This window comes from Saprospira sp. CCB-QB6 (assembly GCF_028464065.1).
Taxonomy (GTDB): Bacteria; Bacteroidota; Bacteroidia; order Chitinophagales; family Saprospiraceae; genus Saprospira.
This window is the reverse complement of the sequence record NZ_CP116808.1, coordinates 1-57,671: the sequence shown is the minus strand read 5'-3', so window position 1 is coordinate 57,671 and position 57,671 is coordinate 1. Positions and strand designations below refer to the sequence as shown.

Below are 57,671 nucleotides of genomic sequence, written 5' to 3'. Positions count from 1 at the left end.
TTTGATGCCCAATGCCTCCTCAATATCTTGAGCATTGGCAAAGCGAACTTGCTTTTTATCGCCCTGCGCAATTTGCTTGGCCGCAATCCGCATCAAACGAGCAATTTGGCGTTCGAGTTTACGAACTCCCGACTCTTGGGTGTAATCCGAAACTAAGGTTTGTAGCGCTTTGGCCCCAATTCTAAACTGATTGCCCGAAAGCCCATGCTCTTTGCGCTGCTTGGGAATCAAGTGGCGCTTGGCAATTTCCAGTTTTTCTTCTATCGAATAACCCGATAGCTCAATGATTTCCATCCGGTCCAAAAGCGCCGGCTGAATAGAACTCAAGGAGTTGGAGGTCGCAATAAAGAGCACCTTAGAAAGGTCATAATCTAACTCCAAATAGTTGTCGTAAAAGCTGCTGTTTTGCTCGGGATCTAGAATTTCTAGTAGGGCAGAAGAGGGATCGCCTCGCTGTCCACGACCCATTTTATCAATCTCATCCAAAATGAAAACAGGATTAGAGGTCCCCGCTTTTTTCAAAGATTGAATGATGCGACCAGGCATGGCCCCAATATAGGTTTTGCGATGCCCCCGCAATTCTGACTCATCATGCAGGCCGCCTAGCGACATACGGATGTATTCCCGATTCAGGGCCGAAGCCACAGAACGCCCCAAAGAGGTTTTTCCCACACCAGGAGGGCCCAAGAGGCAAATAATTGGCGCTTTCATGTCTTGACGCAATTCTAAAACCGCCAAATATTCCAAAATCCGATCCTTGACCTTGTCCAAACCATAATGATCATGGTCCAAAATCTTTTCGGCCTTGTTCAAATCAAAATTATCCTCACTGAACTCATTCCAAGGCAAATCGACTAAGGTCTCTAGGTAGTTGAGCGTCAAAGAATAGTCGGGTGCCATAGGGTTGGTGCGCTCCAAACGACGCAATTCCCGATCAAATTTTTCCTGAACCGCTTCCGACCAGTCCTTATGCTCGGCCTTGGCCCGCAAACGATCTACTTCTTGACTCTGCGGATTTTCGCCCAGCTCATCCTGAATCAACTTCATCTGTTGGTTGAGGATGTAATCGCGCTGCTGCTTCTCCATCTCTTCCCGCACTTTTTCCTCCAACTCGGCCCGAATCTCCGTGATGTGCAACTGAATACTCAATTGCTCTAAAAGGATCTTGGCCCGCTTGAGCATTTTGCTCTCATCGAGCAACTCTTGCTTGGCACTAACGCTCACCTGCATATTGGTGGCCACAAAGTTGACCAAAAATCCAGAGTTCTGAATCTTATGAAGCAATTGTACCGCATCCGAAGGAATCTGCGGACTAATATCTATTAAAGCCTCACTCTTATCCCGAATAGCCTGTAAGGTCGCCTCAAACTCTATTTGCTCTTTCTTCTTCGGCCACTCATCAACCAACAAAATTGGCTCGGCCCGCAAAAAAGGCTCTGTTTGTAAGGCTTTGGTTTGCCGACCCGTACGACGACGCCCCTGCAAAATAGCCGTGAAACTATCATCGGGCATTTTGATCAAACGCAGAATTTTAGCCACCACACCCAAAGCATGCAGATCTTTCAGTTTTGGCTCATCTACCTCCATATCTTTTTGGGCAAATACCAAAATATGCTTGCCGTTGGCATAGGCATCCTGCACCGCCGCAATAGAGCGCTCCCGCCCCACCGTAACGGGGATAACTACCCCAGGAAATAAAACGGTGTTTTTCAATGCCAATACGGGAAGGTCATAACTATATTCCTCTTCCTGCATCAAACGCTCTTCGCGCTCATCTATACTGAAAAAGGGCAAAATTTCCATTTCTTCCTCTGGATTCAAATCGTTTTCTTTTTTTGACATGCTGATTATTTGTAGTGAATGCGAGCCAGTTTTGGCTCTCGCTGCCAGTCGCTGACAGCTTGTCAGTCGGTTGGGCCTAAACTTAAGTAGTTTTGCCCGCTTAATCCTTTTCTAAGCAAAAAAAATCAGGCATTAGGCCTCTTTTTTAAACCGTCTCCCTGTAGGCCAAAAGCTATTCCCTTCTAAATATTCTGCCTTTTTGACTTGTTTTTGGGGCAGCCCCTGCGGCCTTTGGCCTTGGGTCGGGCTGTCTCGCAGCTCGCTGTTACTTGCTTCGCTGCGTCGGCTCCTGTTGGTCGGGTCGCTCGGCCCTGCGCGGGCTTTGCCCGCTGGGTCTGGCCTTCGGCCACCGCTTTCCATCCCTCAGCCGAGGCGCTTCGCGCCTTTGCGGCGGCTTCGCCGCCTGTAGAACGACCAATTGGACCAAATCTATAGACCTATATTTAAAGGTAGTAACTTTGTGTTGTAAACGCAAATTTTCTTTTCCTAGAAGCACTTTTTTCTGCTCAGCAAAGAAGGGTTTTAGCTTGCTTGTTGGCCTAGCGCTATGGAAAAATAGCTAGATCTAGCAGGCGGCGAAGCCGCCGCAGGCCCAGCGCTGCGGAGGGGTGGCCGCAGGCCAGACCAAAGCCGCCAAAGGCGGCTGAAGGGCCGAGCAGACCTGCGAGCCCCGCAGCATAGCGGCGGCCGACCTAGGCGAAGCCTAGCCGGCCGCGGGCCCCAAAACATAAAAAATATAAAGGAAGTTAGAGGGAGAAATTAAAGCTAATCACGCCGCCCCAATCTGGGGTTCTATTTTCTCGGATGGCCATAACGGCGTCTAATCGAATAATGCGGAAGAGCTTCCAGCCGATGCGATCGATCCCAAAATTGACTTCGAGATGGTTGCCTTTTTCGGGGGTGTAGAGGTGGTGTACGCCAAGGACTGTTTCGAAGCCTAGTTTTTTGAGGCCGGGCAGTTTGTTCCAGAGAAAGCCATTAAATTGATGTTCGAAATGGGTCTGCACAAAATAGTCCATGGTACTGTGTTCATAGTAAGGCAAGAGCTGAAAGCTGCGCCATTGCTTGCCACTTTGGGCAAAAAAGGTTTGGTTACCGCGAAAGTGCTGATAATCGATAAAGCGCATATTTTCGGTTTGCAGGAAGGCGCCGGCCTCTGTTCGCCAGTTGAACTTTCCGATTCCGGCTAGGGGCAAATCTAGTTTTTGGATATAAGCGCCTAGGTAATCAAAGGCCGTCATTTCTTCATTTAGGGCGAGGGCCTTTTTATAAATCAGCCAAATTTCGGGAATATTGCTGGGGCGATAGATGCGTTCTTTGGGGTAAGAGAGGTACTTCTGGCCAAAGCGGAGGCGGAAGCGAAGGTCAAAGAGCAAAAGATTATTGCTTTGGAAGGCCAGGGTATCTTCTGCTGGAGGCTGATTAAAATCTAAGGGCTGGTTCGAGTAAAATTCTCTTTTGTTTCTGAATAGAAAGCTATAATCGGCCTGATTGCTCAGGGCTTGTCGGTGGGCGTATTCGGCTTCAAAGAGGAGGCGAAGGCCGTTAAACAGGCGTTGAGAGTAGCGGGCTTGGATAAATGTTTTATCGTAGGCTTTAATATAATTTTGGCGGTAGACCAAAGAGGTGTAGCTGTTGATGAGGGGGCTCATGGGAGGGTCTTCAACAAACTGTTTGACCAGATTCCCTCCGCTAATCGTCAGGTTGGCATCATTGATTTTATTGAAGCGAAAAAAGAGGCTGCCAGAGGGGCGGAGGCGTTGATCGGCAAAGCCGTATTGCAGCTTCATATCGGCATTGAGGTAGCGGGTATTTTCTTTATTGAAGCGTTTGTTGTAGCCTAGGTTGATGTTCCCGTAAAAGCCTTGTAAGGTATTGTACATAAAGCTGTAGAGGGGGGACGAGATGGACCAGCTATAGCCTTTGTTGCGTTTGCGGTAGCTATAGCCCGACATCAGCAGGGTCCAGCTGGGGCGGTTGGCGATGCGGTCCATAGAGTCAATATAGGCGGGGTCGTTGAGGATCTCTTGTAAGCTATCCTTAATTTGATATTCGACCACCTCCTTTTGGGATAAGGGGAGGGGGCGAATACTATCCCAGTACATATCAGTTTTCTTATTGGCCTCTGCTTCTACCGAAAAGATTTCGTTATTGAAGAGCTTTTTGGGAAATTCTGGATTCAGGTCATATTGTTGGAAAACGCCAATGATTCCCCCAGAAACCTCGATTCCGAAGAGATTGATATTGAGTTCTATTTCCTGAGAGAATAGGCGCCATACACTATCCTGTACTTCTACATGTAATTGCTTAAAGGCTACGGTATCTAGGATAGAAATATTGGTGGCTTTGCCCGTCGTTTTAAGGTCGGTGCTATGGATACACCATTCGCCATCCACAATATAGATATCGCCAAAGAAGAGTTGGCCTAAGGGATTTTTGGGAATTACTTGGACCTGATAAATCATTTTGCCCTCATCAAAAAAGGTATTGAGCAGTTTGTATTTATAGGCGTTGAGTGCGCCTTGGCCAATAGGAGAGAGCAGGCGGGCATCAATTAGCTCGGTATAGTTCTGATAGAAATTCATATCCATCATGGCTGCGCCAGAGTTAAAGCTAAAGCCGTTATCGTCGCCGCTCACCTTAGAAGAGATCATTTCCTCTTTCACTTGATTGCCTTGGACATAAATCTTAGAAACGGATTCGGACAGATAAACCATGCCACTGCCAGAGGAGTCTAACTGCTTTCTAAACTCTTCTGTAGATTGCCCCATAATGGTTTCGGGCAGCTCACTAATTTCTTGAGCGCCTTTTACATAGGCTTCACAGCTAAATTTTTCGACTTGTTTGAGGTAAAACTTTCGCTTTTTCATGGCTTGTCGGATAATACCATAAGCGGGATCTTCAGAGCCATCGACGACGACTTCTGGGGCTTGGAGGTCCAGCGGTTCTAGCTCTACATCGAGTTCTAGTTGCTCATCTGCAGTCCAGTTTAAGTTGATGACCTTTTTTTTGTAGCCCACATATTGAAAAACCAATTGGTATTCTCCAGGGGCTAGACGAAGCATATAGCGTCCGTCTATATTAGATGTTGTACCTACGGATTCTTTTTGTAGGTAAACGGAGACAAAGGGAAGGGGTTCTCCTTTTTCATCGGTTATTAAGCCAGAGAGTTGGGCCAAAAGTTGACCCGAAAAGAGGCATAGAAAGAAGAGTAGAAAAAAGACTCTGTTCATAATCATGATTTAGGGAAGGTTAGCAATTTTTGCAGCTTTCAAAATAGGCCTTAAAATATAAAGCTTTTCCAACTTCCACCGACTTCCTTCAGTCTAAAAAGCGGTGACAGAAATGATTTTGGATAGCAAGACTATCTAAAATATTCTTAATTTTGCCGCACACAACATATTTAATCACCTTAACACCAAGAAAAACAATGCGTAACCTAAGTTTACTAGCTCTTTTTCTAATGGCTGCACAGTTTGGCTTTGCCCAAAAAGGCCTAGAATTTGGCGTCACTTTCACGCCTGCTACTAGCTGGATCATCAACGATGAAGATTTTGCTCAGGGCGATGACATGGACCTACAAGCAACTTTTGGCTATAATGCCGGAGCTCATTTAGGAATTAACTTTACGGAAAGTATGGGGCTTCAAGTTGGGCTAAACCTTTCTCAGCAAGGTCAGAATTACATCAACAAAGCATCTTCAAGCAATAAGGAAGATATGGATGTATATTCTCGTAAATTGACTTATGTCCGTGTTCCCGTTTTGCTAAAATTTAATGGAAGCACAGAAGGCTCTTTCACTTCTTATTTCCGTTTTGGTCCTCACCTAGATTTTCTTAGCAAGGCCGTTTACAACTATGACGAAAATAGTGGCTCTATTGTTCGTATGGATCGTGAAGACATTGATTTGACTCAGGTAGAAAACCCCTTTACTGGCGAAAACTACAAAATCTACAATGATGTAGTTTTTGGGGCTACTGTAGAAATGGGTGGAGCCATCAATATTGATGAAAACATGAAAATTTTGGTACTTTTCCACCTCTCTGGCTCATTGAGCAATCCCGAAGGCGAAGAGTCTTATGATGCTAGCCCTTATGTTTCATTGACCAACCCTTCTGCTTTTCCCGATGATGCAGGTTCTGCTTCTCGCGGTACAGCTTATAACGTAATGGGTGGCCTTACTGTAGGCTTGACTTATACAATTGGCGGTGGCGAATAATCAGCCCTGCTAAGCAAAATAACAAAGATTAGTTCTTTGAAGACCAAGCACTTTTTTGTGTCTTGGTCTTTTTTTTTGGGGCCCGCGGCCGGCTAGCCTTCGGCTAGGTCGGCCGCCGCTATGCTGCGCGGCTCGCAGGTCTGCTCGGCCCTGCAGCCGCCTGCGGGCTTTGGTCTGGCCTGCGGCCACCGCTGCGCAGCGCTGGGCCAAATGTAGGACGCAAAAAAATCTAAAATCCTAAAGCGATTCTACTAACTTTTTGGCATCATTATGTATTCTTAGGAGGAAAAGAACTTACTGCATCTAGAGGCGGCGCAGCCGCCGGCTTAGGGATGGATAGGGGGGCGGCAAAGCCGCAGACCCAGCGGGCAAAGCCCGCGCAGGGCCGAGCGAATAGCGAGCCCCGACACAGCCCGACCCGCCCCTTGGCCGGGGCAGCCCCAAAAACAAAAAATAAAACTTATGCGTCAATTGATTTTTGCTGCCTTTTTATGGGCATTGGGACAGCCACTCATGGCCCAAAACAACCTATTAAAAAACCCTTCTTTTGAGGAGGGCTGCAACTGTGATGATAGTACCGAATTGGTTTCTGCGCCTAGGGCTTGGCAGCTAACAGCGGGGCAGCCCAATTTTTTTAATCCGGGCTGTCCCTTACTGCCTGAACGAAAAACTTATATTCAGGCCCTAAAAATGCCTACTCCTGCCGAGGGGAAGGTTTATGCGGGCTTGGGTTTGGCCAAAGAAGGAGAATATCTAACGGGAGAATTGGAAGAGCCCTTAGCGGCCAATAAAGAATATTTGGTCAAAATGAGGTTGCGCCGCCCAATTCGTTTTTGTTATACGCCTATAGATGAATTGGGTTTGCGCTTTGACACGGTGGCGCCCAAGGTTGTGGAGGGTTATACTAGTTTGGAGGGCCCTTCGCTGAAGTTGCGGGCTGATAATGGTAAAATTCGGGAGCAATACCAATGGCAAGAAGTCTCGGCTATTTATAAGGCAGAGGGAGGTGAGCGCTACTTGACCTTAGGTAATTTTAGTGATAACAATGAGATGAGCCTGCGTGATTTTGGAAAAAAAGATTGTGCTTATATTTATATAGATTGGGCTTCGGTGACGCTTTTTAAGGGCCAAGTAGAATTGGTAAATTACCAAAAGGGCCAAGATTTTAAGGCCGAAGAGCGCATTTGGCTAAAGGAAATTGCCTTTGAGACGGGGACGGAGCGCCTCAAGGCCGAAAGTCTCCCTATTTTGGATGAATTGGCTGAGAATCTGGGTCGATTTCCCCAACAAAAGTTTGAAATTTCGGGCCATAGTGATAATACAGGAGAGGAAGCGACCAATCGCATATTCTCTAAGGCTAGAGCAGAAAGTGTAGTCAATTATTTAGTGGCCAAGGGCATTTCGGCTAGTCAGTTAACGCTCAAGGGCCGAGGCAGCAGTCAAAATATCAATGCCAATGATACCGCAAAAAGAAGGGCCAATAACTGGCGAATAGAGATTAAGGCTTTGGCCCAATAAAAAAGGGATCGCCTTTAGAGACAATCCCTCAAACACTTGTTGATTCACCAACCTATAAGTAGGTGGACAAAACAAAAATATAATTTTATTCAAATATAGAGGACCTTTTGCAAAACATTTTTTGGGGCAGTTAGTTATTTGCTCCAAACAGAGGGGAGGGCTGGCTGTTGCCAGCCTTTTCCATTGGCAAAGAGGGTATAGGCCAGAAGTACTTCATGATTACTGCCCAATTGTGGGCCTAAAGTGCTGGCTGTTTGGCTAAAAATATAGCTCACTCGATAGCGTTTTTTTAGCTGTGTGCCCAAAGAAAACATTAGGCTACCCTCGCTGCCATAGCCAAGGCCCAGCAAAAAGCGCTGATCATAAATATATTGGGCATTGAGGATAACGCCAAAGGGAGCATTGAGGGCGTAGCGAAACCAAATTTGTGGAATAATACGATGTTTTGGGGCTTCGCCAGCTTTTCTAAAACTACCAGAATAAAAATCAATTTTGGTAGCGGCATGCAAATAAACATGGGCTACTCGTCTTAAATCGGATAGCGACTGTCCATCGGAAAAGCGTAGCTTGAGGCCTAAAATTTGAGGGACCGAAAAGCCCAATTGAAACTGTTCAGTATGGTAAACTGCGCCCAAAGCCGCCTCTGGCAGCAATTGGCTTTCATTATTTTGGATAATGAGGGGGTCGTTGGGGTCCGAGGCTAATAAATCTTCTCCTCGGAGCTGATAGTACAGGGTGGATAAACTTAAACCTAAGTTTAGACGCTGTCCGAATTCGCCTTTTTTTGCTCGTCCAAAGCGCAATTGATAGGCGTAAGAAAATTGTAGGGCGGTATAGGAACTTGGGCCAGTTCTATCTTGTTGCAAGGCCAATCCCCAGGCCATGTTTTTATCTTCCAGCCAGTGTTGGTAGGCTAAACTGGCTGTTCTCGGTGATTCGGGCATGTTTAACCATTGCTGTTTGTAGCCTAATTGAATTTGCTGAACACCTTCTTGGCCCAGAGCAGCAGGATTGAGAAAAAAGGCCTGCTGCTGATACTCCTGACTAAGTGGAAGCTGCTGCCCAAATAAAGGCGAAGCAAAGAGCAACAGAAAAAATAGATAAGGGGAGATTTGCAGCATAAATTTTAAAGCTTTAGTTTAGACTGATCAAAATAACTAATTATGAGCAAGAATAAAAAAGGAAAAACCCCCAAGATGCATAAAGACCTTGAGGGTTTTGAAATCCACATCAATGAGTTTGGTGAAATCAAGAGTTCTTTTTCTATTGACCGCCTAAATGACTTTCTCAACGAAAATGTCGATGACAAAAAGTTGAGAGATAAGGAGGAAGAAGGAGAAGAAGAACAGGAAGATTAGGATCGCAGGCGAGCCATAGCTGCTTCTACAGTGGCGGGGTCTACAGTTTTTAAGAGAACTTCCATGTTTAAGGCATTTTCATACTCTTTGAGGGCAATTTCTTTTTTGCCTAGGCGCTCGGCAGCAATAGCCTTATAATAATAGGCATCGGCAAATTGAGGGTCAAATTTTGTGGCATTGTCAAAATGGCGCAGGGCTTTAGTGAAAAAGTCTTGCGCTTTTTCCGTTTGTTTAGCTGCACTATCTCCTAGTTCTAAGTACATGAGCGCCAGGTTGTAATTGAGGTTAGGGCTCATGGGCTGCCGCAAAATCCCCTGTTTGTATGTGGCTTCAGCCTCCTCAAATTGAGAACGGAAATGGTAATATTGGGCCTTGAGTAAAAGGGCATCTTCATAAGTAGAATCAATCCGCAAAGCATTATCAATATAGCTTACCGTATAGGGAGCGTTTATTTTATCTCCCAAAATGGCCAATTGCATATAGGCATCTAAATAATCGGCATCTTGCTCTACTGTAGCTTGAAAACTCTCCATAGCCTGAGCTGTATCTCCCATATCGCGTAGCATATTTCCACGCAAATAAAGTGCATCGGGCTGGCTAGGTTGTATCTTTTCTAACTTATCCAAAATAAGCATACCTTCTTGGTATTGCTTGACGATATTCTGCATCTCCGCCAATTTTAAATAAAGGGGGACCGCTTGTGGAAAACGATCAATGGCCTTTTCCAAGACTTTAATAGCCGATAAAGAATGCTGATTATCAAAATAGGCATCTGCTAAAACGGCATAATATTCTACCTTAGTAGAATCTAAAGCTAATGCTTTCTCAGCATCTAATTCGGCCTCTTTATAAAGCTCAGCCTCCCAAAATGCTCGGGAGCGATCTGCATACAAACTAGCATCTTGGGGACTTTTAGCAATTAGTTGACTCAGTTGGTCAATCGCTGGAATATCATATTTTTGTTGTGGACGCTCATTTACATTTTCGTTATTACAGGCACCAAGTGCTAAGCAAAGGCCAAAAAATAGAAGAATTGAATAGACACGCATAATATCTTTATTTAATTTTTTTTTGTTGTTTTTTGGGGCCTCCGCTTTTATAAAAGGCGGCGGTTACTCCCTTCGGTCGTCGAACTGGCGCCTCTTTGAGGCTGGTTGTCGCAGCTCGCTGTTACTTGCTTCGCTGTGGCGGCTTCGCCGACTTGGTCTGGCCTTCGGCCACTGTTGCAGATCGCCAGCCCAATTTTAATAATTTGGGCCAAAATTAGCACTTTTAAATTGTACGGACAATGAACTTCTTTAAAAACTGCCTATATGAAGCTTACACCCTTTTTTTTCTGTTTTCTTATAGCATCCTCTGGCCTTTGGGCGCAGACTATAAGTAGCTCACCTGCTTATAGCATGGGGCGAGACCGAGATTGTTTTGTTTTGGGCCAAATGGATAGCCTTTATTATGTCTATCGTGAAGGTGTAGGTAAAGACCATGGCATTCACAGTTTTCGAATGAACCTAGAAGAGGAATGGGAGGCAAGCATCAGCTATAAAAGAAATAATGTATTTTTTATGGAAACCCTTCAGCAACAGGATCGCTTCCAGATTATCTATGCCATCCATTTTGATGGCAATACAGAGATCCGAATGAAGGAAATTGATGGGCAAGGCCAAGAATTAGCAGATGAAGCCCTACTCTTTTTTAAAAATACTATTTCCTATAATAGCTTGCGTTGGGAGCTCTCTCAAGATAGGTCAGAACTCTTAGTTTTTTATAAGGTGAATAATCGAGAAATTGAATGGGGCTGTTATAACCTAGCAGATCGGCAGCTGCGCTGGGAGTATACGCTCAAAGATTTTGAGATTAAAAACTTTAAGCGCTTAGAACATATTGTCATTTGTAATTCGGGCGAAGTGCTTTTACTCTTTGAGTTTCAAAACCGACTTCGACGAGATGATCATCATTTTCTACTCTTTAGCATTTCAGAGGAAGGGGAGCACAAAAAGCACAAAATTGATTTTGGCGTGGCTAAAACAGATGGCTATTTAGTTGATTATGATGAGCTTAATCAGCAGCTGCTTGTCGCAGGCCTTTATTATCAATCGGGCAATGAAGTAGAGGGGCTATTTTATTTGCGTTATGATATGCAAGAGGAGGCCCTGCTCAAATTACATCCTTTTGAGGATACACTAATTCGTAGCTTAACAGGCCAAAAGCGAAAAAATCTGCGTAGAGTGGAATATCTGCGTTTGCGGGAGCTGATTCCCCGTCGAGATGGGGGGATTTTATTGGTGGCCGAACGCTACCGAAAATATGACTACAATAATCATCGAACCTATTACCAAGATCATACGCCCATTCGGCAAACGGATTATCTCTATGAGAATGTTTTGCTAAGTTCTATACACCCCTCTGGAGAATTGCATTGGCAAGAGGTGTTGTTCAAACAGCAAAAATCGGAGAACGATGAGGGGCGTTACTCTTCTTTTTTTCTGATGAAAACGGCTCGTCATCTGCGCTTTATCTACAATGATGAAATTCGCTATTTGGGGCGAGTTTATGAATATACTGTAGATGCAAGGGGGAAGGCTGAACGGCAACGTCTTTTTGGGCCAAAACGCTCGGCTATTTTGCCAGAATTTCAACGAGCCAAGCAGGTTTCTGCCAAAACGACTTTGGCGATTAGTGAGCGGAACAATAAGTTTCGCTTGATTCGTTTGAGCTATGATTAGGTCCAACTGCGTTTTGCAGGCGGCGAAGCCGCCGCAGGCTTAGCTGCCCGTCGCAGTGCCGCCCAAAGGGCGGCAGCCCGCAGGGCCGAGCAGGCTTGCGAGCTGCAAAGGGGAGCGGCCGCCATAGGCGGCAAGCCCCAAAAAATAGTGCTCAAAACAATTATTCCTCTGCCCAATGTCGAGTTCGGGCAACGGCTTTTAGCCAGCGGGTATAGCGATTTTCTCGGTCGGCAGCAGGCATATTGGGTTGAAAAGATTGGGCTTGTTGGGCCAAAAAGCCTTGAATATCGTTTTTGCTCCAGACTTTGGCGCCCAAGCCGGCCAAATAGGCTGCTCCAGCGGCGGTAGTTTCTTGGAGGCTGGGACGAAGAAGCTCTGCATTTAGGATATCGGCTTGAAATTGCATGAGAAAGTCATTGGCCGAGGCGCCGCCATCCACTTTGAGTTGGACCAAAGGCAGTTGGGCATCTTGTTGCATGGCCAAAAGTAAATCTTTGGTTTGATAGGCTAGGGATTCTAAAGCCGCTCGAACAATATGGGCTTTTGTGCTGCTTCGGCTAAGGCCCAAAATGGCGCCCCGAGCGTACATATCCCAATAAGGGGCGCCCAGGCCCGCAAAGGCAGGGACAAAATAAACGCCATTGGTATCTTCTACCTGCTGAGCAAAATAGCTAGAATCTTTGGCTGAATCGAGGATGCGCAGGCTGTCTCGCAGCCACTGAATAGCGGCACCAGCTACAAAAACGGCTCCTTCTAGGGCATAAGTTCGCTCGCCTTCAATTTCCCAGGCGACGGTTGTGAGTAGGCCCGATTTAGAACTTTGGGCCTGAGTTCCGGTATTCATCAGCATAAAGCAGCCGGTACCGTAGGTGTTTTTTACGCTACCCGCCTGCCAACAACCTTGTCCAAAGAGGGCCGCTTGCTGATCGCCTGCAATGCCGGTAATGGGAATTTTTGCCCCAAAAAGAGAAATATCTGTATGGCCAAAGAGGCCCGAAGAGGCGGATATTTCGGGTAAAATATGGGCGGGAATGCCAAAAATATCTAACAAATTGGGGTCCCAATTTCCTGTATGCAAATTATAGAGCAGCGTTCGACTAGCGTTGCTAGGGTCTGTTTTATGGACCTTTCCATTGGTCAATTTCCAAAGCAACCAGCTATCAACGGTGCCAAAACAAAGCTGTTCTTTTTCGACTAGGGCTTTGGCTTGGGGAACATGTTCTAGGATCCAACGTATTTTGGTGGCCGAGAAATAGGCATCGGCTAAAAGGCCTGTATGTTTGCGGAGATAATCGGCATGGCCGGCTTGTTTAAGCTCTTCGCAATAGCTAGCGGTTCGGCGGTCTTGCCAAACGATGGCTCTATGAACGGGGCGGCCCGTTTTTTTATCCCATAAAATAGTGGTTTCTCTTTGGTTGGTAATGCCAATTGCTTGGATGGCTTGAGGAGAAATTTGCATTTTTTCGATCAGGCGCTGGGCCACCTGTAGTTGAGAGCGCCAAATTTCTTCGGCATCATGTTCTACCCAGGCTTCTTGGGGATAATATTGTTGAAATTCTTGTTGTTCGAGGCCGAGCAATTGGCCATTTTGATCAAAAAGCAGGGCTCTAGAGCTGCTGGTTCCTTGGTCTAAGGCGAGAATCATGATGTTGGCGTATTTTGGTCCAAAAAAAGGCCTAAAATATACGCAAAAAAGCCCCATGCACTAGTGCATGGGGCTTTTTTTTAAAATTCGGCTATCAGGGCTTTTCGGCCTTTGAGCGAAAGGCTCGATTTCTTTTGGTAGTATTTTAAATCCACCTGATCTTGATTGTCTAAATAAAAGCCTTGAATGTCTTGGCCTATTTTATTGAAAACCAGTCGTTTTTTGATTCTTAGATTTCTTTTTCCAATGCAAAGTCCATCAAAGCGCTTGAGCTTTTGCTTTTTTTCTTTGGGGCCTTTCCAAATCCAGAAGGGTTCTCCTTTTTTGTCTATCCGTTCAATGAGTTGGATTTCTTCTCCATCTTCGGCTTCATAGACGCCTTCAAATTGGGCCTCAAAGTTTTGGCAATGGTCGTTTAGGTCGGTGCTTTCGCCATCCAAAGTTCGGGCTAAGCGATTAAAAACATAGCGCCAAAGGAAGTTCTCTTTGGTCCCTTGTCGAATCACGACTAAATTCCGTTTGGGGTTGACATAAATAAATTGGCCCAAATAACCAGAGGCAAAAAAGTCGCGATCCTGAAAAAGGCCATTTTCTAAATCGCCATTTCGCCAAAAACAATTGCGGTAGCCCCAATAAGCACGGCCATCCTCCTGACGATTGATAATTTGCTCGATAAAATCTTTGGGGACCAACTGTTTGCCCTGCCAATTGCCCTTATATAAAAGGAGTTGCCCCAAACGCAATAAATCTCTAGAACAGAGTGCAAAACCACCAAAAGCCCGTTGGTTATTAGCTTCTTTGCTATCTACAGTAAGCAAAGCGGGACATTCCATACCCATGGGTTGCCAAAGTCGGCTCGATAAATAATCGCCAATGGCTTGCTCTGTGGCAGCTTCTAAGCAAGTGGACAAAATTTGAGTGGCTAATGATTTATAAGCAAAATGGGTCCCCGGCCGATGCTCTATCGCATCAAAATTCCTAATGTATTTATCTTGGTTGTTATTATAATAAAGGACCGAGAGCTTGCCAAAATCGCGCTCGTCCTTAAAGTCGATGCCCGAAACCATATTGAGCAAATGAAATATCTTAATGCCTCGGCGTTCTGGATCCGAAAACTCTGGAATGAAATCAGAAACAGGCTGCTCCACCGACATTTTTCCTTCCCCAATCGCAATTCCCACCAATAGGGCCGTAATCGATTTAGAAATAGAAAAGACAACCTGCGGATCATATTTTTCATGTCCATTGGCATAATCCTCAAACAACAAACTATCATTGCGCAAAACCAAAAAAGCCGTACTATGGCTAATTTTCATAAACCGCGCCCAATTTTCTTCCCCTTTACGGTAATCGCTAGGCACCCAATGGGCCAAAGGCGGCAAAATATCGGGATTTTGCGCCTCTATAAAGGATGCAGAAGGCTGAGCCGCTGCAAAAATAGTATCTTTGGGAAACAGCTTGTAGTCCGAAACCGCTGGCATCATATGAATGCCAATTCGACTAAAGGTACAGGCTGATAAAAGAATAAAAATTAAGCTAAAGCTGAAGAAAAGGGTAGTGGTTTTTTGCATAGTTAGGGGCCTGCTGGCCGTATTTTTTTAAATGAAGAATTAAAGTAATTTGGGGCCTCAGCTGCGGCTTCGCCTTGCGGCGCTGCGTTTCGGGGCTCGCTGCTCGCTCGGCCCTGCAGTTTTTTCGCTTCGCTCAAAAACTTTGGTCTGGCCTTCGGCCACCCCTACACATCGCTAGGCCAGTCGCTTCGCTCCTCTAGACCACAAAAACCAAGCTTGAACATTCAGTTAATAAAGACTTTTAAATAATTTATTGTTTACTTGATTTTATGCTCTCGATTCTAATACCCAATTATAATTATGAGGTGGGCCCGCTTCTACAAGCGCTTTTACAGCAAATGGAGGCCGAGAATATAGCCCTAGAGTTAATTTGTATGGATGATGGCTCTGCGGAAACTTATCGGCAACAGCTGAGAAATTTACCTGAGCATCCTTTTTTGCAAAAGGTTTTTTTAGAAAAAAATATTGGTCGGGCGGCTATTCGCAATCGCTTGGCCCAAATGGCTAGCCAGCCTTATTTGTTGTATTTGGATGCCGACAGTTGGCCCAGTTCGCCCAATTTTTTGGCCCAATACCTCCATCATTTGGGGCCTTGGGTGCTGGTTGGTGGGAGAGAATACGCCCCAGTTTGCCCCGCAGCTAAATTTAGTTTGCACTGGACCTATGGCCGAACTCGAGAAGTACGCCCTCTGGCAACGCGCCAAGCGCAGCCTTATGCTTCTTTTATGAGTAATAATTTTGCTTTGCCTCGGGCTTGGGCTTTGGCCCAACCCTTTGAGGAGCAGCTCAAGCAGTATGGGCATGAAGACAGCCTTTGGGGCTGGCAATTGGCCCAAGAAAAAAAAGAGATTCGACAAATAGATAATGCCGTTATTCATTTGGGCCTAGATGAAAATGCGGCCTTTTTGGCCAAATCTAAGCAAGCCGTAGAAAACCTGCATTTTTTGTCTACTACAGCCGCTTTTCCTATGTTAGACGATATAAAGCTTTGGCGGGTTTGGAAGAAGGTCCAGTTTTTTGCCCCTTTATGGGCTCATATACACCGAATTATGCACAAAAGTTGGGAAAAGCAGTTGTTTGCGCCTCAACCTTCATTAAAACTATTTGATTTTTATCGGCTCTCTTATTTGGCTTTGTATAGACAAACAGCCAAAAATAAAATGACTTGATTGCTGCTTTTAAGCATAGCTTTAGCTGTCAGCGCTAGATCGTCAAAAAAAATAGAAACTTTTTGACCTCCACTTGGCCTGCAGCGGCTTCGCCGCCTAGGAGCTGGAATCTTTTTATAATTAACTATCTTGCATGTGGTAAGGCTAGCTTAAAGCATTACCACACTAGAAAATAATAAATGACAATGGAAAAAATTGAAATTAAAAGAGTGACATTAGATAATGTTACTCAATTACAGGAAATAGGCAGACAAACATTTTGTGAAACCTTTTCGGTGGGAAATACCAAAGAAAATATGACAAAATATTTAAATGAGGGTTTTTCTGTAGCAAAATTAATAACTGAACTCAACAACGAACTATCAGAATTTTACTTTGCTGTTTTTGATGATAAAGTTATTGGTTACTTGAAATTGAATTTTGGAAATTCCCAAACCGAATTACAGGATAACAGTAGTCTTGAAATAGAACGTATCTATGTATTGCAGCATTTTCATGGTAAAAAGGTGGGGCAGTTACTGTATGAGAAAGCAATGCAGGTAGCTAAAGATAGAAAAGTAAGCTATCTATGGTTAGGTGTTTGGGAAGAAAATTCCCGAGCTATCCGCTTTTATCAGAAAAATGGATTTGTAGAATTTGACAAACATATTTTCAGGCTTGGAGATGATGAGCAGACCGATATAATGATGAGGTTAGAGTTGAAGAAAGATAAGGACTAAGTGTGTGGTATTTAGATAGTTGTGTCTATGTGTTTTTTGGAAATTGGCAGGGTGTTTAATAAAAAAATTAGCTTCGTTCTGTTGTTATTGAGCTGTTCAAATCCTAAGGATAGATACAAGGAGACTGTGGATCGTATTCATATTGTTTGTCATGGACCTATTAAAAGGGATTTGGAAAGTTATAAACAAGAGGATTTTTACATTGACTATTATCTACCAATACCGAAGACTCAAAATGGGGATCTAGAGAACGCTAATGTTATCCTACTGGGAGCAGCTAGGTTGTGTGATACGGATACGATGCAAATGTATAATCCTACGAATTTAAAAAACGCTATAATAGAAGAAGCTCAATTGTATAGAGTTCGGGGAATTGCTTTATACCTATTTTATGATGAGCCTGAAGAATATTTTAAGGAGAACCTAGCCTTTGCAAAAAGGGGGCAAATCATCATTGAAAATGAGCATATTTCTTATACCTATTCTATTGATTCAAGCACAAGGTTCGTCCTTGTTGAACAGGGGAAGTGATTTTGCAGAAAGCAACTAGGGGCTTTCTTATCTCTTTTTTGTGATACAGTGCTTCGTTATACGACTTTTTTCTTCCGTTTTTCCACCTTAAGCTACTATCCTAATTTTGGGGGAAGAGCAAATTTATAGTACAGGAGCTGGTGCAGCAACAGGAAGTAGAGATGTCTCAATTGGAGTCGACCCTTAAAATTTAATAGTATGAAAAATTTGATGCTGGTAATTTGTGTTATGTTTTTATTTTTTTGTGAACTCCTGTCTCAAGATATGAATTATCCTATTCATATTGATTGCAATGTTTCAATGTCTGAAGTGTATGGTATACCTGTAGATATAGGATATAAGTTAATAAAAATACCATCGACTGTTAAAGATACTACTCTATTGGTAGTTGATGGGAATAAAAAGTTGTTACTTGATAAAAAAGGAAATTTAATACATTTTAAATATTATACTGATGGTGAATTTTTAAAAGGACTACTTTTTATACCAGAGGAGACGCTACTAAAATATGCATCACCTTATGATCCAGAAACTCTTATGCCTATAGTAGTGCTCGAAAAATATTATAAACCAATAAGACATGGAATATGGATATCTAAAATAGATGGTGAAGAACAAAAAATCAACTGTAATTTTAGGTACGAAAAAAGAAATTTTTAGGCTTCTACATTCATTTTTAACCAGTTTTTTTGGGGCCTCCCGCCTTCGGCGGGCGGTTACTCCCTTTGGTCGTCGAACAGCGGACTAAAGTCCTTGTTGTCGTTCGGCAGCTCGCTGTTCGCTCGGCCCTGCGCAAAAAACAAGTTTTTGCTGGGTCTGCGGCTTTGCCGCACTGCCTACCATCGCTAGGCCGCTCAGCTGTCTTTTTTCTTTGGGCTGTCTTCTTCGGCGGTTGGGCAGTTTTGGGGTCATGGGCTAAAGCCCATGGTTGTGGGGCTGTGCAAAGAGCGGGCTAAAGCCCTTCTTTGCTGATGGAGCCTAGTGGAACAGCAAATCCCCTCGAAGGAGGGGATGACGATTTTTTCTATAGCCTAGGGTCTTGGCCCTAGGGGGGGGCGAAGGGCCGCAGGCTGAGGGATGGAAGCTGGTGCGGCGCAGCCGCAGACCAAAGTTTTTGAGCGAAGCGAAAAAACTGCAGGGCCGAGCGAGCAGCGAGCCACGACATAGCCCGACCCGACCGAAGGGAGGGGCAGCCCCAAAAAATAAAATTCCCTTCCAGTATTCTTCTAAGGGCAATAATTGGTTCCACTGCTGCCAAATTGCATCCTTGGGAAGGGCTTTTAATTGTTGGGCATAAAGGGCGAGCAACTCGCCTTGTCCTTCTTGGCTCAAGTCGCTGAGCTGAAGCAACAATTTGAGGTTTTTTTCATAAAAAGGATAGCGACTCGCTTGTCGGCCCAAACTCTTAAGGTCATTTTCGATCTCGTTAGCTTTTGTTTTTAGTTGTCCCGCTCTAAAGCTTTCCCAATAACTAATTAAATCAATAGTTTTGGCATTCAAACTGGGCAAATCCATAGCTTGCAAAAGCTGAATACAAGTTTGTAATTCGCTATAATTGCCTGATAAATAAAGCGGATTAAGCGCCAAAGGCAGCAGCTGCTCAAGAATAGCCTGTTGCTCCAAACCATAGCGTTTAATGAGTGGAAGTGTATGATCGCTCAAGAAAATAGCCATGCGCTCATGCGCAGCTTGGCCCTGCCAATGTAGCAAAAAGAGCAGATGCAAATGCAGCAATCTTGGATACAAAAACTTATGCTTTTTGCAATGAGCTTCCGCTTTTTCAAATTCTTGCCAAAGCTCTTTCTCTTCCTTAAGGCCCAAAGAAAAACTAAAATGATTCATCAATAACTTGAGGTAGGCAGCCGCCTGCGCTTCCAAAAGTTTAGGCTGCTCTTCCATATTGTCTAGTGCCGCCTGACTATATTCTAGTGCCGATTGATCCATGCCTTTGGCCTTGGCCAAAAGCGCCTGCGATTGTAACCAACTGCGCATGGCTTTGCTGCTCGCTGGCTGATAATCTTTTTCCAAAATTTGCGCTTGCAGCATCTGCTGCATTTTTCTCGAGCGACTTTTGGTTTCTAAGGGACTACAAGGGGCGTTCATCATTCGACTCAATTCCTCGTTGAGCAAGGCGTATTGGCTATAATTGTGTAAGAGCGCCGCCGTTTCTTGTAGGGCCAAAAAAGGCGCTTTGGCCTTTTGATAGGCACCGCCTAGTCGCGCTTGTAGCGATTGAGTTTCGAGCAAAAGCTCATATTCTTCATATTCTTCCGATAAACTGCTGGCCTTGTCCAATTGCCCAATAGCCAAATCATACAACTGTTTTTGGATCAGAATTTCGGCATTATCCAAAAGGACACGCACCTTAGAACGCCCCGTTTTTTCTTCGTGATAAGCCCGCAAACTCTTGAGCAAAAGCTGTTGCAGGCGGTTTTTGTGCACCTTCAGGTTTTTGGCAAAAGAAGCATCGCGCAACCGTCTTTTAATCTGCTCTTCATCATATTCTTCCTGCTCATTGATCAAATCAAAAAGGTGCGAAGTATTACTATCCCGACTATCTTTTTTAAAATAGCGTTTTTCGGCCGAGCTCATGGCCTGAATCATTCGGAATAAGTCGCTACTGGGTGTTTTCATATCTCGTTTATCGGCTAAATGTTGTTGTTTTGGGGCTGCCCCTCCCTTCGGTCGGGTCGGGCTATTCGGCAGCTCGCTATTCGCTCGGCCCTGCAGCGCTTAAGCGCTTTGGTCTGCCGCCTTCGGCGGCCCTGCTATCCATCCCTCAGCCTGCGGCCCTTCGGGCCTGTAGACCGCAAAAAGAGGCTCCAAAGGGACCAAAATTACAAAAAAATAAAAAAGAGTAGAATTTGGGCCTTGCTTTTCCCTTTGAATTTGCAACTTTGGGCCAAAATAAATCGCCAATCATGACGGACTTCTATCCTTTTTTGGGCAAAAGCCCCAATAGACCTTTTTTTGAGTGCTTGCTCAAGTACCAAAATCCCCAAGCTGCTGAATGGGCTTGGGCCCAAATTAGCCAAAACGATAACTGGCCGGGTGGCTGGATGCTGCGGCTCTGGCTTTGGCAAGGCGGATATAAAACAGAGGAAGAAGTTGGTAGTTTGGACCTAAATAGCCAAATGCCTTTTTGGCTCGATCTAATTGAGGCCTGCCGCTTATTGGATCTCTGGCAATCGGAGCTCAAGCAAACCAAAGCCGCCCAAGATTTGGCTTACCGCATTTTGCCCTTGCTCAACTTCGCCGCTAATTTTTTGGTCCAAAACAAGGAAAATAAAAAGCTAGAAGAAATAGCAGAATTGAGAGATTGGTTGCTCTATATGGCCTGCTATTTTGAGGACCGCAAAGATAAGGAAGGAGAGTTGAGCATGCGCTACGCCCGCTTGCTCCTCAGCCAGCATTTTTTTAGCCATGCGGCCCAGCTTATTGGTCCAGATATGATTGGCGTAGCCAAAAACTTAGAAGAATTTGGCCTAAATGATAAAGCCCTCGCTTTTTTTCAGGCCGTTGTTAGCGACTTTGAGCCTTTGTATGCTGTTTTAGCAAAGCTGCCTAAACGTAGCTTAGAAGAAAAACTACAACTTTGGGCCTTAAAGGAAGCTTTTTTGGGCCAAAACAGGCTCCAGCAAACAGAACTCCCTCCCTATTTTGAGAAGTTTGAAGCTTTGCTTCGCGATTAAACCAAAAAGGGCTGTCGAATTTTCGACAGCCCTTTTTTCTAATGATTAGCGTGCAGCTCCGCCATACATTTTTTGGTATTGTTCTTTGCTATAGCCTTTTTCCAATCTTGTTTTGGGGCTAAGAAAACGCAGATAAAAACGCTTGGATAAGCTGGCAAACTCTAGCGCCTCCTTCTTGCCATCATTGAGGAAGTTTATATGTGCTTCGTGCATCTTAAACCACATCTTAAGCATCATAAAGGCTTTAGACTCCTCTTTGAAGTAGTTTTTGTGTGGGATTCCAGCTCGCCAAGCTCCCTGACGATCGGAGAGGAAGTCTTTCATTCCTTGAGGCGAGTAGTCTGTTGGTTTTTCATAAGCACCAAAGGGGCATTTCTCTTCAAAAATAGTAAAGGCTTTTTTACAGGCAGCTCTTGCCTGCCAAAGGATTTCAGTGCCTTCCTTGGACAAATCATAAATATCTTCACCTGCTTTGATGCGGTCTCTTAGGCCAAAGGCTAATTTCTTATAGGCTGCGGCTTCTGCTTCAGTCATGACGTACTCGTCATCAGTCATAAGGTTTTCTTCCATAATGTTTATTGTTGTTTCAGTAGATAAATGATTTTCGGCTGCTTGGGGCATACTGCTAAAAGCGAGCAAGGGGAAACTACAAAAAACGATTAGCTTTTTCATATCTATAGTTTATCTTGTGAGAAATTTAAAAGCGTTCAATATTTGGACCATAACCGAATATATATAAATATGCGATATCTCTATTTGTTATTTGTGCTTTTTTGCTTAGGCGCTTGTCAATTTGAGCCTCAGCAGCCTTCGGAGCAGGAAGCCATTGTTCAGCAAAAGGATAGTGCTTCTGCTGATGAACCAGCCAAGAGAAGCATCCTGAAGAAGGATTTTGATTATGATGACTTGGAGTTTAAGGGGCAGCCACTGCGGATGACCAAGCACGGCCAATGCCGTTCTGCTTGTCGGCATATTGATGCCTATGAAATTCAAGAAATTTTGGAAAAGGGGAAAATCAATTATCGGAAAACCAAGCCGAACGACCAACCTTGTCCTTCTTTTGCCTATGAGGGCATCAGCCGAGATGGCCAAAAGTTGCGTGTCGTGATTGGGGCTTGTGAGACGGACCCTAGAGTAATTACGGTAATTGATTTGGGTAAAAAGTGGTCTTGTAGCTGTAAATAGGTCCAAGAAGAGGAGCGAAGCGACGACTGGCTGAGGGATGGACAGCAGTGCGGCAAAGCCGCAGACCCAGCAAAATGAGCGTAGCGAAATTTTGCGCAGGGCCGAGTGATTAGCGAGCTGCGACACAGCCCGACCCGCCCGCAGGGCGGGGCAGCCCCAAAAAAGAAAAAAACAGAAGATTGGATACAAGTTTATTAAAATTGGAAGGCGTTCATAAGCAATATGCTGGGCATAAGGCGGTGAATGACCTAAGTTTTGAGTTGAGTCGAGGCCAAATTTTTGGTTTGTTGGGTCCCAATGGGGCGGGCAAAAGCTCATTGATTCGGATGATTTGCGCCATTACGAAGGCCGATGAAGGAAAGATTTTTTTTGATGGGCAGTTGGTGGGGCCAAAAACGCAGCGTAAAATTGGTTATATGCCAGAGGAGCGCGGTTTGTATAAAAAAATGCGGGTGAGCGAACAAATTATGTACTTGGCTCGCTTGAAGGGATTGACAAAAAAAGAGGCCAAAAAGCGGATGATTGCTTGGCTGCAGCGCTTTGATATTGAGGGCTGGAAAAAGAAGCGGATTGAGGAATTATCTAAAGGAATGCAGCAAAAGATTCAGTTTATTGTGACAGTGATTCACGAGCCAGAACTTTTAATTTTGGATGAGCCTTTTTCGGGTTTAGATCCTTTGAATAGCCAAATTATTCGAGAAGAAATTTACCGCTTAAAAGAGGAGGGAAGCACTATTTTGTTTTCGACCCACCGCATGGAGCAGGTAGAACAAATTTGCGAGCAGATTCTCTTGATTAACAAAGGCGAGAAATTATTTTTGGGCAAGGTAGAAGAGGTCAAAGAGCGCTTTAAGAAGAATGAATTTTTGATCCAAACTCAAGGTCCAGCCGCTAATGATTTTGCGCATGCTTTTGAGCTATTAGAGCAGGGCGAGGACTGGTTAAAAATTCGCTTGCAAGAAGAACAAACAAGCGCAGAACTTTTTGCGGCTGTGGTGGCTGCGGGCTTGCCTATACGGCGTTTTGAGGAGGTTTTGCCTAGCTTGCAAGAGATATTTATCGAAATGGTACAGGAATAAAAATTATGCGAAAACTTTGGTTAATTATAAGCCGTGAATACGGTTCTAGGGTGCGAAAAAGAAGTTTTATTCTCACCACTATTCTCACGCCTTTAGGCTTTTTGTTGCTCTTTAGCATTAGTATTTTTGCGAGTATGTCGGCGGTGAGTAAAGAAAAAACGATTTGGGTAGTAGATGAGGCCAATTTGCTCAATCAGGTGGAGGGCGCACTTTCTTCTTCGGGTAGTTTGAACTTAGTTGCTGCGCCCAAAGCAAGCTTAGATAGCTTGCGCGACTTATTGGCTCAGGCAGAAAATAATCAGGTGGATGCGCTTTTGCATATTCCCAAAACAGCGGTGCAAAATCGAGATAACTTAACAGATTTATTGACTATTCAATTAGAGCTTTATGGCCGTGAACCCCTGAGCGCTAGCACTCAATCTCTATTGCGACAACGCCTGGCTCGTCGGCTTATTAAAGAACGGCGACAGCTTTTGGGCATTAACCTAAAAGACTTGGAACGAGCCGATTTGAAGGGCAGCGACTTACATTTTAATCAGCTAAATATAGCTGGCGAAAAAGAAACTGCGGCTTCGGCACAGGTTTATTTAGCTAGCTTTTTAGGAGGGGGTATGATGATGCTCATTTATATGGTTATCCTGATTTATGGCAATATGGTTATGCGTTCGGTAATGGAAGAAAAAACGAGCCGAATTGTTGAAATTGTGATTTCTTCTGTAAAGCCTTTTCAGTTAATGTTGGGCAAAATTATTGGTGTGGGAGCGGTTGGTCTAACTCAGTTCTTAATTTGGGGGCTAACGATCCCGACTCTGCAGCTTATCCTCAGTCTATTTGTGGCTCTACCCGCAGCAAGCAGCTCGCCCTTGCCTTCAGGCAGTGGCCTAGATGAGGACCAAATGCTGATGATTATGGACAATTTAGAGGGCTTTAGCCAATTTAATTATGCCTATTTGCTGAGCTGCTTTTTGGCCTTTTTCTTACTCGGCTATACACTTTACGCCTCCATTTTTGCCGCTATTGGTGCCGCTATGGGCGATGATTGGGGCGAGGGACAATCGCTAACTATTATCGTAACGATACCCGTTGTAGCGGCTATGCTTATTGGTTTGCAGGCCATAGAAAACCCCAATGGCAGCCTAGTCGAATACGCCTCATATATTCCCTTTTTTGCGCCAGTCATCATGCCCGCCCGCCTCGCTTTCGACCCCCCACTTTGGCAACTTGGCCTATCCTTAGGCATCCTATTCCTCTCGGCCATTGCCATGATTTGGTTATCGGGCCGAATTTACCGCATCGGGATTTTGCTCTACGGCAAACAACCCTCTGTTAAGCAATTTTTTTATTGGATGTTTAAGTTTTAATAATTTTGGGGCTGCCCCTCGCTTCACTCAGGTCGGGCTGTCTCGCAGCTCGCTGATCGCTCGGCCCTGCGTTTTTTTTCGCTGTGCTCAAAAAAACTAGGTCTGGCCTAAGGCCACTGCTGTCCATCCCTCAGCCTGCGGCCTTCGGCCTGCAAAACGCAGAAAATGAAGTAAAAACAGGTCCTATAAGCGTTATTTTAGGCAATGTTTTTGTTAAGCAAGAAATATTCATTAACCGACTGATTAAGCGGTCGTCCCTTTATTTAAATTATATCTATTAACAGAAATCAAATTCTCATGAAGCATTGGATTTATCTTTCCGTATTTGCCCTATTTTTGGGCCTAATGCCCCAACAAGCAAAGGCTCAGGGCTTTTTGAAACGCGCACAGGAACGTGCCGAGAAAAAATTAAAAAAACGTGCAGACAAAGCCGTCGATAAAACGGTAGACAAAAGCTTGGATAAAGCAGAAGATGCAGTAACTGGCAAAAACAAAACAAAAAGCAAGTCGGCAACTAGCGATAAGACAAGCACAACTAAAAGTAGTGACAAAACAGCTAATACCAGCCGTGCTGCAGCTTCCTCTAAAAGTAAAGCTGCAGCAGATAGCCGCCTTAGCGATGCGGATGCTGTTCTTGATGCCTATTTTATCGCCTTAGGAGGAAAGGATAAACTAGAGAAAATCAACAACATGTATATCTCTAGAAGCTCTAGTCTCAAAGCGAATTCAACAAGTAAGAAATTTGTCATTGATGAGGAGCATATTATTTTGCAGGGCCAAAAATACCGTACGTTAACGAGCATGAATGGAAGTGAAATTCCCACAACCTTTGATGGAAAGCAATACTTTAGCGATGGAGAAGTCAGCGAATTGACCGCAGCAGAAATCAAAGAAAAGCAGGCTGTAGCTACTTATCCTACAGAATTGGGCCTTATGAATCATGGCTACAAATTTGCTTTTTCAGGTACAACAAGTTTGCGTCAAGGAAAAGCCTATAAGATTGTAGCTGAAAATAGCGATCAAACAGAGCGTTATGAGTTTTTCTATGATATGGAAACTGGTCTAAAAGTACAGGAAATCCACAACTCTCAATCAACAGTAGAAGAGGGGGTTTCTGGAATTAGCAGCCAATCACGTACTGTGAGCCGCCAAGAAACAACAGTTTATAGCGACTATAAAGAGGTAAATGGTATTCAAGTTTCTTACAAGCAAGAAAAAGAGCTCAAAGGTTATCCTATTGAGTGTACCGTGAAAGATGTACAATTTGATATTGATCTTCCTGCCGAAACTTTCGAAATTGAGAAGTAATATTTAGGCGATAGAAAGGATTTTAACCGCAACATAGGCTTTGGCTTATGTTGCGGTTTTTTTATACCAAATTTATTTTGCTTTTAGCTTGTATAAGTTGCTATTCTAATTCAAAAGTGGACAAGTTTTTTTGCTAAAACATTTTTTAGTAGGCCTATGCCAATATTTGCAAAATATTATTTTTAAGTAAAGCTTAGAATTTGTGACGAAAATTAGCGTCTTCTGCTTACATTTGATTGAATGACCAACTAAACTAATCAGAATCAACTATGCAAAAAGTAAAAACAGCGGCCTTATACAGGCGACAATTCTTTATTGATCAATCTGATTTGGACCTTATTGCTGCAGCGGGTAAGCAGGTTCCAGCAGAAGTAGAAGGGCAGGTATTTGAGCGTCTTTTTGACTGGATGCGCAACTGCCCAGAGTATGGAGAGTACTATACAGAAGACCTAATTGCGGGAATAGACCAAGGGAATTCTATTATCTGGAGTGACATGATTTCTGGAGTTTTAGATGAGGCCTATGTAGAAAGACACCTAGGTTTTGGGGATGCTTTTTTGGGCTTGGGACTTAGCCTTAATGCATTTATGTCTTTGTTAGCTGCTTGCCAAGAGTTTGTACTAGAAGAGCTTATTAAGTATGCAGGTAAAGATGCAGACTTTATTTTGGCTTTTAAGAAGTATGCACAGGTGGGGCTAGACATTGTTTCGGAAGTGTACCGAAAGCGCTCATTAAAGAGCTTGGAGGACCAAAATGATGCTTTGCGAGAGTTATCTACTCCTGTTGCTCAAATTTGGGAAGATATTCTTCTTTTGCCCTTGGTTGGGTTTATTGACTCTAAACGAGCAAAAGATGTAATGGAGGCCATGTTGGACAAGATTGCAGAGACACAAGCCAAGTTTTTTATCTTAGATATTAGTGGTGTGGCTATTGTGGATACTGCAGTAGCCAATCACTTGATTAAAATGAGCAAAGCGGCTCGTTTGATGGGGACGCAGTGCATGATTTCTGGGGTTTCTGGTCCCATTGCACAAACCATTGTTGAGTTGGGTATTTCTATTGATGAAATTCGGACCACAGGCAGTATGCGAGATGCCTTAGGTTTGGCCATTAAAGAGGCTGGAGTTGCCTTTTAGCTCTGTTTCTCTATGATTTTACTTTGCATATTTTGAGCTTAAGCAGCCCTTCTTTCTTGAGAGAAGGGCTGCTTTTTGCTATTAGGGGGCGAAGCCCTGGCCCGAAGGGCCAATGGCCCAGCTGCGCAGCAGTGGCCGCAGGCCAGACCGAGCCAGCTTGCTGGCGCAGGGCCGAGCGAATAGCGAGCCGCGCAGCCTAGCGGCGGCCCAGCTAGGCTTTGCCTAGCTGGGCCGCGGGCCCCAAAAAATCTAAAAAAGAATAAAAAAAATAGTAGATTCGGGAAACCGTTGATTTTATTCCCATGTCTAGTAACAGTTTCTATTTAGAAAAAACGAAAGAGCGTATTTTGTTGGCTGCCAAGCCTTTTGCCCATGGGGGAGAAGGAGAGTTATATAAGGTAAGGAGTCCCCGCTCTTTAGTTAATCGGGTGGTGAAATTGTATTATCCGCATAAGTTGCAGGTCGAAAAAAAGGCCAAGTTGCGGGCTTTGCAAGCTTATCCGCCCAGTTCTTTGGAAGAACAAAAGGCTATTTTCGTTTGGCCTGAGGAATTAGTTTTGGACCAAAATAAGCAACTGAGGGGCTTGCTCATGCCTTTTGTGGAAGGGCATAAACTAGAGCTTTTTTGTTTGCCCAAATTGCCTAGTCGCTTGGGGGATGCTTTTCAGGTCTATAATTTAGGGACAGAAAATAGTCGAGTTTTGCGGCTTTGCCTAGCTTTTGAATTGGCTTTGGGTTTAGCGCATTTGCAAGCGGAAGAACGCTATGTTCTAGTTGATTTGAAGCCCGAAAATATCTTATTTAGTGCGGAAAAACAATTGGCTTTTGTCGATTTGGATGCTATGCAGTTGGAGCATCCCGATGGCATCGAAAAGGCGACGGTAAGTACGCCAGAGTATAGTGGGCCAGAGTATTATGGAGCTGATCGGCCTGTTGTTTTTGATGCGAGTTGGGATAATTTTTCTTTGGCCGTTATCATCTATAAATTATTATTTGGGATTCATCCTTTTGCGGCCACGGCAGAGGGCGAATATGTGCAACTGGCGAGTTTGCATCAAAAGATTGAGGCGGGACTTTTTGTGCATAATTCGGCTTTTTCTTTTTCGGTTATTCCTGCCCCACATCAAGTTTTTAGAGATCAGTCGCTGGCTTTGCAAGAAGGATTTAAGCAGGCTTTTATTGCTGGGCATAAACATCCTTCGTTTCGGCCTGCGGCTAAAGATTGGTGTTATCTGTTGTGGGCCGAGTTAGGGGATAGTGACTTATTGGAGCGTTTTGCAGGTTTTTATCCCTTAAAATGGCGTGAAAAGGGGCGTTGGTTGACTGTTTCAGAATTAGCTGGTTCTTTGGAGCTTGAGGCGAAAAGTTTGGATGAGTTGCAGGCGGCTATTCGAGCAGATTGGGCCAGACAGGCCTTGCTTTTACCTACAACTTTGCCTAAAGCTGTAATTTTTCCGACTTATTTGCGCAAAGAAATTTTATTTGCGCTGCCTATTCTAGTTGTGCTTGGGGCCTTTTTGTCGCTTATTTTTCATTGGGCCTATGGGTTTCAGAAAAGCTTTTCCATATTTCCCGTTGCTCTAGCTTTGGCGCTGGTAGGTTATTATAAGCGAGAAAAACTCTTGCTGCAAGAGCGGCAAGCAGTGAAAATAGGCGCAATTTGGGCTGAACTAAAGGCATTGAATGAAGAAAGTGAGCAGCCTCCTTTGGCTGATAAAGAGTTAGCTTATTGGGAGTTGGAAGAAGAAAAAAAGCAATTAGAAAGAGATTATCAGCAGCGATTGGCAGAATTGGAGAAAGAGCGGCAGGCTTTGGTATTGGAAGAGCGCATTTTTGCGCAAAAGCGAGAAGAGGAAGCGATAAAAGAGTGGTCCAATCAAAAAAATCTAGCCACTCCAGCCGCTATTTGGCAAAAAAAAGATGCCTTTTTAAATCGCTTATGGGAGCAGTTTCCTTATCCCTTGAAAGGGCAAAAAAGTATAGCGGGAGCTAGGGTGCATCTAGGAGAATTGGAAGTTGAGGAATTGGCCCGTTTAGCCTCTCTTAGTTTTTCCGCAGATAAAAAAGAGGCTAGTTTAGTGCAGCTTCAGATCAATTATGAAAACCAAAAAGCCTTTTTGGAGAAGGAAGAGCGAGCTTTAAAGAGTAATTGGGCGCAGGAAGAGCTAGAAGGAAATCGAAGATTGAAGCAGTTGGCTAATTTTAAGCGAAATTATAAAAAGAAATTGCCATCTATTAGGCCTAATTTAGATCAAGGATTGCTTAATGAGCTCGGTATAGAAAGTATGTTAGCTTTGGAAGGGGTTGATCTTGAAAAGGCTGAAATACAGTTTATAGGAGGAGAAAAACGCTCTTTAGCGGCTTGGGCAGCAGAAAAACCTTTTTTGATGAAGGAGTTGTCTGCTTGGTGGTTAGAGCTGATGCAGAGAAAAAAGGCCTTTTATGCTCAGCAGAAGCCAAGTAATTTAAAGCGAGCGCTAAAGGATTTGGCTAAGGAGCAGAAGCAGCTGCAGCAAAAATATGAGCAAGAAAAGACCGCTTTAGAACAAGCTGATGCCAATTTTTTTAGAGCAGAGGCCATCAATTTAATAAAACTAAAGTACAGCTGTTGGAGAAAACAACTGAAGGAGCTAGAGAAAAAATTGGGAGAAAGCGCGCTTAATGAGCAGCAGCAAAAGGCATTAAAAAAATGGAAAAAAGCATTTTTGATGGCCCAGATGCAATATCGCTATGATTGGGAGTTATTATCTCGTCAACAAAAGGCCCTTTTTCTACCTATTGGTTTTGAAGAGCGAATGAATTTTGAGCAAAAAGATAGACAACAATACCTAGAAGAACTTCTAGCTAGTTATTATCAAACTTATGGACATGAAAAAGCCCCCAAATTGGAGGCTCCTTAGGAATACTTATAGTTGGTGGTTGGTTATTTACAGTTGAGTATCATAGCAAAGGCCATATTGATCGACCTCTTCACAGCTTACATTTGCTGCGGGAGCATTGTGGACTTGCTCGTATAGAAGGGCAATATGTTTAGAAGGCGGAATTGTATTTTCTCCGAGAAGTTGAATATTGACCAAGTCGCCATCAAAGCGATCATCTAGGCCATCTTGGTCCAAATCTCTAAAACTATCGAGCTGACCATTTTCATCTCGGTCCAATTCCATTTGTTCCCAAAGCCAAAGGTCTGCTTGGCCATCTCCATCAAAATCTAGGTCCAAAAAAGCAGGAAGTCCATCTTGGTCAATATCGAGTTGAGCATAGCTTATATTTGCGAAATCATGCCAGCCATCTTGGTCCTCATCAATAAATTCATCTACTCGGCCATCGCCGTTTTGGTCTAGCATACCTGCTTCTACCAAATCGGGAATACCGTCGTTATCGCTATCTAGGTCTAAGTAATTGGGAATGCCATCTCCATCCTGATCTTTAGGGGTATAAGCCTCTTCTATATAGTTGGGGATACCGTCGTTATCCGCGTCAAAATCAAGCAGATCAGCGATGCCGTCTTGGTCCATATCATTATTGGCTAAGATAAAGCCTGGGCTAAGGAGTAGTAGGGCAAATAACATGACTTTGGGGAAATTCATAAGGATAAACTTTGCATGAGTTGGAATAAGTTGTCTTATTCTAATGATGCAAATTTAGGCCTCAAGTCACTGATTTTTAGCGGTTTTTATCGCATAAGCTAAATTTAGGTAGTTCTTCCCCTTCGCTCAGTAATTTCCCTATGCGCATAATACCTAAACGAATATTCAATTTAAGCTCCCTCATCATTTTGCAATTTGGCTAGCCAGCTTAGGGCTTTTTCTCTATCGTTAAACATCCGAACGGGACTAGGAATTTTATTCATTTGCAAAAAGAAGTTGGCCAGCATTTTAGAAAGTACTGACTTAATTTGAATGGCACCAGCAATGATATGCAAACGCTCATCTTCATAAATTTTTAGCCGCCTTGCTTCTTTCGAAACCGATTTCATCTCAGAAAGATTGACCAAAAAAGTAAAGGGCTGGCCCGCAGAGAATTCTGCTGCTGTATCGGCCCAAATGTCCATTTCTGCTATATCAATATGTGCTCCTTTGGCAATATCACAAATAAATACGCCATCCTGATAATACATTTTTCCCCAAGGAAGTTGCTTTTCCATATACTCTCTTTTAAGTAAGACAAAGTAACCATTTTGGAGAATTTTCTGAGCAAAAATAGCTTTTTATAGCCTGAAAAATTGGCCGTAGCCCAGCCAGCCTTTATTGCTATCTAAGAGAAATTTTTGGTCAAAAATGCCTGATATCTAGCAAATTCGTCAGCTGCTCGGGCATTTTTCTCTATATCATGAAAATGCAGACTATCTTTAAACTCAAGACCAACAAAGGCATTCATTCTATGAAAAGGGAAGAGGACACCTTCGTCAACAGATTTTTGTTGAAAAAACTCGCCTTCCCATTCAAAAGCTTCCTTAGGGGCATTCCAACTGCTGGTTACTAGGTAGTTGCGGCCATCTAGTAAGCCCCCAGTTCCATAATTAATTTTGGGGTTTTTAGAAGATCGACCATCACTGGCATAAATTCGTCCATGTCCCTGGGTAAAGACCCGATCAATATATTCCTTGAAACGAAAAGGCATATGAAACCACCAAATTGGCATATGATAAATAATGGTGTCGGCCCAAAGGAATTTTTCTACTTCTTCCTCTAAATCATATTCTTCACTTAGTTTAGTGTATTGCAGTTCATAACCTTCTTTGGGGCCAAAAAAATCAAGATCAAGCGCTAATAGACTTTGGTTAAATTGACCAGGAGAATGACCAAATGGGAAGCCAGCGTTTATTACAAAAATATGTTGCTTTTTCATGCTAATTATGTGTTTAGAAAGTAAATTCAGTAAAATGGAGCAGGCATGCTCCTAATTGCGACACAAAATTAAGCGCTATCTTTGCTCTAGGCAATTAGCAATTTTTCAGCAAGCTATTAGTATTTTTATAGTAGCGCTTTAATCGACTTTATATATGTTAAATTTAGAATGGTTACGCAGCTTTAAGGCAATTTATGAGCAGGGAAATATTAGTCGAGCCGCACCAAAACTATATAGCTCTCAGCCTGGCCTCAGTATGCAGTTAGCAGCTTTAGAACAACATCTGGGCTATAAATTATTTATTCGAGCAGGCCGAAAAATGAAGCCCACAGAAGAAGCTAAGCAACTATATGCCTACGCCTTGCCGGCCCTAGAACGATTGGACCGAGTTGAAGAACTTTTTCAGCAAAGAGCTTTGCAAAAACGAGAGCGAATTCGCATTGGCCTTTGTTCCGAAATTTTTTCACTGGTTTTAGCCCCCCAGCTATCAACGCTCTCTTTTGATGTACATGCCCGATTTGCCGATAACTCAACCCTTTTTAAAGAGTTGGAACAAGGCCTTTTGGATCTCTTAATTACGGCTCAACCGCTAGATCATAGCCTGAAAAACCGCTTCGAAGCAACACCTTTTTCTCAAGAACAACTTTATCTGATTGGCTCTGCTCATTTAGATCTTTCTCCTTTTCAGCAGGCAATTGAGGACCAAAATTACAAGCTATTAGCGCAGCAGCTAAGAGAATTTCCATGGTATGCAGTGGTCAATGAAATGGACCATAGCCGCCGATTTTGGTCCGATAATTTTAATGAACCCTTGCCTTTTCAACCCAACTTTATGCTGCCCAGCCTTTCAACTATTATTCAATGCCTAAAAACACAAGAAGGGCTGGCTATTATTCCCGATATCCTCGTTCAAAAAGAGCTGAAAAATAAAGAATTACAGCTTGTCTGGAGCGGGAAAATGCCTTCGATCAATACCCTCTATTTTATTCGAGATAAACATAGCCGCAAACAGAAAGAATTAGAATCACTCAACGCTATTTTTCAACAAAAAATGCCTCAGCAGGCAAAGAAAGAATTGCAGCAATAAGAGATGGGTTTGGGGCCCGCGGCCGGCTAGCCTTTGGCTAGGTCGGCCGCCGCTATGCTTCGCGGCTCGCAGGTCTGCTCGGCCCTGCGGCGGCAAGCCGCCTTGGTCTGGCGCTTTGCGCCACCGCTGCGCAGCGCTGGGCCTTTGGACCAATTTCCTGCGCTCAGGTTTTTTATTGCACGCTATTTGTTATCTGCCAGGTATTAGCTATCTTTTGACAAAAAATAATGACTATGAAACAGACACTTTCACTTTTTAGCCTACTCCTAATATGCTTCTTTAGCTTTTCTACAGCTCTATTGGCCCAAGAGGAAAGCGAAATGGATGAGCAGCAATATCGCATGCTCAAAAAGGGCAAAAAATATTGGGATGCCTATCGCAAGAATTTTCCCGATAAGCCTATTAATTTGGCAGGAGCCAATCTTTCGGGTATGGACCTTTCTAATATGGACCTGACAGGGGCCAACCTGAGCGAAGCGGACCTAAGAGGAGTCAACTTCTATGAAACAGTTTTAGAAGATGCCAACCTTTCTGGAGCCGACTTTGGCGAGTTTAATGGCAAAGTAGCCGAATTGCGCCGCACCAATCTCAAAAATGCAGACCTTAGCGCTGCTGATCTCACTGGCGCCCGCTTGCGCAAAGCCAATTGCGAAGGGACCAATTTTACAGCAGCTAGTTTGGTGGGGGTGAACTTAGAAAAAACAAACCTAGAAGGGGCTAGCCTACGCGAAGCCGATATGGAAAATACCACCTTCTACCGTACGATCCTCATCAAATGTGATATGACAGATGCCGAAAATCTAGAAACGGCCAAGATGGATGAGGTCATTCGGAAGAAAGAAGATATGTATATTTTAGATCAACCAGACTACCGTTAGTCTGGCCTCCGTGAAAAGCCCCAAAGCGCCAAGCGCTTTGGGGCTTTTTTTTCTTCTGGACCTTAAAACTTGCCTTTTTCTATAAAAAACTGTTGCTTTGTAGCTTCTTAAACCAAAGCGCAGCATGAACGGAAAATTACAGCTTATCATCGGCCCGATGTTCTCGGGCAAAAGTACCCTTTTGCTTACTCGTTATCGTCGTTATCGGATTGCGGGAAAAGCCTGTTTATTAGTGAAATACGCCAAAGATCGTCGATATGATGACTCTGCGGCAATGATTGTTACGCATGATAAATTGCGTTATGAGGCTACAGCCTGTACCAAGTTAGCAGAGCTAGATGATTTGGTCCAAGATTATGAGGTCATTTGCATTGATGAGATTCAGTTTTATCCCGATGCGGCTGATTTTGCTGATCGTTGGGCGAATCAGGGCAAAATTGTAGAATGTTGTGGTTTGAGTGGGGATTATAAGCGAGAGCCATTTGAGCAAATTAGTCGCTTAATTCCCCGTTGTGATGATATTACGCATGTAAAAGCGGTTTGTAAGAGTTCGGGTTTGGATGCGCCTTTTAGCCAGCGTTTTTCACAGGAAGAGGAGCAGGAAGTTATTGGTGGTTCGGATAAGTATCAGGCAGTTTCTAGAGCAGTTTATTTGCAGCAACAGAAGAAGGAAGACTAATTTTTTAGTTAACTTCCGCCCGAAAGTGGTATTCGTCGCTGCGCTCCTCATGCGTTTTTGATGACCCGCCCGCCCACCCCTTCTCAAAATCCCTTCAGGATTTTTCGGGGGAGTTGGGGCGAGCTATTTTGGCCCAAAAGGCGCGAAGCGCCTTGCCGCCCTGCGGGCGGCAAACGGCCTAGCGCTGTGGAGGGGTGGCCGCAGGCCAGACCCAGGCGGCTTTGCCGCCGCAGGGCCGAGCAGACTTGCGAGCCCCGAAACCTAGCGCCGCAGCTTTGCTGCGGAGGCCCCTAAATAAAAAATTGAATCTTTTTATACATAAAAGCGGGATTTGTCTCGTTGAATTAAAGTAAAGAAAATGGAAGTAAAAGATGCCAATGGCAACATTCTAGAGGATGGGGATGCCGTAACTGTAACCCAAGATTTGAAAGTAAAAGGCAGCTCGATGGTAGTAAAAAGAGGGACCAAAGTGAAAAGCATTCGTTTGACGGATAATCCCGAAGAAGTGGATTGTAAGGTAGAGGGCAGTGCTATTGTTTTGAAGACCTGCTACTTGAAAAAAGCGGCTGACAAAAAGAAAAAGAAGAAAAAATAGCCCATGTATAAAGGACAAAAAGTGGTGGTCGTTTTGCCGGCCTATAATGCAGCACAAACCTTAGAAATTACGTATCAGGAAATTCCCTTTGACTTGGTGGATGAAGTTATCCTTTGTGATGATTGTAGTCGAGATAATACTGTAGATGTGGCTAGAGAACTAGGTATACAGCATATTATTCGGCATGAAAGCAACAAAGGATATGGAGGCAATCAGAAATCGCTTTATAATAAAGCCTTAGCAATAGGGGGAGATATTGTGATTATGTTGCATCCTGATTATCAATACACGCCCAAGTTAATTCCCGCCATGGTGAATATTTTGGGAGAGGGCTTATATCCAGCTGTTTTGGGTTCGCGTATTTTGGGTATGGGCGCTTTGAAAGGCGGGATGCCGCTTTATAAGTATGTGGCCAACCGCTTTTTGACCTTTACGCAAAACTTGTTGATTAACTATAAATTGTCGGAATACCATACGGGTTATCGCGCTTTTCATCGGGAGTTATTGGAGGGGATTGATTACAATGCGAATGATGATGATTTTGTATTTGACAATGAGATGCTTTCGCAGATTGTGTATGCGGGTTTTGACATAGCGGAAGTTACTTGTCCGACCAAATACTTTGAAGAGGCCTCAAGTATTAACTTTCGGCGTTCGATGAAGTATGGATTTGGGGTATTGCGTGTGTCTTTGCAGCATCGTCTCAATAAATGGGGGCTGCTTCAGCTAGCCCGTTATCAAAAGCCTAGCTAGATGTATATTAAGGCTACATATACGCTTAATATTTTTATTGCTTATCATCCGGATGATCGGCCCAAGTTTGAGGAGTTATATCAGCATCTCAAGGAGTTGGACGAGCAGAATGAAACCTATCAGGTGAATAAAATTTGGTATAGTAAAACCAAATTAGATAGTGGGGATTATGAGCAATTGGCGGAGATGATGGAGGCTGCGGATTTGTTATTACTTTTATTGAGTGAGGCCTCTATTTTAACTCCTTTGTTTTCGGGCCGCAATTTAAAAACGGCTTTAGACTTGCATCGCAAGGAAAAAACCTTGGTGGTGCCTATTATATTGAACACTTGTTGGTGGGAGGATACTGCTTATCGAGAATTGGCGGTTTTGCCTCGGGCGGGTTTGCCTATTTATGATAGCGAAAACGTAAAGAACGAGCTTTTTGACCAATTGGTGCAGGACCTCAATCAAAAGCTGTTAAAGGTTCGACAGCAGAAATTTGATTTAGAGGATACCTTTAAAGACCTTTTGGAAGAGGCGGATACGCTTTTTGCGAATTGGGAACAGCAGCCAGAGCGTTTGCGTTCGGCTTTGCCCTTATATAAGGATGCGCTAGAGCATTGGCGGGAGGGATTTGTGCCACATCGCGAAATTTTAGAGGCCAAAATTGATCGATGTCATCGAGAAATTGATTTTCGGCATTATGCTCGGGCAGCTCGAGAAGCTTGGCAACAAAAGCGTTATCAGGATGCTTATTTTAATTGTAAGGATGCCTTACAATTGCGCAAAGATGCGGAAATGGAAGGCTTGTTTAAGCAAGTTAATCAGCTTTTGCAGGCCGAAGAACTGGCCATTAAGCGGGCACCTTTCGATAAGCATATTAAAGCGGCTCAAGCTCTTTTTTTAGAGTTGCAATGGGGGAGGGCCAAGGAAGAGTTTCGCAAGGCATTAGACTTTTATGAGGAGGGCTTTACTCCTACAAAAGCCGTTATTTTGCACAAAATAGAAATTTGTCGAAGGGAGGCTATTTGGCTAGAATCGGAACAAACTGCGAATAAAGCCTACGAAGAGCAGCGTTATGCAGAATCTGTAGAATTGTTGCTCAACGGGGTAAAAGATATGCATGCAGAGGCTTTTGAGAAAATTGACCGCATGCTAAAATTGGTCAAGTTACTAGAAAATGTTAGTCGCTTTCAGGATGCTAAAAGTAAGCGTTGGGGCTTTTACAATAAGGCTGATGAGTCTGTTATTATTGCTCCAAAGTATTTGGCGGCCTATGATTTTAGTGAAAATCTGGCTGCAGTGAAAAAATGGGATAAATGGGGCTTTATTGATATAGAAGGCAATGAAGTGATCCCTTTTGTATATGACTTTGTGGGGCATTTTCGTCATGGGATTACAGAGGTTTGGCAGGCCAAAGAGCACTTTTTTATTAACCATAGGGGAGAGCGGGTAGACCAATTTGGGCATAGTACTAAAGATCCATTTTAAATGCGAGTAGTTGCTTTTTATTCGCCCTTTTTCTCCGCTCGTTTGGAATATATTTGTTCCCTTATTTTTGAGGAGCATTTGGGGCTTTCTCTTTTATATTTGTCCAGCAAAGTAGATTTTTTGGCTTATGAGGGGCCAAAATTAGCTTATGGTGAATTGAAAGAGAGTTCACTGTTTATTCCTCAAGCTACAGCTATTTTGTCCCAAAAGGATATACGGCCATTACCTGCTATGGATTGGCAAATGGATCAAAATGCTTGGCCTTTTACTTTGGTTGGTCGTTCTGGCTTGCTGGATTTTGATCTTTTGAGTTTAGCCTTTTTGGCCGTTAGTCGCTATGAGGAGTATTTGCTTTTTCAGGAAGACCAGCATGGGCGCTTTTCTGCAGATCAATCCTTTTTTTCAACTTATTTGCGGCGCCCTTGGCTAGATTATCATTTTAATCGCTTGGGAGAGTTATTGGTCCAACAGTTTCCTCAACTCGAAATCAAACAGCTAACCTATGAATTTTTGCCAACCTATGATATAGACTTTGCCTACAAGTATAAGGGGCTGCCAGTCTGGCGACAACTAGGGAAGTTAGTTAAAAATGCCTATCAATTTCCAAGAGAATTTAAACGGCAGTTAATGGTTTTATTGGGGCAGACTCAAGACCCTTATGATGTTTTTGATTTTTTAGAACAGGCCCATCAGTCTTTGGATCTAGAAGCTGCACATTATTTTTTTCTTTTAGGAGATTATGGTCCCTATGACAAAAATACTCCTTGGCAGGCGGCTATTTTAGGACAATTGATTCAGCAATTGACTCAGAAAGGCAATCAAATTGGTATTCACCCCGCTTATGCTGGTGATTGGGAGCAACAGTTAGAACGGCTAGCTTTCTGGACCAAAACTCGACCAAAGCAAAGTCGACAACATTTTTTGCGCCTTCGTTTTCCCCAAACATACCAACAGCTTATAGCTTTGGGCATCGAGTCTGATTATAGCATGGGCTATGCAGCCAATATAGGTTTTCGAGCAGCGTATAGCCGCTCTTTTTATTGGTTTGATTTAGAGCAAAACCAAGCGACACAGCTGCGAATTCACCCTTTTGCCCTTATGGATGTGAGTCTAAAAAATTATCTGTCTTGCTCTTTAGAAGTGGCCAAAAAACTGACCGATGAGTTGTTGGCTGAGTTGCGAGATGTCTCTGGCCGATGTATCAGCTTATGGCACAATAGCTCTTTTGATGCAGCTGAAGGCTGGGGCGGCTGGCCCGAATTTTATCTCGATTTTTTGAAAAGGGCAAAAAAAAATGAACTGATATAAAATCAACAGTCCATTTTATGCGGCCCCTAAGGGCCTGGTAGGTCACAGGCAGAGGTTTAATCCTCCATTGCTCTATCTTTCTCGTCTTTGTAGATCGCTTTTAGGACCTCGTGACGACGCTGCACTGACTTCTTTTCGAAGTGCTTGCGTTTGCGAAATTCGCGTAGTAGCTTAGTATTGCGTACTTTACGCTTGTAACGACGGAGCGCTCTGTCAATAGGCTCATTGTCTTTTACCTTGATGATTAACATGTATAGTATTTAAATTTGAAAAATGAATTGGCTTAAACTAAGGAAATAAAGAGAGCTTTCAAAATTAGGCCGATAGTTCCTGTGCTTGAGGGGCGCTCTCTAAGTCAGCTAGACGCTTTTGAAGGGCCAACTTTAGTTTGCTCCAGCGCTTTTCTTTTGGCTGTTCTTTGGCCCATTGCTCTATTTGGCCCAAAATGAGTTGGCTGTTTTGGTGAACACGAGCTAAAATTTTAGGCAAAGTTTTTTTCACGCCCTGCAAATCAGGAATATTAGCTAAGCGCTGCTGCGCACTCTTGCTGGCTGGAGGAAGTTGCCCCTGCGCTAGCATTATATCCAAAAGAATATCTTTTTCTTGCTCGGCCTCACGAGCAAATTCAGCTAGTTTGGGCGCCCAGTTCCAAGGACTAAGGCTTTTGGCTTGCCAACGCAATTGAATTAATTGATGTGTATAAAGTTGATAGTTTGAAAATAATACGGCTAAAGAGGCGCTCATAAATATAGTTTAGATTAAAAAATGTTAGCTGTTGGGGAGACCTTAAGGAGTTTATCTATTAAGAGGCGAAAACTTGACTGTCCTCAAACTTTTTTCCATTCCAACGGCCTAACCATTGACAACGCTTGCCCGCTCTTTGATAACGACGAAATGTCTTGATCGCTAACTCCCGATCCTTCCGATGAATCGTAACAGGATAGTTGTTGGTGTAGATGTCAAAATAATAAACATCTTCACTGTAGTTAATTTTCTTCTTATTTACATTATACATAATAATGGTTTTGAAGGTTTAACAAAAAAGAACTTTTTATATATGTTGTAGGCGCCCAGATTTTAAGCCTTCTGCCGTTTGCTCAACAATAGAAGTACTGAGGGCCAAATCTACTTGGTCCTCTAGCTGAAAATGCTAAAAAAATGATGGGATTTATTGCCTTACATATACCCAAACTAAAGGAAGGGGCAAATCGTTCCGAAGAAGGGCAATTTTTTCTTATAAATATTTTGAGCTAAATTTGATTGGCCTAAATAAAGTAGGCTTTAATATCAAAATTCAGAGTCGTTTATGAGATGCTACCTACTTATTTTGGGGTTTATTCTTAGTTGTTTAAGTTGCACTTTACCAACTCAATCACCTAGCTTAAATGAAGATTGTTTGCCGACGCTTATACATAGCTTAAAGAATAATATTGACAAAAAACAGCTAGAGTTTTACTCTGCGGAGGCTAACTTTTTTTCACCAAGTCTAATTGATAGTATTCTGAAGAAAGATAAGGATAACTTAATAAATTGGAAGTATAGGTTTTCGTATAATAAAAAAGGTCAATTGATTAGTGTAGTGGAAGAAGAGCTGGAATTCGCTTTTTTACTCAAGAATTTAGAGTGTTATACTTATGATAAGCAAGAACGTTTGACTAGGCTTATGACTTGTTCATTTTTTGCAGGGCGGCTCACTGAAGCCGATGAGTATATCATCAATTATGATGGCCCTCAGGTTAAAATTGAAAAACGAAGAGAATCTTTTGACAGAAATGGGCTATTAGAGACAAAATACTATTCGGATTTAAAACCTTGGGTAGAAAATTATTCATTTCATATTGGAAAAGTGGTCAAAGTAGAGGAATCTATTTTTTTTTGTGATTAGTTTTTTGGGCCCGCGGCCGCAAAGCGGCCGCCGCTATGCTGCGCCGCTCGCTGTTCGCTCGGCCCTGCAGCCGCTTTCAGCGGCTTGGGTCTGGCCCTTCGGGCCACGGCTGCGCAGCGCTGGGCCACTCATCTGTTTTTTTCAAGTTTTGCGCTTTTCGTTGGTCCTCAAACAAAAAAGGCCGCCCAATATTGGGCGGCCAAGGACACACTAAACTCCAAAAAATGACTACTATTTGTCCATTTGTGTTTCTAAGCTTTGGGCTAGTTCTAGGGCAGCTTTTGCGGCTCTTGGTCCAAAACCAGAGAGGTAATGGCCTTCCATAGAAATGATGCGTTTATGCTTGGCGGCTGGAGTTTCTACTAAAGCGGGTAAGCTAAGGAGGGCTTCTTCTGCAGATTTTTCTGCTTGGGTTAGAGAGGCGAGTCCTGAATTAAATAGAAGTAGGATATCAGGTTGGCTGGCCAAAACAGATTCTGGCGTCAAGGGCTTAAAGTCCTCAAAATCGTTTACAGCATTTTGTCCACCAGCCAATTCAATCATTTTGGCCATGGGGGTATTTTGTCCAGAGGCCATGATGACTTTGCTGCCACGAGCATAAATAAAAAGGACCTTGGGGCTAGCTTTTTGTTGGGCCAAAAACTCAGTTAGGGCTTTTTGGTCTTTTTTAATCTTTTCTTCTAGGGCTGTGATTTTTTCTTGAGCGATAGAGAGTTTTTGGGCTAAGGCTTTTGCGCTAGCTAATGCGCCATCTAGACGTTGAGGAACGGGAACCGCCACAACCTCTATTTCTGCAGATTGGGCCAATTGCTGAATGGCGGGACTGGCCAAAGCATTGGAATCAACCAAAATATAATCGGGTTGAAGGCCTAACACCGCTTCTACATTTAGTTTATTGACATGGCCCAATTTGGGTAGGGTTTGGGCTGCTTCTGGGTAACTGCTGGTTACATCTACTCCCACAACTTGTTGACCCAAATCGAGTTGGTAGAGCAATTCGGTTAGGCTACCATTTAGAGAAACAATGCGTTTGGGCGTTTCTTCTGCTGGAGCTTCTTGCTCTGTGGTTGGTTTTGCCTGTTCATTTTGGCAGGCAGAAAAGAGAAAAAGAGCAAAAAATAGGAAAGAATAATGAATCGTTTTCATAAGTAAAGAGCAATACTATTTGATATAAAGGCTGCTAATTTAGGCGCGAAGCGCCTGGCCGTAGGCCAAATGGCCTAGCGATGTGAAAGGGTGGCGCAAAGCGCCAGACCAAGCAAAACGAGCGCTAGCGAAGTTTTGCGAAGGGCCGAGCGAACAGCGAGCCCCGTAACGTAGCGCAGCAAGCGCAGCGCAGCTGAGGCCCCAAAAAAACATTTTTTAAAAAAGGCCCTGGCCGAAACCAGGACCTACACTGACACTGACAATTGAAATGATAGCTGCTTGGGGACTAATCAAGCAACAGGAAAGGTTGGGCGCTAGTCTGTTCTCCCTGACGAATTTGGAGAATATATTGCCCGCCAGAAAGTTGGGCGGTGGGCAATTCTAGCTGCTGCAAACCTTGCTGCAAGTTGTATTGCTTAGACCAAATAGTTTGGCCAAGTGTATTATAGATTTGAATTTCGTAAGTTGCGTTTTGGGTAGGCTCTAGCAAAAGCTGAATATTTTGCTGGCGGGCAGGTTGAGGAAATAGTTTGATTCCTTTTACTGCGGCATTTGGCGCTTGGAAAATAGAAAGGGGACCAAGATTCTCTTTTTGTAGGCGGCTAACGCCAGTAGAAGAGCCTTCAAAGTCGATAAATTGGATTTTCCAGATATTTTGGTCACTAGTTCTGAAGAAATAGACTAGATCGCTAGGAATGACCCATCCAGAGGAGAAATCATAGCTTTTCCAATCGTGACCAACAATAGTAAGTGGTTCTGTGGCGAAGCTATCTTGGTAGCTGCTCACTTGAACTTGGCTAGGGTTAACGCCAGCGGCTTCGGCTACTTCTAGATCTTTATGTGCTAAAACACCAGTAACGCCATAGGCCATTTGTCCGCCTTGGCCATCGTCGATTAGGGTGCCGTATCTCGAGAAAAGGAGGTCCCAACCGCCGTTGAGTTCGGCTGCTTGTAGGGTAGAGGCAGAATCGATAGAATAATAGGCTAGGGTTTGGCCGCTATGGTCGGCTTTATTGACTTGTGTTTGGACCAGGTTACTGCCATCTAGATCAGCATAGCGGAAATAATAGCTGCCTGAAACCAAAGAGTCGATCATGAGTTTTTTGTAGCTGCCATCGCTAAGCTCTAGTACAAATACTTTGTCGCCAATAATTTGGTGGTTGCTCATTTGGTAACTTCCCCAACCATAATCAAAAGCAGAGGTATTGCTGGCCGTATTAAAAGCCCCTTCCGACCAATTTTGCTCGGGATTAGAAAGTTCTTGGACCAAATCTGTATTAGGGTCTACAGTAGTCGCAAAATCAGTAGTGCTACTTAGGTGTAGTTTTACAGCGGTGCCTCCTAAACTAGCGCCTTCATTGACAAAAATGGCGGCATCTTGTTGACCAAAAACCGAAAAGGCAAACTGCCAGTTGCCGTGAGCAAGGCTTTTGGTTTGGCCGTCAGATAGGCGATAATAAGTAGCATCTTGGTAGCTAGGGCCTACAGAAACAGTTTCTACGGTCTGAGCAAACAGACTACTAGCGCCCAAAAGGGCTGAAAAAAGAAGGTTGAATTTTTTCATGGCTTACTATTCTTATTTAGATTTATTACAGATAGCTGAACAGCTGCAAATGTAGGACAGCGAATGAAAAATCCAAAATTTATTTAGATTTAATTTAAATAAAACTAAGTCGAGTGATCTAGTTTACATTTGGAGTTGTGGAAATAGCTGTATTTTTGGCCAAAATGTATTGTCTTATGAGAGATTTAGAATTGGGTTTGCGAGCAAATAGCTATCAGTTTACTTTATTGGTTTTTATCAATGCTTTGGTTGGGGCATTATTGGGTTTGGAGCGTTCTGTTTTTGGTCCATATATAGAGGCCTGTTTTGGGATTGCGGCTGAAGAGGCTTTGTTTTACTTTATTATGGCTTTTGGTTTGGCTAAGGCAACGGCCAATTATTTTGCGGGTTTATTGATGCAGTTGTGGGAGCGTAAGCGGGTGTTGTTATTGGGGTGGGCTTTGGCGCTGCCGATTCCCTTTCTCTTTGCTTTTTCGCCAAGTTGGGAGTTAATTATTTTGGCCAATTTGCTTTTGGGGCTAAATCAGGGCTTTGCTTGGAGCAGTACAGTAGTCATGAAAATTGATCTGGCTGGGGCTAAGGATCGAGGTTTAGCGATGGGCATCAATGAGTCGGCAGGTTATTTGGCTTTGGCCTTTTCTGCTTATGCCACGGCGGCCTATTTGGGGCCATTAAATGATCTTTTATTTTGGGGGGCATTGATTTTTGTCCTTTTAGGAGGCTTGCTGTCGGCGGTTTTTGTCCGAGAAACAGCTCCTTATGCGCTTTTAGAACAAACAGATTTACCCAGTTTGAGTGGAGAAGAAGAGGCGGCCTCGGCTTGGACGACCTTTAAAAAAGTCAGTTTTTTAGAGGCTAGTTTGAGTTCTGTAACTTTTGCAGGTTGGGTCAATAACCTCAATGACGGCATGATTTGGGGCTTGCTCCCTATTTTATTATTAGAGCATGATTTATTGCCAGATGAAATTGGTTGGGTAACAGCTCTTTATCCAGCCGTTTGGGGCTTGGGTCAGTTGGCTACAGGCAAACTAGCCGATAAAGTGCCCACCAAAGTACTCATTCGCCGTGGAATGTATATGCAGGCCTTTTCCATTTTGGGCTTTGCCTATAGTTCCGATCTACTCAGTTTTATGCTTTCTAGCTTTTTCTTGGGTTTAGGAACGGCCTTAGTGTATCCTAGTTTTTTAGTGGCGATTAGCCGATTGAGCCCCGCACAAAAGCGAGCAGAATACATTGGGATTTTTCGCTTGTGGAGAGATCTAGGCTATTTGTTTGGTGCCCTTTTTTCTGCTCTGCTTTGGTATTTCTTTGGCTTAATGGCTTGTTTTTATGGCATTGCTGCCCTTACTTTTTTGGCGGCCTTAATGGTGCAAATCAGAATGCGGATGATTTAATCTGCTTTTAGGTTAAGGCTTGTTTTATAGGGAGTTAAGCGCTTGTTTTACTGTGAGTGTTTTTTCTTTTTTGGCGCAAAGCGAAAATTAAATTTTCGGCCCCCTTTTTATTTCCTTATCTTTGTGAGCGAATTCTTAGTTTCATTTTCAAATAGTCAGAGAATCGCAGCCTTATGCCTAGCCAAAAAATTATTATTGCTCTAGATGGTTTTGCCGCTTGTGGAAAAAGCACCCTTGCTAAATCCTTGGCCAAAAAATTAAATTACATCTATGTAGATACTGGGGCAATGTATCGTGCCGTAACCCTCTATTTCCTCAATCAAGAAGTTTCCTTAGACGATGAGCAAGCAATTGCTCAAGCTCTGGATAATATTCGGATTGATTTCCGCCATAGAGCAGGAGCTAACCATTGCTTCCTCAATGGCGAAGATGTAGAAGAGGAAATCCGTAAAATGCACGTCTCTAAATGGGTAAGCCCAGTAGCCGCCATCTCCGCTGTTCGCCGCTTTTTGGTCAAACAACAACAGGCTATGGGCCGCTTTAAAGGATTAGTAATGGATGGCCGCGATATTGGCACTGTTGTCTTTCCCGAAGCCGAACTCAAGCTGTTTATGACCGCTAGCTATGAGGTCCGCAGCCAACGCCGCCTAGCCGAATTACAAGCTAAGGGACTCAGCGCTTCCCTAGAAGAAGTTCGAGAAAACCTCATGGAAAGAGATGAAATCGACTCTAGCCGAGAAGATAGCCCCCTACGCAAAGCCGATGATGCAATTACTATTGATAATAGCGAGCTGAGCATGAATGAACAATTAGATTTGGCCCTCGATTTGGCCTATAAAGCTATCGAAAAAAAAAAGTGCTCAGTTAGTGCAACTGTTCTAGTCTAATAGATCCTTTGTGACAGGACCTACAAACAATATAAAAAAGCTATCCTAGATTTGTCAGGATAGCTTTTTTTATTGTTTCCCCTCAACAAAATCGTTTTTGATCCAATAATCCTAGCTTGTCCTCACTTTTATTTGCTTATGAGAACAATCTAGGCGAGAACTAAAACTTTATTTGGTAAAAGGGGCCTCACAAAATTCTATGTACTATGAAAACTTTAGGCGCCACTCACTTACTTTTTATTTTGGCTCTCCTTTTTTCAGGCCAATCTAGTTGGGCGCAAAGTGACACGACTTCTGTTCGCCCAATTAACAATTGGTTCAATTTTCAAGTTGGTGGCAAAGCGGGTAAAGGCAAATGGACCGCAGAGCTGCAAATTCGCCGAGAAAACTGGCTGGAAAACTGGGATGCCCTCATGCTAGCAGGCTTTTATCATTACCCCCTAAGCAAAAATATTCAACTTTCTGGGGTGTTTACCTTTCGCCAAACTTATCCTGGCGGTAGTATGCCGCGACCCGTCCGCGAATACCGCCCTTGGGCTCAGCTGAAAATTAAACAGCCCCTAGGCAAGGGCTTTAAATTGGTCCACCGCTATCGCTACGAGCACCAAATCAAGGAAAAATGGGCCCTAGAAGGGACCGAATGGCAGCAAAACGACTGGAATTACACCCCCCGCTTTCGCTATTTGCTCAAACTCGCCTACCGCCTGCCCAATTCTCCCCTCGGTTTTGCCGCCTATGAAGAGATTTATATTAAGGCCAATAATCGTCACGAACAATGGCACTTTATGCGCAACCGTCTGTATGCAGGAGCCACTTACGATTTAGAAAAATTCGCCTTTCAACTGGGCTATCTACATCAGCTAGATTATTATCCTCAGGATGGTCGACCCAATACACTTTATCCCATCCTGTTTTTCCAAACTGTAGCCAAGATTTAATAAAAAGTAGTTAGATCTGTTTTTTTTGGGGCCCGCGGCCGGCTAGGCTTCGCCAAAGCGGCCGCCGCTATGCTGCGCCGCTCGCTGCTCGCTCGGCCCTGCGTTTTTTTCGCTAGCGCTCAAAAAACTTGGTCTGGCCTGCGGCCACGGCTGCGCAGCGCTGGGCCGCACAACGGTCTTTTTCCTTTTGGCTGTTTTCTTCGGCGCTTAAATTTAGAGGGTTTCAACCTTTAGTTATGGGCCAATGTTTAGCAAAACTCCTATCTAGTCGTCCTGAAATCTATGATATATGTTGTAAAAGTCGTTGAATGCACTCACTAACGGCTCGTTCTAGGTTCTTTTACTGCATAAGAGACGTGCTGAACTTCAGGGTATAGGTTGTGGAAGTCCATGATTGTGCTTTTTTACTGCAAGCTAGCCCTTAGCAAACTGTAAACTAAGGTAATCAGAGTCTAGACTTGCAGTTGGTGGACTAGACTATAGGAGTTATAGAACCTCAGCTTTTCTATAATGAACCTCAAGCATAGATAAAGTAATGGCTCCTAAGCAGTATCATAAGGTCTATTATAGATAAAAGAACCGCAGCTAAGGACTAGCTTTAGCCCTAATTTGGGTTGCTCTACCCCAAGCAAGCAGTTTTGGACCTATATGATGCAGCTTCAGACGACTATAAGGCAGTAGAAGAGCCTTAATTTTGGTGACTAGACCTATAGCTTGAGGTAAGCAAGCGGCCTCTTCTGCTTTTTAAGCTAAAAAATGTGGTAGAGAAGGACTATTTTGGGGTTGTTGGACCCAATATATACCTTAGATGACCCCTATTTTGGGCTTGTGGAACCTCACAGTTATACTTTATTGGTCCTTTAGCTTTTTCTGACAAACTTTACCGCAGCCCGAAAAAGGAAAAAACACAAATAAATCGGTAGTAACTTTTGATGAAGTCCTTGATATTCCACTTGTTGATTTAGAGTAGTTTATAGTTATAGGCCTCCCGCCTTGGGCGGGCGCTACGTTTCGGGGCTCGCTGTTCGCTCGGCCCTGTGCGGGCTGCGCCCGCTTGGTCTGGCCTTTGGCCACCCCTGCACATCGCTAGGCCGCTTGTCTGCAGCCTAAAGGCCGCAGCCATTCTTGTTGGGCCTTGGTCTTTCTTGTCGCAGCGGCTTGAAAGCCCCTGCTTTGTTTGGGGGAAGGAGGTATTAGGTTTTCAGGTCCTGCGGCTTTTAAGCTGCAGGCCAGTTGTTGGTCAGGAGGGGACTGTGCTGTTCCTAAATTGGCTGCTGGTTTCAACCTGCAGCCACAGCTAGCAGGCGGCGAAGCCGCCGCAGGCCTAGGGATGGGCAGCAGTGGCCGTTAGGCCAGACCAAGGCGCTGCAAGCGCCGCAGGGCCGAGCGAGCAGCGAGCTGCGACACAGCCCGGCCCGCCCTTTGGGCGGGCAAGCCCCAAAAAACATTAAACCTCTTTAGGATCTAGCGTTTTGTTAATTCCTTCGCCTAATAAATTGAAGATACTGAGGGTGAAAAAGATGGCTAATCCGGGAAAGAGGGCCAGCCACCAGGCAGAAATTCCGGCATCTCTGGCGGTGCGTAGCAAAGAGCCCCAGCTTACTTGTTCGGGGGGGAGGCCTACATTGATAAAAGAGAGGAAAGATTCGGTGAGTACGGCGGAGGCCATGCCAAAGGCTAGGGCGATTAGGACGGGAGGAAGGGCATTGGGTAAGGCTTGTCGCCAAATAATACTTAGTTCTCGATAGCCTAAGGCGCGGGCGGCTTCTACATAGGGGAGTGTTCGGATACGCAGCATTTCGGCCCGAATAAATTTGGCGATACCGGTCCAAGACAACAGACCTATAAGGACCATTACTGTATAAATTGAACTATCTTTGATTAGGGGTAAGATGGCGAGAATGAGTAATAAAACAGGGATAGAGTTAATCAACTCTATAAATCGCATGATGGCCAAATCTAGAGGTAGGCGAATTCTTGCAGAAAGGAAGGGGAGCAACCCCAAGCTCCAGCCCAATAAACTGCTACAAGCGGCGACCAAAATGCCGAGAAGGGATAAATAAAAGCCTGCTTTTAGGAAATTGCCTGATCTTAATAGTTCGCTCAAGGGGTAGGCGCCCCAAACAAAGGCAAGAAAGCAAAAGGTGAAGAGGCCGAGGAAAAAAGCGAGGAAGTAGGCGCGTTTCCAGTAGAGTCGTTCATCGCCATAATAGCCGGCTAAAGCGCCTAATAAAATTCCGATTAGGGTGGCAATTGACATGGCTACCAAGCCCACTAAAAGTGCGGTTCGGCAGCCGTGTAATAATCCAGCGGCTAAATCTCGGCCCAAGGGGTCTGTGCCCAAATAATGGGGGCGCATATAGCCTTCTAGGGTTTGTTGGTCTTTTGGGCCCACTAGAGTATTCCGTAAATCAACTTGTTCGGCGGAATAGGTAATGGGGGGGAAAAGGACGTGATGGTAGCGCCATTGGTTTTCATTGGGGGCATACCAATTGAGTTGTTTCCATTTGATTTCCCAATTGCCAAAACCTAGGCCTGTGGCATAATCATAGAGAATGGGAGAAAATTGATAGCGTTGGCCAGTTTTCAGTTCTTCTAATTCGCAGTAAATGGGTTTTTGATTGGCTAAAAAATCAGAGAAAAGGGCAAAAAAGCAAAAAAGCAGAAAAAAGCGGAGGGTCCAGCGGCGGCCGGCTTGTCCATAGAATTTTCGCCAATAGGTCCGCTCTCCAGTTTGAACTCTGGGCAGTTTATGAGCAAAAGGGTTTCTTTTTCGAATAGTATTTAACATCTAATCAATTGGCTTAATGGTCTGTGGGGCAAGTTAGTTTTTTTAGTGGAGTTCTGTAGAAAAAAGGGGGCAAATTGATGCAGGGTACTTGTTTTTGGGAGGTGGAAAAGATCCTGTAAATTTCTCCCACAAAACTTCCCTATATTTGCTTTGTTCAGCTTCACAGACAAATTAAATTCATGAATAGAACTATAGTATTTTTATTGAGTTTTTGCTTTTTCTTCTCTAGCCAAGGGGTGATGGCCCAAAAAAAGTTGGAGAAACAGAGAGATGCAGCTTTAGTAGCGGGGCAGTATCAGCTGGCTAAAGTCAGCACTCAACAACTTATTCAGCGGGCTAAAAAGCCCAAGTCAAAGCATTATTACGCCTTGGCGCAGGCACATTTTGGTCTTAATGAATTTGATAGCTGTTTGCAGGCGCTACAAGTCTACTTACAAGATAAAAACCATCAAGATCAGGCGCTTTTTTTGGCGGCTAGAGCCTTTCATTATGAAAGTAATTATTTAGAGGCCATGCATTATTATAAGCTTTTTTTGAAAACGGCAGGTAGTCAAAAAGTAAATCGACGAACAGTTAAACGTTTGCTTTTACAGGCTGTTTTTGCAGAAAGAAATGCTGTAGCTCAATCGCCTGCCATTATATCTCCTTATGAACGTCCAATTAATAGCCCTTATGAGGAGGGGCCACTTTTTCAGGGTAATGGACAAAATTATTATTTTTCTTCTAATCGGCCTGATAGTAATGGCCAACAGAATGGGCAGATTTATCAAATTGAACAAAAGGGGAGAGGCTGGGGCCAAGCTCAAGTTTTAGGGGGGCGTTATAATAGTCCTCAAAATGAGCTTTTGTTGGGGTTTAGTGCTCAAAAAGACCAGATTTTTTTTCAGCGAGATAGTCAAGGCTTGGTCGATAATTTTCAAGATACTTACGGACAAAGTTTAGCCGTTCCCATTGCCTTAGATAGTCAATACCATAGTTGGACGGGCGATCATTATTTTTTTAATGATAGCTTGCTCTTTTTTGCTGCGGGGCCTCATGCCCAAGATTTAGATATTTATTATCGAAAGAAAAATAAGGTAGGGGACTGGTCTGCTCCTATTGCTTTAGCCTTTCCGCTCAATACTGCAGCCCCAGAACGTAGTCCTTTTTTGGCTGCAGACGGAAAAACCCTCTTTTTCTCTCGTTTATCTGCTCAGGGTATTGGTGATTATGATGTTTACCAATCTGTTTATGAGGTAGAAAAAGGCCAGTGGAGTCAGCCAGAGTTATTGCCAGCACCAATTAGTAGTCCTGGGCAGGATTTATTCTTTCGCCTTTCTGCTAATGGTTTGGGGGGGCAGTTGTTGAGCCAAAGAGCAGGAGGCTTTGGGGGCTTAGATATTTACCAACTTTACTTTAGACAAGAGCGAAGAGCGCAATTGGCTGTTTCGGCAAGCCTCGACTTTTTGCGTGCAGAAGAACAACAACCCCAAATCAATAATAGTGAAATTCCTAGTCTTTCAGTTTTAGATAGTAATTCGGCAGAGACGAATATTACACTTTCGCCACTCTATTATTCTGCGGAAACTGGAGCTTGGCAAGATCAGCGGCAATTAGATCGTTTGCTGCGCTTGCTTCAAGATTATCCCAATCTAAATCTTTTAATTGAGGCCCATAGCGATGCTCAATATGAAGCTAGTCGTGGCTTATTTTTATCTGTACAACAGGCCCAGCAACTGGCTCAAGAACTACTAGATAAAGGAATTGCTGCTCAACGCATCTATCTTCGGGGCTGTGGTTTAGCTTATCCTCAGGCACAAAACTTTTCTTTTGATGGTTCGCCAAATCCTGCTGGACAGCAGTTCAATCGACGAATTGAACTTCGGTTGCTGCAAACTCAAAAAACGGCTTTGGGCGTACATTATAATTGGCCCAAACTCAGTAGTATTTTATTGGCGCCTCAGGCCAAAAACTTTAGAGCGGAAAGCCAAGGGTTGCGCTACCGTCTTGCTATTCAAACAAGCACACAACTCTTTGATGATCCCATTTTAGGGCAATTACAAGATGTAGCTGCAGAAAAACAGCCCGAAAGTCCAGAAATTACTTACTATTTAGGTCATGCCCGCAACTTTAAGGCAGCCAATGCACTTCGGGAAACCTTAGAAGAAGGAGGATTTAAAGCTATTCGCATTCAAGCTTATTTAGATGGTTGGCCACTCCAAAAAGAACAAATTCCCTTTTTGCTCAATCAATATCCCGATTTGAAAGCCTATCTGACCGAATAAACGGTAGGTAAATAAAAAAGCCCTAGAAGCAAATACTTCTAGGGCTTTGTAAATAAAATGGCACTCTAGCTTAGAGTGGGGCTACTTCTACACCTTCTTCATCAGAAGCAAAAAGCGGGTAGTTCGCCATATAGGCATTGATTTCTGCTTTTACAGCAGCAATTTCTTGGGCATCATCAATATTGCTCAAAATGCGATCAATCCATTCTACCGTTTTTACGCAATCAGCCTCTTTGAAACCACGGGTAGTCACGGCAGGTGTACCTACACGCATACCCGAAGTCACCATAGGTGATTCTGTATCAAAGGGAACCATGTTTTTGTTTACCGTAATATCGGCCAAAATTAGGGTTTCTTCCGCTTGTTTGCCAGTTACGCCTTTAGGGCGAAGGTCAATCAGCATGAGGTGGTTATCGGTTCCACCAGAAATTACTTTATAGCCTTTATCGACAAAAGCCTGAGCCATAGCTTTGGCATTGGCCACTACCTGTTTTTGGTAAGTCTTAAAGCTAGGTTGCAAAGCTTCGTGAAAAGCAACGGCTTTAGCGGCAATGACATGCTCTAGGGGACCACCTTGAGTGCCAGGGAAAACGGCAGAGTTGAGTAGCACTGACATCTTTTTGGGGTTGCCCGACTTCTTCCAAACTTTACCAAAAGGATTGGGGAAATCTTTACCCATCAAAATCATCCCTCCTCTAGGGCCACGCAAGGTTTTATGCGTAGTCGTAGTCACGATATGGCAATAGTCCAAAGGATTTTTGAGTAGGCCCGCAGCAATAACACCTGCAGGATGCGCCATGTCACACCAAAGGATAGCCCCTACCTCATCGGCAATCTCGCGGAAACGCTCATATTCCCATTCTCTAGAATAGGCAGAGGCCCCACAAAGAATAATTTTAGGCTGATGCTCTTTGGCCTTAGCCGCAACCTTGTCCATGTCAATACGACCCGTAGCTTCTTCTACCCCATAAAAAACGGGATTGTAGAGCTGGCCCGAAAAGTTGGCCTTAGAACCATGCGTAAGATGGCCTCCATGCGCCAAATCAAAACCAAGGATGGTATCGCCAGGTTTTACGCAAGCCAAATAAACGGCAGCATTGGCCTGAGCGCCAGAATGCGGTTGCACATTAACGTATTCGGCATTAAAAAGAGCCTTGGCCCGATCAATAGCCAATTGTTCAATTTTATCAACGACCTCGCAGCCGCCATAATAACGCTTCTGGGGATAGCCCTCTGCGTACTTATTAGTGAGGCAAGACCCCATGGCCTGCATGAGCTGCTGACTAACAATGTTCTCAGAGGCAATCAGTTCGATACCATTCTGTTGGCGTTCGTGCTCCTCCCGGATCAATGCGGCCACTTGAAGATCTTTCAACATAGCTGTTCTCGATTTTAAAAAAAATAAAATGCTGTTTGTGTTGCTGTGACTCTCATCTCAATTCTTGAGTCGCTTAAAGATAATTTTCTTGGGTAAACTCGCCAAGGAAAAGACTTTTTTTTTGGACTAAGGCCCCTTTTGCCTCGTCCAAAAAATTTTGTTTGCTTTCTCCCATTATTTAAAATGATCCAAAATTACTAAGCTAACCAATGAGTTCTAAGAGAAAGTTTTATCTTGTCGCCCGCTACACAGTTAAATCAAACAGCTAAATTATCCTTATTATGTTGAATAAAATTCTTGTGGTAGGCGCAGGACGTTCAGCCACCTCTCTAATAGATTATTTGCTCGAACAAGCTCCTAAATATCAATGGGAAGTTATTATTGCCGATGCCGATTTAGCACTGGCCGAAAAAAAATTAGAAGCTAGACCCCATGGGAAAGCTGTCGCCTTAGACGTACTTGATGTGGAGCGCCGTGGCGAATTGGTACAAGAGGTAGATGTAGTCGTTTCTATGCTGCCCCCCTTTATGCACCATCATCTGGCTGGCGATTGCCTACGATACGGTAAACACCTAGCCAACGCCTCTTATGTGGCCCCCGAACTCAAAGAAATGGCCGAATCAGCCCAAGAAAAAGGCCTGATTTTCCTTTGCGAACTGGGCCTAGACCCCGGTATCGACCATATGTCAGCCATGCAGGGCATCCACCAAATTCAAGAAGCAGGACACAAAATAACTTCTTTTAAATCTGCCGCTGGTGGCTTGGTGGCCCCCGAAAGTGACGACAATCCCTGGCACTATAAATTCTCTTGGAGCCCCCGAAATGTAGTCCTCGCCGGCCAAGGAATCGCCAAATATATGCACCAAGGCCAATATAAACATGTACCTTACCAACGCCTATTTGAAGATATCGAACTAGTTGAAGTGCCTGGCATGGGCCAATATGAAGCCTATCCCAACCGCATTTCACTAAAATATGAATCGGCTTATGGCCTAGAGGATACTCCCACCATTTTGCGCCAAACGCTCCGCTATCCTGGCTACTGCAAAGCTTGGAATCTTCTCATCCAATTGGGCCTAACCGACGATTCTCACGAGCTAGAATACTCAGATGATCTAACCTACGCTAGCCTGATTCGTAGTTTCCTCCCCGCTGCCAACGATCACCTCCATTTTGATAGCCTGCGCGCAGCAGTGGCCGCATTTTTTAAGCTGCAGGAAGATGATGAAGCCCTTGATAAACTAGAATGGCTCGGCCTTTTTGAAGAAACGCCCATCCCTTTCGAACAAGCTTCTCCAGCCGTCATTTTACAAGATGTTTTGGAGAAAAAATGGAAGTTGCAGCCCGAAGAAAAGGACATGATTATTATGCAACACGAGTTTATTTATCAGGATGCTGACGGACAACAACACCGCCGCCTTTCTACCATGGTCCAAACTGGCGATAATGCCGAAGATACCGCTATGGCTCGCCTAGTTGGACTCCCGCTAGCCATGGGCGTCAAGCAAATTATGCTGGAGCAAATCGAGCGCAAAGGCGTCCTCATCCCCATTCACGAAGAAATTTATACCCCCATTCTTGAAGAACTGCAAAGCTATGGCGTCGTCTTCCAAGAAAGAGAAGAATGCCTAAGCGAATAACCCTTAAACAGCTCTAGAAGATTTAACTTTTAGGGCTGTTTTTTTAGGGGCTGCCCCGCCCTGCGGGCGGGTCGGGCTGTCTCGCAGCTCGCTATTCGCTCGGCCCTGCAGCGCTCCGCGCTTTGGTCTGGCCTGCGGCCACTGCTGTCCATCCCTCAGCCGCTCATCAGTAGGGCTTTTGCTTGGGCGCAGGGCTTCGGCCCACCAAACCTCAAAACCTCTTGCTCAAAAACTTGTTTAGCCAAAAACAATCATCATGAAAGCATATATTATTAACATTGGCGATGAGATTCTACTCGGACAAATTCTCAATACCAATGCCCATTGGATGGCCCAAGAATTACAAGCTCAGGGCGTAGATTTACAAAAGATTCTGACGATCTCCGATGAACGCCAAGCTATCATAGATAGTTTGGACCAAGCCAAGGGCCAAGCCGATTTGGTCCTTATTACGGGAGGCTTAGGCCCCACCAAAGACGATATTACCAAATTTACCCTAGCCGATTATTTTGGAATGTCGCTGGCTTTTCATGCTCCTAGCTTCCAAAATATTGAGCACTTATTTGAGCAGTTTGGCCGCAATCGCCAGCCCGACGATCGCTATAAAGTACAAGCCGAAATGCCTGTAGGGGCGCAGATCCTAATCAATAAGATGGGAACGGCCTCTGGCATGTGGTTCCAAGAAGAAGGCTACCCCATTGTCGTTTCTATGCCTGGTGTGCCTAAAGAAATGAAATACCTCATGCAAGAAGAAGTATTTCCCCGTCTGGCCCAATTGCCTGGCCGCTCTAATATTGTGCAGCAGACCTGGCTTTGCTTTGGCAAAGGGGAAACAGATGTATCTACAGCCCTCGAAGACTTTGAAGCCCAATTACCTTCCAGCATCAAATTAGCCTATTTGCCCAATACTAAAACAGGCTATTTGCGCTTGCGCCTTACCGCTAAGGGCCAAGAGGAAGCCGCATTGGTCCAAGCCGTAAAAGAAGAGGGCGCCAAACTTTGCGAAATCCTTGGCCCAAAACTAATTATTGGCCAAGAAGGCGATTTCCTCGAAGCCAAATTAGGCGAATTACTTCGCCAAAAGGGCAAAACTATTGGTACCGCAGAAAGCTGCACAGGTGGAAATATTGCTCATAAACTCACTGCTATCCCTGGCAGCAGCGATTATTTTATGGGCTCCGTAGTGGCCTATAGCAATATCGTTAAAATGCAACAATTGGGCGTTTCTGCAGAAACTTTAGAGACCGAAGGGGCCGTATCTGAGGCTACCGTCCGCCAAATGTTGGCCGGCCTCATCAAAAACCTGAATGTAGATTATGGGATTGTTAGCTCTGGCATTGCTGGTCCCGGCGGTGGCCGGCCCGACAAACCCGTAGGCACGATTTGGCTGGCTATGGGCTCTGCCGAAAAGCAATGGGTCCAAAAATTAGAATTGGGCAATAATAGAACGAGAAATATTGAAATGAGTAGTAGTTTTGCCCTCAATTTTATGCGCCTGTTCTTATTGGAGGATGCCGAATAACTAAGTGTAGAATAAATAATATTAAAAGGGCGGCTAGAGATCTTTCTCTAGCCGCCCTTTTTGTCTTGCAAAGACTGATTTAGCTTTGTGTATTTTGCTTGATCTTCTGCTTGAGATCAGAAACTACTGATTTAAAACTTTGGTCGTTTTGCAACATGGCCTCTACCGATTTACAAGCATGAATTACTGTACTATGGTCACGACCACCAAAAGCAGAACCAATAAAGGTAAGCGATTTATTACTTAGCTGTTTGGCCAAATACATAGACAATTTGCGTGCAGTAACAATTAGCTTTTTACGTGTTTTTTCTCGCAGCTTTTCTACGGGAATATCATAATAATCAGCTACGATTTTCTGAATAAACTCAATAGAAATTTCTTGGCTAACATCATCTACAAATTTAGAAATAACCTCTCTGGCTAGGGCCATGTCAATATCTCTTTGATTGAGCGCCGATTGAGCGATCAGTGAGATGAGAATACCTTCTAGTTCACGAACATTAGAACGAACAGTATAAGAAATATACTCCATTACATTGTGAGGCAGCTCAATGCCATCATTATGCATTTTTTGTTGAATAATCGCCATTCTCGTTTCTAGAGAAGGGACCTGCAAATCGGCAGAGAGCCCCCATTTGAAGCGAGAAATTAGGCGCTCCTCAATATCGGCCATTTCTTTGGGTGGACGATCAGAGGTGAGGATGAGCTGTTTGCCTCTTTGATGCAGATGATTGAAGATATGAAAGAAAATATCTTGGGTTTTCTGCTTTTTGGCCAAAAACTGAATATCGTCTACAATCAGTAAATCGACAAGTTGATAGTAGTTGACAAAATCAGAGATGGCATTTTTGGTCAGTGACTCAATGAATTGGTTGGTAAAATGCTCTGAAGAAACATAGAGCACTACCTTATCCTTCATATTCTTTTTAACCTCATTGCCAATAGCGTGGGCCAAATGCGTTTTGCCCAAACCTACATTGCCAAAAATCATCAAGGGATTAAAGGCCGTTTGTCCAGGTTTTTTGGCGACAGCCATACCTGCAGAACGGGCCAAGCGATTACAATCTCCCTCAATAAAGCGGTCGAAGGTATAGCTGGGGTTGAGTTGAGACTCAATTTCTTTTTTCTTGATGCCGGGAATAACAAAAGGATTGTGAATCTTCTCATTTTTGTCCCGAATGGGCGCTTGGCCATAATGGCGATTGATTCTTCTCTCCTTAGGTTGTAGCGGATTGCGTAGCGGCTTTTCTCTTTGGACGGCTACTTGTGGCTTTTGTGGGGCTTTTTTCTGCTGCAAAACATATTGCAGTTGTCCCTCTTCGCCCAACTGGCTGCGGATAGCAGACTTCAGCTGATCGATGTAGTGAGACTCTAGCCATTCATAGAAAAAGAAGTTGGGAACTTGTAAAGTAAGGGTGTTCCCTTCCAGCTTTTTGGGCTGAATGGGTAAGAACCAGGTCTTAAATGCCTGATCTTTAACCTCCTGTTTGATTTTATTTAAGCACTGTTGCCAAACTTCTATATGCGACTTTTCCATGCGGCTATACTCTACTATATTGGGTGTTGTGGCGGGCCAAAGGGCCAA

The 57,671-nt window shown here is 43.9% G+C and carries 48 protein-coding genes (1 of these 48 running past the window's edge); 29 read left to right on the top strand and 19 right to left on the bottom strand.

The features are described 5' to 3' along the window. Both lon and PPO43_RS00235 read right to left on the bottom strand, forming a co-directional pair. On the bottom strand, positions 1 to 1,842 hold the 5' portion of the coding sequence (gene lon, locus PPO43_RS00240) for an endopeptidase La (RefSeq protein ID WP_272619728.1). Its footprint begins 573 nt before the window's first position; the window shows 1,842 of its 2,415 coding nt (coding positions 1–1,842); its start codon is at positions 1,840 to 1,842; its stop codon lies off the left edge, out of view. A gap of 746 nt (positions 1,843 to 2,588) precedes the next feature. Continuing rightward, positions 2,589 to 5,075 carry a DUF5686 and carboxypeptidase regulatory-like domain-containing protein gene (locus PPO43_RS00235; protein WP_272619726.1) on the bottom strand — a complete coding sequence of 829 codons (2,487 nt, stop codon included), beginning with the start codon at positions 5,073 to 5,075 and terminating at the stop codon, positions 2,589 to 2,591. A gap of 197 nt (positions 5,076 to 5,272) precedes the next feature. Between PPO43_RS00235 and PPO43_RS00230 the strand changes: the two genes are divergently transcribed. Both PPO43_RS00230 and PPO43_RS00225 read left to right on the top strand, forming a co-directional pair. Further along, positions 5,273 to 6,061: an outer membrane beta-barrel protein gene (locus PPO43_RS00230; RefSeq protein ID WP_272619724.1), complete on the top strand. Its 789-nt coding sequence runs from the start codon at positions 5,273 to 5,275 to the stop codon at positions 6,059 to 6,061. 462 nt (positions 6,062 to 6,523) lie between these two features. Continuing rightward, on the top strand, positions 6,524 to 7,579 hold the full coding sequence (locus PPO43_RS00225; RefSeq protein WP_272619722.1) for an OmpA family protein: 1,056 nt from the start codon (positions 6,524 to 6,526) through the stop codon (positions 7,577 to 7,579). Positions 7,580 to 7,713: 134 nt separating this feature from the next. On the opposite strand, the gene PPO43_RS00220 is transcribed toward PPO43_RS00225, so the two are convergent. Further along, the gene (locus PPO43_RS00220) at positions 7,714 to 8,700 is read right to left on the bottom strand and encodes a PorP/SprF family type IX secretion system membrane protein (RefSeq protein ID WP_272619720.1); all 987 of its coding nucleotides are present in this window, start codon (positions 8,698 to 8,700) and stop codon (positions 7,714 to 7,716) included. Positions 8,701 to 8,742: 42 nt separating this feature from the next. Here PPO43_RS00220 and PPO43_RS00215 point away from each other — a divergent pair, with 42 nt between their 5' ends. After that, on the top strand, positions 8,743 to 8,937 hold the full coding sequence (locus tag PPO43_RS00215; protein ID WP_272619718.1) for a hypothetical protein: 195 nt from the start codon (positions 8,743 to 8,745) through the stop codon (positions 8,935 to 8,937). On the opposite strand, the gene PPO43_RS00210 is transcribed toward PPO43_RS00215, so the two are convergent. Next, positions 8,934 to 9,986, bottom strand: coding sequence for a tetratricopeptide repeat protein (locus PPO43_RS00210; protein WP_272619716.1), 1,053 nt, complete (start codon positions 9,984 to 9,986; stop codon positions 8,934 to 8,936). The genes PPO43_RS00215 and PPO43_RS00210 overlap by 4 nt on opposite strands. 264 nt (positions 9,987 to 10,250) lie before the next feature. On the opposite strand from PPO43_RS00210, the gene PPO43_RS00205 reads away from it, so the two are divergent. Continuing rightward, complete coding sequence (locus PPO43_RS00205; RefSeq protein ID WP_272619714.1) at positions 10,251 to 11,660, top strand: hypothetical protein; 1,410 nt, start codon at positions 10,251 to 10,253, stop codon at positions 11,658 to 11,660. A gap of 160 nt (positions 11,661 to 11,820) precedes the next feature. Here the strand turns inward: PPO43_RS00205 and glpK are convergent, their stop codons facing one another. Both glpK and PPO43_RS00195 read right to left on the bottom strand, forming a co-directional pair. Beyond that, positions 11,821 to 13,305 carry a glycerol kinase GlpK gene (gene glpK, locus PPO43_RS00200; RefSeq protein WP_272619713.1) on the bottom strand — a complete coding sequence of 495 codons (1,485 nt, stop codon included), beginning with the start codon at positions 13,303 to 13,305 and terminating at the stop codon, positions 11,821 to 11,823. A gap of 80 nt (positions 13,306 to 13,385) precedes the next feature. Continuing rightward, on the bottom strand, positions 13,386 to 14,876 hold the full coding sequence (locus PPO43_RS00195) for a serine hydrolase domain-containing protein (RefSeq protein ID WP_272619712.1): 1,491 nt from the start codon (positions 14,874 to 14,876) through the stop codon (positions 13,386 to 13,388). A gap of 269 nt (positions 14,877 to 15,145) precedes the next feature. On the opposite strand from PPO43_RS00195, the gene PPO43_RS00190 reads away from it, so the two are divergent. The 4 genes from PPO43_RS00190 (at position 15,146) to PPO43_RS00175 (ending at position 17,955) form a co-directional block, all read left to right on the top strand. Further along, entirely contained in the window at positions 15,146 to 16,045 is a 900-nt protein-coding gene (locus PPO43_RS00190) for a glycosyltransferase family 2 protein (protein ID WP_272619711.1), read from the top strand. Positions 16,046 to 16,230: 185 nt separating this feature from the next. Further along, the gene (locus tag PPO43_RS00185; protein WP_272619710.1) at positions 16,231 to 16,764 is read left to right on the top strand and encodes a GNAT family N-acetyltransferase; all 534 of its coding nucleotides are present in this window, start codon (positions 16,231 to 16,233) and stop codon (positions 16,762 to 16,764) included. Between the two features lie 27 nt (positions 16,765 to 16,791). After that, on the top strand, positions 16,792 to 17,295 hold the full coding sequence (locus PPO43_RS00180; RefSeq protein ID WP_272619709.1) for a hypothetical protein: 504 nt from the start codon (positions 16,792 to 16,794) through the stop codon (positions 17,293 to 17,295). A gap of 198 nt (positions 17,296 to 17,493) precedes the next feature. Beyond that, positions 17,494 to 17,955, top strand: a complete 462-nt coding sequence (locus tag PPO43_RS00175) for a hypothetical protein (protein ID WP_272619708.1) — start codon at positions 17,494 to 17,496, stop codon at positions 17,953 to 17,955. A 318-nt stretch (positions 17,956 to 18,273) separates the two neighbouring features. On the opposite strand, the gene PPO43_RS00170 is transcribed toward PPO43_RS00175, so the two are convergent. Continuing rightward, a complete protein-coding gene (locus PPO43_RS00170; protein WP_272619707.1) occupies positions 18,274 to 19,929 on the bottom strand; it encodes a hypothetical protein in 1,656 nt (551 codons plus the stop codon). A gap of 287 nt (positions 19,930 to 20,216) precedes the next feature. Between PPO43_RS00170 and PPO43_RS00165 the strand changes: the two genes are divergently transcribed. After that, positions 20,217 to 20,987 (top strand): hypothetical protein, encoded by a 771-nt coding sequence (locus PPO43_RS00165; RefSeq protein ID WP_272619705.1) that lies wholly within the window; start codon positions 20,217 to 20,219, stop codon positions 20,985 to 20,987. Between the two features lie 45 nt (positions 20,988 to 21,032). Here the strand turns inward: PPO43_RS00165 and PPO43_RS00160 are convergent, their stop codons facing one another. Further along, positions 21,033 to 21,659 carry a hypothetical protein gene (locus tag PPO43_RS00160; protein ID WP_272619703.1) on the bottom strand — a complete coding sequence of 209 codons (627 nt, stop codon included), beginning with the start codon at positions 21,657 to 21,659 and terminating at the stop codon, positions 21,033 to 21,035. A gap of 69 nt (positions 21,660 to 21,728) precedes the next feature. On the opposite strand from PPO43_RS00160, the gene PPO43_RS00155 reads away from it, so the two are divergent. From PPO43_RS00155 to PPO43_RS00130, 6 genes are all read left to right on the top strand, one after another. Next, positions 21,729 to 22,172, top strand: coding sequence for a DUF4258 domain-containing protein (locus PPO43_RS00155; protein ID WP_272619702.1), 444 nt, complete (start codon positions 21,729 to 21,731; stop codon positions 22,170 to 22,172). Between the two features lie 179 nt (positions 22,173 to 22,351). Further along, entirely contained in the window at positions 22,352 to 23,251 is a 900-nt protein-coding gene (locus PPO43_RS00150; RefSeq protein WP_272619700.1) for an ABC transporter ATP-binding protein, read from the top strand. 5 nt (positions 23,252 to 23,256) lie between these two features. Beyond that, entirely contained in the window at positions 23,257 to 24,612 is a 1,356-nt protein-coding gene (locus tag PPO43_RS00145) for an ABC transporter permease (RefSeq protein WP_272619699.1), read from the top strand. Between the two features lie 297 nt (positions 24,613 to 24,909). Further along, positions 24,910 to 25,920: a metallopeptidase gene (locus PPO43_RS00140; RefSeq protein WP_272619697.1), complete on the top strand. Its 1,011-nt coding sequence runs from the start codon at positions 24,910 to 24,912 to the stop codon at positions 25,918 to 25,920. A 269-nt stretch (positions 25,921 to 26,189) separates the two neighbouring features. Continuing rightward, complete coding sequence (locus tag PPO43_RS00135) at positions 26,190 to 27,056, top strand: STAS domain-containing protein (RefSeq protein WP_272619695.1); 867 nt, start codon at positions 26,190 to 26,192, stop codon at positions 27,054 to 27,056. 302 nt (positions 27,057 to 27,358) lie between these two features. Next, positions 27,359 to 29,956, top strand: coding sequence for a protein kinase domain-containing protein (locus PPO43_RS00130; RefSeq protein WP_272619693.1), 2,598 nt, complete (start codon positions 27,359 to 27,361; stop codon positions 29,954 to 29,956). A 27-nt stretch (positions 29,957 to 29,983) separates the two neighbouring features. On the opposite strand, the gene PPO43_RS00125 is transcribed toward PPO43_RS00130, so the two are convergent. The 3 genes from PPO43_RS00125 to PPO43_RS00115 all read right to left on the bottom strand — a co-directional run bounded on the left by PPO43_RS00125 (position 29,984) and on the right by PPO43_RS00115 (position 31,904). Then, positions 29,984 to 30,643, bottom strand: coding sequence for a thrombospondin (locus tag PPO43_RS00125; RefSeq protein ID WP_272619691.1), 660 nt, complete (start codon positions 30,641 to 30,643; stop codon positions 29,984 to 29,986). A gap of 170 nt (positions 30,644 to 30,813) precedes the next feature. Further along, positions 30,814 to 31,200, bottom strand: coding sequence for a DUF7793 family protein (locus tag PPO43_RS00120; protein WP_272619689.1), 387 nt, complete (start codon positions 31,198 to 31,200; stop codon positions 30,814 to 30,816). Positions 31,201 to 31,310: 110 nt separating this feature from the next. Next, positions 31,311 to 31,904: an NAD(P)H-dependent oxidoreductase gene (locus tag PPO43_RS00115; RefSeq protein WP_272619687.1), complete on the bottom strand. Its 594-nt coding sequence runs from the start codon at positions 31,902 to 31,904 to the stop codon at positions 31,311 to 31,313. 154 nt (positions 31,905 to 32,058) lie between these two features. Here PPO43_RS00115 and PPO43_RS00110 point away from each other — a divergent pair, with 154 nt between their 5' ends. The 7 genes from PPO43_RS00110 (at position 32,059) to PPO43_RS00080 (ending at position 38,677) form a co-directional block, all read left to right on the top strand. Then, positions 32,059 to 32,991: a LysR family transcriptional regulator gene (locus tag PPO43_RS00110; protein WP_272619684.1), complete on the top strand. Its 933-nt coding sequence runs from the start codon at positions 32,059 to 32,061 to the stop codon at positions 32,989 to 32,991. A gap of 233 nt (positions 32,992 to 33,224) precedes the next feature. Beyond that, positions 33,225 to 33,869: a pentapeptide repeat-containing protein gene (locus PPO43_RS00105; protein ID WP_272619682.1), complete on the top strand. Its 645-nt coding sequence runs from the start codon at positions 33,225 to 33,227 to the stop codon at positions 33,867 to 33,869. Between the two features lie 124 nt (positions 33,870 to 33,993). After that, positions 33,994 to 34,548, top strand: a complete 555-nt coding sequence (locus PPO43_RS00100; RefSeq protein ID WP_272619680.1) for an AAA family ATPase — start codon at positions 33,994 to 33,996, stop codon at positions 34,546 to 34,548. Positions 34,549 to 34,906: 358 nt separating this feature from the next. Next, the gene (locus PPO43_RS00095; protein WP_272619678.1) at positions 34,907 to 35,143 is read left to right on the top strand and encodes a zinc ribbon domain-containing protein YjdM; all 237 of its coding nucleotides are present in this window, start codon (positions 34,907 to 34,909) and stop codon (positions 35,141 to 35,143) included. A 3-nt stretch (positions 35,144 to 35,146) separates the two neighbouring features. Further along, entirely contained in the window at positions 35,147 to 35,896 is a 750-nt protein-coding gene (locus tag PPO43_RS00090; protein ID WP_272619676.1) for a glycosyltransferase family 2 protein, read from the top strand. Beyond that, on the top strand, positions 35,897 to 37,369 hold the full coding sequence (locus tag PPO43_RS00085; protein ID WP_272619674.1) for a WG repeat-containing protein: 1,473 nt from the start codon (positions 35,897 to 35,899) through the stop codon (positions 37,367 to 37,369). After that, positions 37,370 to 38,677 carry a polysaccharide deacetylase family protein gene (locus PPO43_RS00080; protein WP_272619672.1) on the top strand — a complete coding sequence of 436 codons (1,308 nt, stop codon included), beginning with the start codon at positions 37,370 to 37,372 and terminating at the stop codon, positions 38,675 to 38,677. A gap of 56 nt (positions 38,678 to 38,733) precedes the next feature. On the opposite strand, the gene rpsU is transcribed toward PPO43_RS00080, so the two are convergent. From rpsU to PPO43_RS00065, 3 genes are all read right to left on the bottom strand, one after another. Next, complete coding sequence (rpsU, locus tag PPO43_RS00075; protein WP_272619670.1) at positions 38,734 to 38,928, bottom strand: 30S ribosomal protein S21; 195 nt, start codon at positions 38,926 to 38,928, stop codon at positions 38,734 to 38,736. A 64-nt stretch (positions 38,929 to 38,992) separates the two neighbouring features. Then, positions 38,993 to 39,421, bottom strand: coding sequence for a hypothetical protein (locus tag PPO43_RS00070; protein ID WP_272619668.1), 429 nt, complete (start codon positions 39,419 to 39,421; stop codon positions 38,993 to 38,995). Between the two features lie 58 nt (positions 39,422 to 39,479). After that, positions 39,480 to 39,692 carry a hypothetical protein gene (locus tag PPO43_RS00065; protein WP_272619666.1) on the bottom strand — a complete coding sequence of 71 codons (213 nt, stop codon included), beginning with the start codon at positions 39,690 to 39,692 and terminating at the stop codon, positions 39,480 to 39,482. Positions 39,693 to 39,983: 291 nt separating this feature from the next. Between PPO43_RS00065 and PPO43_RS00060 the strand changes: the two genes are divergently transcribed. After that, positions 39,984 to 40,562, top strand: coding sequence for a hypothetical protein (locus tag PPO43_RS00060; protein ID WP_272619664.1), 579 nt, complete (start codon positions 39,984 to 39,986; stop codon positions 40,560 to 40,562). 231 nt (positions 40,563 to 40,793) lie between these two features. Here PPO43_RS00060 and PPO43_RS00055 read toward each other — a convergent pair whose 3' ends face one another. Both PPO43_RS00055 and PPO43_RS00050 read right to left on the bottom strand, forming a co-directional pair. Further along, complete coding sequence (locus tag PPO43_RS00055) at positions 40,794 to 41,708, bottom strand: heme/hemin ABC transporter substrate-binding protein (RefSeq protein ID WP_272619663.1); 915 nt, start codon at positions 41,706 to 41,708, stop codon at positions 40,794 to 40,796. Between the two features lie 286 nt (positions 41,709 to 41,994). Continuing rightward, on the bottom strand, positions 41,995 to 43,272 hold the full coding sequence (locus PPO43_RS00050) for an HmuY family protein (protein ID WP_272619661.1): 1,278 nt from the start codon (positions 43,270 to 43,272) through the stop codon (positions 41,995 to 41,997). A gap of 176 nt (positions 43,273 to 43,448) precedes the next feature. On the opposite strand from PPO43_RS00050, the gene PPO43_RS00045 reads away from it, so the two are divergent. The 3 genes from PPO43_RS00045 to PPO43_RS00035 all read left to right on the top strand — a co-directional run bounded on the left by PPO43_RS00045 (position 43,449) and on the right by PPO43_RS00035 (position 46,491). After that, positions 43,449 to 44,666, top strand: a complete 1,218-nt coding sequence (locus tag PPO43_RS00045; RefSeq protein WP_272619659.1) for an MFS transporter — start codon at positions 43,449 to 43,451, stop codon at positions 44,664 to 44,666. A gap of 173 nt (positions 44,667 to 44,839) precedes the next feature. Continuing rightward, on the top strand, positions 44,840 to 45,553 hold the full coding sequence (gene cmk / locus PPO43_RS00040; protein WP_272619656.1) for a (d)CMP kinase: 714 nt from the start codon (positions 44,840 to 44,842) through the stop codon (positions 45,551 to 45,553). Positions 45,554 to 45,759: 206 nt separating this feature from the next. Continuing rightward, positions 45,760 to 46,491, top strand: coding sequence for a DUF2490 domain-containing protein (locus PPO43_RS00035; protein WP_272619654.1), 732 nt, complete (start codon positions 45,760 to 45,762; stop codon positions 46,489 to 46,491). Positions 46,492 to 47,938: 1,447 nt separating this feature from the next. Here the strand turns inward: PPO43_RS00035 and PPO43_RS00030 are convergent. After that, positions 47,939 to 49,282 (bottom strand): ABC transporter permease, encoded by a 1,344-nt coding sequence (locus PPO43_RS00030; RefSeq protein ID WP_272619652.1) that lies wholly within the window; start codon positions 49,280 to 49,282, stop codon positions 47,939 to 47,941. Between the two features lie 179 nt (positions 49,283 to 49,461). Between PPO43_RS00030 and PPO43_RS00025 the strand changes: the two genes are divergently transcribed. Beyond that, a complete protein-coding gene (locus PPO43_RS00025; RefSeq protein ID WP_272619650.1) occupies positions 49,462 to 51,546 on the top strand; it encodes a hypothetical protein in 2,085 nt (694 codons plus the stop codon). 70 nt (positions 51,547 to 51,616) lie between these two features. On the opposite strand, the gene glyA is transcribed toward PPO43_RS00025, so the two are convergent. Next, positions 51,617 to 52,924 (bottom strand): serine hydroxymethyltransferase, encoded by a 1,308-nt coding sequence (gene glyA, locus PPO43_RS00020; RefSeq protein ID WP_272619648.1) that lies wholly within the window; start codon positions 52,922 to 52,924, stop codon positions 51,617 to 51,619. Between the two features lie 281 nt (positions 52,925 to 53,205). Here glyA and PPO43_RS00015 point away from each other — a divergent pair, with 281 nt between their 5' ends. Together PPO43_RS00015 and PPO43_RS00010 are read left to right on the top strand one after the other, a co-directional pair. Beyond that, positions 53,206 to 54,564, top strand: coding sequence for a saccharopine dehydrogenase C-terminal domain-containing protein (locus PPO43_RS00015; protein ID WP_272619646.1), 1,359 nt, complete (start codon positions 53,206 to 53,208; stop codon positions 54,562 to 54,564). Between the two features lie 256 nt (positions 54,565 to 54,820). After that, positions 54,821 to 56,086, top strand: coding sequence for a CinA family nicotinamide mononucleotide deamidase-related protein (locus PPO43_RS00010; RefSeq protein ID WP_272619645.1), 1,266 nt, complete (start codon positions 54,821 to 54,823; stop codon positions 56,084 to 56,086). Between the two features lie 79 nt (positions 56,087 to 56,165). On the opposite strand, the gene dnaA is transcribed toward PPO43_RS00010, so the two are convergent. Continuing rightward, positions 56,166 to 57,623, bottom strand: a complete 1,458-nt coding sequence (dnaA, locus tag PPO43_RS00005; RefSeq protein WP_272619643.1) for a chromosomal replication initiator protein DnaA — start codon at positions 57,621 to 57,623, stop codon at positions 56,166 to 56,168. Between the last annotated feature and the right edge of the window lie 48 nt (positions 57,624 to 57,671).

What these genes read in the sequence shown, in the direction of transcription:
- PPO43_RS00060 (WP_272619664.1), top strand. Translation starts at nt 39,984, where the DNA reads ATGAGATGCTACCTACTTATTTTGGGGTTTATTCTTAGTTGTTTAAGT.
- PPO43_RS00085 (WP_272619674.1), top strand. Translation starts at nt 35,897, where the DNA reads ATGTATATTAAGGCTACATATACGCTTAATATTTTTATTGCTTATCAT.
- PPO43_RS00070 (WP_272619668.1), bottom strand. Translation starts at nt 39,421, where the DNA reads ATGAGCGCCTCTTTAGCCGTATTATTTTCAAACTATCAACTTTATACA.
- PPO43_RS00155 (WP_272619702.1), top strand. Translation starts at nt 21,729, where the DNA reads ATGCGATATCTCTATTTGTTATTTGTGCTTTTTTGCTTAGGCGCTTGT.
- PPO43_RS00010 (WP_272619645.1), top strand. Translation starts at nt 54,821, where the DNA reads ATGAAAGCATATATTATTAACATTGGCGATGAGATTCTACTCGGACAA.
- PPO43_RS00120 (WP_272619689.1), bottom strand. Translation starts at nt 31,200, where the DNA reads ATGGAAAAGCAACTTCCTTGGGGAAAAATGTATTATCAGGATGGCGTA.
- PPO43_RS00215 (WP_272619718.1), top strand. Translation starts at nt 8,743, where the DNA reads ATGAGCAAGAATAAAAAAGGAAAAACCCCCAAGATGCATAAAGACCTT.
- PPO43_RS00165 (WP_272619705.1), top strand. Translation starts at nt 20,217, where the DNA reads ATGACGGACTTCTATCCTTTTTTGGGCAAAAGCCCCAATAGACCTTTT.
- PPO43_RS00230 (WP_272619724.1), top strand. Translation starts at nt 5,273, where the DNA reads ATGCGTAACCTAAGTTTACTAGCTCTTTTTCTAATGGCTGCACAGTTT.
- PPO43_RS00095 (WP_272619678.1), top strand. Translation starts at nt 34,907, where the DNA reads ATGGAAGTAAAAGATGCCAATGGCAACATTCTAGAGGATGGGGATGCC.
- PPO43_RS00130 (WP_272619693.1), top strand. Translation starts at nt 27,359, where the DNA reads ATGTCTAGTAACAGTTTCTATTTAGAAAAAACGAAAGAGCGTATTTTG.
- cmk (WP_272619656.1), top strand. Translation starts at nt 44,840, where the DNA reads ATGCCTAGCCAAAAAATTATTATTGCTCTAGATGGTTTTGCCGCTTGT.
- PPO43_RS00220 (WP_272619720.1), bottom strand. Translation starts at nt 8,700, where the DNA reads ATGCTGCAAATCTCCCCTTATCTATTTTTTCTGTTGCTCTTTGCTTCG.
- PPO43_RS00030 (WP_272619652.1), bottom strand. Translation starts at nt 49,282, where the DNA reads ATGTTAAATACTATTCGAAAAAGAAACCCTTTTGCTCATAAACTGCCC.
- rpsU (WP_272619670.1), bottom strand. Translation starts at nt 38,928, where the DNA reads ATGTTAATCATCAAGGTAAAAGACAATGAGCCTATTGACAGAGCGCTC.
- PPO43_RS00185 (WP_272619710.1), top strand. Translation starts at nt 16,231, where the DNA reads ATGGAAAAAATTGAAATTAAAAGAGTGACATTAGATAATGTTACTCAA.
- PPO43_RS00235 (WP_272619726.1), bottom strand. Translation starts at nt 5,075, where the DNA reads ATGAACAGAGTCTTTTTTCTACTCTTCTTTCTATGCCTCTTTTCGGGT.
- PPO43_RS00195 (WP_272619712.1), bottom strand. Translation starts at nt 14,876, where the DNA reads ATGCAAAAAACCACTACCCTTTTCTTCAGCTTTAGCTTAATTTTTATT.
- PPO43_RS00190 (WP_272619711.1), top strand. Translation starts at nt 15,146, where the DNA reads ATGCTCTCGATTCTAATACCCAATTATAATTATGAGGTGGGCCCGCTT.
- PPO43_RS00045 (WP_272619659.1), top strand. Translation starts at nt 43,449, where the DNA reads ATGAGAGATTTAGAATTGGGTTTGCGAGCAAATAGCTATCAGTTTACT.
- PPO43_RS00145 (WP_272619699.1), top strand. Translation starts at nt 23,257, where the DNA reads ATGCGAAAACTTTGGTTAATTATAAGCCGTGAATACGGTTCTAGGGTG.
- PPO43_RS00015 (WP_272619646.1), top strand. Translation starts at nt 53,206, where the DNA reads ATGTTGAATAAAATTCTTGTGGTAGGCGCAGGACGTTCAGCCACCTCT.
- PPO43_RS00140 (WP_272619697.1), top strand. Translation starts at nt 24,910, where the DNA reads ATGAAGCATTGGATTTATCTTTCCGTATTTGCCCTATTTTTGGGCCTA.
- PPO43_RS00135 (WP_272619695.1), top strand. Translation starts at nt 26,190, where the DNA reads ATGCAAAAAGTAAAAACAGCGGCCTTATACAGGCGACAATTCTTTATT.
- PPO43_RS00100 (WP_272619680.1), top strand. Translation starts at nt 33,994, where the DNA reads ATGAACGGAAAATTACAGCTTATCATCGGCCCGATGTTCTCGGGCAAA.
- PPO43_RS00170 (WP_272619707.1), bottom strand. Translation starts at nt 19,929, where the DNA reads ATGAAAACACCCAGTAGCGACTTATTCCGAATGATTCAGGCCATGAGC.
- dnaA (WP_272619643.1), bottom strand. Translation starts at nt 57,623, where the DNA reads ATGGAAAAGTCGCATATAGAAGTTTGGCAACAGTGCTTAAATAAAATC.
- PPO43_RS00025 (WP_272619650.1), top strand. Translation starts at nt 49,462, where the DNA reads ATGAATAGAACTATAGTATTTTTATTGAGTTTTTGCTTTTTCTTCTCT.
- PPO43_RS00160 (WP_272619703.1), bottom strand. Translation starts at nt 21,659, where the DNA reads ATGAAAAAGCTAATCGTTTTTTGTAGTTTCCCCTTGCTCGCTTTTAGC.
- PPO43_RS00180 (WP_272619709.1), top strand. Translation starts at nt 16,792, where the DNA reads ATGTGTTTTTTGGAAATTGGCAGGGTGTTTAATAAAAAAATTAGCTTC.
- PPO43_RS00050 (WP_272619661.1), bottom strand. Translation starts at nt 43,272, where the DNA reads ATGAAAAAATTCAACCTTCTTTTTTCAGCCCTTTTGGGCGCTAGTAGT.
- PPO43_RS00125 (WP_272619691.1), bottom strand. Translation starts at nt 30,643, where the DNA reads ATGAATTTCCCCAAAGTCATGTTATTTGCCCTACTACTCCTTAGCCCA.
- PPO43_RS00210 (WP_272619716.1), bottom strand. Translation starts at nt 9,986, where the DNA reads ATGCGTGTCTATTCAATTCTTCTATTTTTTGGCCTTTGCTTAGCACTT.
- PPO43_RS00105 (WP_272619682.1), top strand. Translation starts at nt 33,225, where the DNA reads ATGAAACAGACACTTTCACTTTTTAGCCTACTCCTAATATGCTTCTTT.
- PPO43_RS00110 (WP_272619684.1), top strand. Translation starts at nt 32,059, where the DNA reads ATGTTAAATTTAGAATGGTTACGCAGCTTTAAGGCAATTTATGAGCAG.
- glpK (WP_272619713.1), bottom strand. Translation starts at nt 13,305, where the DNA reads ATGATTCTCGCCTTAGACCAAGGAACCAGCAGCTCTAGAGCCCTGCTT.
- PPO43_RS00035 (WP_272619654.1), top strand. Translation starts at nt 45,760, where the DNA reads ATGAAAACTTTAGGCGCCACTCACTTACTTTTTATTTTGGCTCTCCTT.
- PPO43_RS00115 (WP_272619687.1), bottom strand. Translation starts at nt 31,904, where the DNA reads ATGAAAAAGCAACATATTTTTGTAATAAACGCTGGCTTCCCATTTGGT.
- PPO43_RS00055 (WP_272619663.1), bottom strand. Translation starts at nt 41,708, where the DNA reads ATGAAAACGATTCATTATTCTTTCCTATTTTTTGCTCTTTTTCTCTTT.
- PPO43_RS00175 (WP_272619708.1), top strand. Translation starts at nt 17,494, where the DNA reads ATGAAAAATTTGATGCTGGTAATTTGTGTTATGTTTTTATTTTTTTGT.
- PPO43_RS00205 (WP_272619714.1), top strand. Translation starts at nt 10,251, where the DNA reads ATGAAGCTTACACCCTTTTTTTTCTGTTTTCTTATAGCATCCTCTGGC.
- PPO43_RS00090 (WP_272619676.1), top strand. Translation starts at nt 35,147, where the DNA reads ATGTATAAAGGACAAAAAGTGGTGGTCGTTTTGCCGGCCTATAATGCA.
- glyA (WP_272619648.1), bottom strand. Translation starts at nt 52,924, where the DNA reads ATGTTGAAAGATCTTCAAGTGGCCGCATTGATCCGGGAGGAGCACGAA.
- PPO43_RS00065 (WP_272619666.1), bottom strand. Translation starts at nt 39,692, where the DNA reads ATGTATAATGTAAATAAGAAGAAAATTAACTACAGTGAAGATGTTTAT.
- PPO43_RS00080 (WP_272619672.1), top strand. Translation starts at nt 37,370, where the DNA reads ATGCGAGTAGTTGCTTTTTATTCGCCCTTTTTCTCCGCTCGTTTGGAA.
- PPO43_RS00225 (WP_272619722.1), top strand. Translation starts at nt 6,524, where the DNA reads ATGCGTCAATTGATTTTTGCTGCCTTTTTATGGGCATTGGGACAGCCA.